This window comes from Streptomyces sp. NPDC048142 (assembly GCF_043202835.1).
Lineage (GTDB): Bacteria > Actinomycetota > Actinomycetes > Streptomycetales > Streptomycetaceae > Streptomyces.
This window is the reverse complement of sequence record NZ_JBIDBC010000017.1, coordinates 54,250-110,447: the sequence shown is the minus strand read 5'-3', so window position 1 is coordinate 110,447 and position 56,198 is coordinate 54,250. Positions and strand designations below refer to the sequence as shown.

The window sequence follows — 56,198 nt, the reverse complement described above, 5'->3', positions numbered from 1 at the left end:
GGGTGAGCCAGTGCCGGTACAGGTCGCGCAGGACGGAGCGGTCGTGCCGGCCCGGCGGCGGGGGCGCGGGCTCCGACAGCCGGGCCGCGCGGTAGGTGTCGAGCATGTGCTGCTGAATGGCGTCCATAAGAACAGCCTGCGCAGGTCACGGCCGTGCCGCGCGCTGATTGACAGCCCCCGTCAAATGGCACGACGGCCCGTGCGCGCACCCCCCACTATGGAGGGGTGAGCGTGCATATAAACATCGCGGGACTGCCCGCCGACCGCGTCGTTTTCGCGACTTCCCCCCCTGGCCGAACTGGGCCTCGCCCTGCACGCGCTCTCCGAGCCCGGCCACCACCCGGGGCTGCACGGCTGGGCCACCGCGACCTCGACGGCGATGGACCCCGACCTCGCGGACCGGATGCTGGAGGCGGAGTTCCTCTGGCGGAACACCTTCTCCGACGTGTTCCTGCCGTTCTCCGGGATCCGGGGCGGCGACGGCAGGACCGGGGCGACGCTCGCCGAGGACCTGGACCTGCTGGACCAGCTGGACGACGAACGGTTCGTCGCCGCGGCCCTGGAATTCACCTGCGCCAGCCACTACGGGGCCGGGGCGCCGTCACCGATGAACGACGCGGGGATGCGGAGCCGGGCCCTGGACCTGGCGGCGGCGCGCGGCCCGCAGCAGCTGGAGTTCACCCAGCGGCTGCTGGCCGACCCCACCTCCGTACGCGGCTGGATCCGGCGGCTGTTCGAGGACTGCGACAAGGCGTTCTTCGCCGACACCTGGCGCCGGGTCTCCGTCCAGCTGGTGGCGGACGCCCGGCACAAGACGGAGCTGCTGCGGCGCAAGGGACTGGCCGACGCCGTCGGGGCGGTGTCCTCCGCCGTCACGCTGGACGAGAGCGCGGGCCGGATCAACGTCGACAAGCTGTCCGAGGGCCGGACCACCGCCGTCGACCCGGGCGTCGGCCGGGGCCTGACGCTCATCCCGACCAGCTTCGGCTGGCCGCATCTGATGGTGCTGCACGCCCCGGGCTGGCGACCGGTGATCCACTACCCGGTCCATCTGCCCGACCTGCCGGCGCCCGCCTCCGTGGAACTGCTCCGGCTGCGCCTGGAGGCGCTGGCCCACCCGATGCGGATGCGGCTCTGCCGCAACCTGGCCCGCTCCCCGTACACCACCGGCGAGCTGGCCGAATCCAACGGCATCACCTCCCCCGAGGTCTCCCGCCACCTCTCCGTGCTCAAGAAGGCGGGCCTGGTCACGACGCGCCGCCGCGGCCGCTATGTCCTGCACCAGCTGGACCTGACGGTCGTCGCCCGGCTCGGCAGCGACTTCCTGGAGGGCGTCCTGCGCTGAGCGGCTGCCCGGTGGCCTTCGGCCGAAGGCCACCCGACAGGCTCCGGGCCGGACCTCCTCAGCCCGCGCCGCCGCCGGCCCGGACCAGGCCGGTCTCGTAGGCGAGGACGACGACCTGGACCCGGTCGCGGAGGTTCAGCTTGGTGAGGATGCGGCCGACGTGCGTCTTGACCGTGGCCTCGGAGAGCACCAGGCGGGCCGCGATCTCCCCGTTCGACAGGCCCTGGGCGACCAGGAGCATGACTTCCCGTTCGCGTTCGGTGAGCTTGCCGATGTGCTTGTTCTTCGGTTCCTTGTCGCCGCTGGGCAGCATCGGTGAGAAGCGGTCGAGCAGCCTGCGGGTGGTGGACGGGGCGACGACCGCGTCACCGCTGTGCACGGAACGGATCGCGGCGAGCAGCTCGGCGGGCGGCACATCCTTGAGCATGAAACCGCTGGCCCCCGCCTTCAGCCCGGAGAAGGCGTACTCGTCGAGGTCGAAGGTGGTCAGGATGAGCACCTTCGGCGGGTCCTGCTGCGCGCAGATACGGCGGGTCGCCTCGACGCCGTCCAGCCGGGGCATACGGACGTCCATCAGGACCACGTCGACGGCGGTGGACCGCAGGATCTCGATCGCCTCCGCCCCGTCCCCGGCCTCGGCCACGACCTCCATGTCGGGCTGGGCGGCGAGCACCATCCGGAAGCCGGTCCGCAGCAGCACCTGGTCGTCGACGAGCATCACGCGGATGGCCATGGTCATGGGGATCGTGTCCTGTCCTGGGTCGGTCGTGGTGGTCGTGGAAGCCGGCAGGGATCTCGTGAAGCCGGCAGGAGTCCCGTAAGCCGGCAGCGGGTCTCGTGAAAGCCGGCCGGGACAGCCGAGCGGACCGGGTCAGTCCGGGGACTTGAGCGGCAGCAGGGCGCTGATCCGGAAGCCGCCGCCGGGCCGGGGCCCCGCGTCCAAGGTGCCTCCGACCATGCCGACCCGCTCCCGCATCCCGATCATCCCGTGCCCGGCGCCGTCCGCGCCGCCGTCCTCGTACAGCTCGTGCGCCGCGCCCCGGCCGTCGTCCTCGATCAGCAGCCCGAGGCCGTCGTCGAAGTAGACCAGCCGGACGCTGGCCCCGGCGTCGGGTCCGCCGTGCTTGCGGGTGTTCGTCAGGGCTTCCTGCACGACGCGGTACGCTGTCAGCTCCACGCCGCTGGGCAGCGGGCGGGGGGTGCCCTCGACCTTGAAGTCGACCTCCAGGCCGGTCTGCCGCACCTGCGCGACCAGGTCCTCGATCTGTTCCACATCGGGCTGGGGGACGTACTCGCCGCTCTCCGGGGCGTCACCGGTCCGCAGCACACCGAGCAGCCTGCGCATCTCGGCGAGTGCCTGGCGGCCGGTGCTGGAGATGGTCTCCAGCGCCTGGCGGGCCTGGTCGGGGGCGGCGTCCATGACATAGGCGGCGCCGTCGGCCTGGACGACCATCACGGACACGTTGTGCGCGACGACGTCGTGCAGCTCGCGGGCGATCCGGGCCCGCTCGGCGGCGACCGCGACCTTGGACTGCGCCTCGCGTTCCCGCTCCAGGCGGGCGGCACGCTCCTCCAGCTGGTCGAAATAGGCGCGCCGGGTCCGCAGCGAGTCCCCGAGCACCCAGGCCAGCACGAACGGCACGGTCATGATGACCGTCACGAAGATCGCCTGGGGCCAGGAGCCCCCGGGCTCGGTCTGCCACCGCAGCTGCGACAGGGCGGCCGCGCCCAGGCTGCAGACCAGGGCGAGCCGGGACGCCCAGCGCTCCCCGACCGTGGCCACGGTGTACGTGATCACCAGCATCGCGAAGTTCCCGATGCCCGGCCGGACGTCGAGCACCAGCTGCACGACGCCCACCAGGATGGCGAGCAGCAGCATCTTCTCCGGGGCCCTGCGGCGCAGCGCCACCACCGTGGAGAGCCCCAGCACCACCGGAACGGCGACGAGCTCCTCGCGCCCCGCGTCGTACATGCCCGACGCCATCGACACGCCGGAGAGCCCGAGGAGGAAGACGGCCCAGAAGACGTCGACGCCCGTCGGGTGTCTGCGGATGAAATCGTAGAGGCGCTGCACGTAACCCAGCGTAGGGACAGCGGATCGGTGCCCGGGTCAACCGGAGGGTCGATCCAGGTCCTGGGACCGTACTCCCCAAGGTGGAGAATTGCCTATGTGACGGGCGAGTGGCGTGGGTGGCGGGAGGCGGCTCAGGCCGCTCTGTACGGATATGAGGGGTTTTATCGCAGCTCGCTGCGGAGCCCGGAGGGACCGGCGGGCCACTTCCGTACGTCGGTCCACGCCTCGCCCCTCTTCGCGGCGGCGGTGGCCCGGCTGCTGACCGGAGTCGCCCGGGAGCTGGACACCCGCACGGTCGCGCTGGTCGATGTCGGGGCGGGGCGGGGCGAGCTGTTGACCGGAGTGCTGGCCGCGCTGCCGGAGGGGCTGGAGGTGGCCCCGTACGCCGTCGAGGTCGCCGCCCGGCCCCCGGGCCTGGATCCCCGGATCGAGTGGTGCGCGGAGCCGCCCGCGGGGGTCACCGGGCTGCTGTTCGCGAACGAGTGGCTGGACAACGTTCCGGCCGAGGTGGCGCAGGCGGGCGCGGACGGCGTCCCCCGGTACGTCCAGGTGCGGACCTCCGACGGCGCGGAGCGGCTCGGCGACGCGGTGACCGGGGCGGACGCGGCGTGGCTGGAGCGCTGGTGGCCGCTGTCCGCGCCGGGCGGGCGGGCGGAGATCGGCCGCCCCCGGGACGCGGCCTGGGCGCGGGCGGTGGGCTCGCTGACCGCCGGTCTCGCGGTGGCGGTGGACTACGCGCACGTACGGGGCGCCCGGCCGCCCTTCGGGACGCTGACCGGCTTCCGGGGCGGGCGCGAGGTGCGTCCGGTGCCGGACGGCTCCTGCGACCTGACCGCCCATGTGGCGCTGGACGCCTGTGCGGCGGCGGTGCGGCACGCAAGCGCCGAGCTCACCGGGCAGCGGGCGGCGCTGCACCGGCTGGGGGTCAGCGGTGACCGGCCGCCGCTGAGCCTGGCCGCCACCGATCCGGCGGGCTACGTACGGGCGCTGGCGGCGGCGGGCGAGGCGGCGGAGCTCACCGCCCGCGGCGGCCTCGGCGACTTCGGCTGGCTGCTGCACCGGGTGGGGCCGGAGCGCGGGTGACCGCCCCGGCGCCCGGGGACAGCGTTCCCTGACCCCGGGGCGCCGGGGGCAGGGAATACTGTCCCGCATGACGGAGACGACGATCGGCATCGGCGGAGCGGCGGAGAGCACCGACATGGTGCTGAACATCGGTCCCCAGCACCCCTCGACGCACGGGGTCCTCCGGCTGCGGATCGTGCTGGACGGCGAGCGCGTCCAGCACGCGGAGCCGGTCATCGGCTATATGCACCGGGGCGCGGAGAAGCTCTTCGAGGCGCGCGACTACCGGCAGATCGTCATGCTCGCCAACCGCCACGACTGGCTCTCCGCGTTCTCCAACGAGCTGGGCGTCGTGATGGCCGTCGAGCGGATGCTCGGCATGGAGGTCCCCGAGCGCGCCGTGTGGACGCGGACGCTGCTCGCCGAGCTGAACCGGGTCCTCAACCACCTGATGTTCCTCGGCTCCTACCCCCTCGAACTCGGCGGCATCACCCCGGTGTTCCATGCCTTCCGGGAGCGTGAGGAGCTCCAGGCGGTGATGGAGGAGGTCTCCGGCGGGCGGATGCACTACATGTTCAACCGGGTCGGGGGGCTCAAGGAGGACGTCCCGGCGGGCTGGGCCGGCCGGGTCCGCGACGCCGTCGCCTCCGTCCGTTCCCGCATGGACGTGTACGAGAACCTCGTCCTCGGCAACGAGATCTTCCGGGGCCGTACGCGCGACGTGGGCGTGCTGTCCGCCGCGGCGGTGCACGCGTACGGGGTGTCGGGCCCGATCGCCCGCGCCTCGGGCGTCGACTTCGACCTGCGGCGCGACGAGCCGTATCTCGCGTACGGGGAACTCCAGGGCACCCTGAAGGTCGTCACCCGGACCGAGGGCGACTGCCTGGCCCGCTTCGAGTGCCTGCTGGAGCAGACCCTCAACGCCCTGGACCTGGCCGACGCCTGCCTGGACCGGATGGCCCACCTGGCGCCGGGGCCGGTCAACCAGCGGCTGCCCAAGGTGCTCAAGGCGCCGGAGGGCCACACCTACGCCTGGACGGAGAACCCGCTCGGCGTCAACGGCTACTACCTGGTGTCCAAGGGCGAGAAGACGCCCTACCGGCTGAAGCTGCGCTCCGCCTCGTTCAACAACATCCAGGCGCTCACCGAGCTGCTGCCGGGCACCCTGGTCGCCGACATGGTGGCGATCCTGGGCTCGCTGTTCTTCGTCGTCGGCGACATCGACAAGTAGCGGGCATCAACACACGGCAGGCACGGCCACGTACAGGCACGGCCATGGAGCGGGCGGGGCCACCTGGTTACGGGGCGGCTCGGTCGGGGGCCTTCGTCAGGAGACCGCGCCGCGCAGCCGGGCGACGTCGATCTGCTCGGTCTCGTCGTGCGCGGTGAGGTCGATGACCTTGCCGACGGCCTGGTTCCGTACCGCTCCCGTGCGGTGGGCGGCGAGCGCCTCCTCGCCGACGACGTCCGCGAGGTCCTCGTTCTGGACGGCCTCGATCGCGGCGCTCACCTGCTGGGCGTTCTGTGTGTTCTGGCCGCTCTGGGTGCCGAAGAAGTCGAAGTTGCCCTGGGGGACCAGGTGGCGGCGCGTGGCGTACGGGACGACGGCCGAGGCGGCCGGGATCGCGCGCGGCACATGCGCCGGCGCGATGGAAGACGGGGTCTTCGCACTCGGGAGCGCCGGGGCGTCCGGGGCGTCTGGGGTGTTCGGGGCGTCCGGGGCCTGTTGGGTCCCCTGGGCCTGCTGGGCCTGCTGGGCCTGCTGGGTGCCCTGAGTCCCCTGGGCCTGCTGGGTCTTGGCGAGGGCCGGGGCGTTCGGGTTCCGCGGGGCCGGGGCGGGCGGGTTGGTCGGGTCCTGCGGGGCCGGGCCCGGGGCGGGCGGGTTGGTCGAGGGGCGGCGGTGCTGGTGGTCCAGGTGCTCGCCCGCCCCGGTGGCCGCCGCGTCCTTCCCCTTCGGGCTCTGCGCCTCCGCATCCCGGTGCCGGTCGTCGACGGCCGACTGACGCCGCCGGACCGCCTCCACCGTCCGGCGGGTCTCCTGGAGCGCCGCGTTGCGCGTGAGGTTCATCAGGGCCTCGTCCGCGCGGCGGTACGACTCCGGCGTCGGCGCCGACCTCGCCGGCAGCGCCTTCGGGGCCGCGGCCTCGATGGCGAGCTGCCTGCGGCCCTCCAGCGCGCCGGCCCGCTCGGTCTCGGCGTTGGCGTAGCGGCGCAGCAGTCCGGCGTGCTCCCCGCGGAGCCCCGCGAGCTCGACGCGCTTACGGCGGAGCTTGGTCTCCAGACGGGTGCGCAGCTCGCGCGACTCCTCCAGATCCTGCTCCAGCTCGGCTATCCGCTCCTCGGCCCGCCACTCGTCACCGGCGCGGGCCCGCGTCAGCTCGGCGACCCGCAGCCCCGCCGCCCGGTCCCAGCTGCGCATCAGATACGCGCCGGTCACAGCGGCGGCCGCCACGGCGGCCACCAGGCCGCGCAGGACCAGGGGTTCGGCCAGCAGCCAGGCGCCGGAGGCACCGACGACCGACACTCCCGCCACCACGGAAGGCGGCAGGATTTTGTGGAGGGGCGGCGAATGACGGTGGCGTCCACGTGACATGGCCTGAAATTTACCGTGTGTACGCGCCACTTGGGGGGCCGCCCGGCAATCTGTTCCCCGCCGGTTACCTCGCGGCCCCCCCAAAAGACCTTCATGCGCCCGCCACCCGCCCCTTTACCTCGTGACTTCGCGACCTCGTGACTTCGCGACCTCGTGACTTCGCGACCTCGTGATCAGGATCTACTTCTTGATCAGGCCGTTCGACTCCAGATACTCCTTCGCCACGTCGGCCGGCTTGGCGCGCTCGGCGTCGACCTTCCGGTTCAGCTCGGCGAGATCTTCCGTGGTGAGCGCGGCCGTGATCCTGCCCAGGGCGTCGGCGATCTCCGGCGCACCCGCGTCCTTGGCATTCAGAACGGGAAGGACGTTGTCCGCGTTCTGGAGGTTCTTGTCGTCCTCCAGGAACACCAGCCCGTCCAGCACCGCGTCCGTGGTGGTCGTCAGGACCAGCTGGACCTTGCCGTCGCGGACGGCCTGCTTGGACTGCGGGGTGCCGACGCCCTTGGGGTCGATACCCGTGACGTCGATGCCGTACGTCTCCTTCAGGCCGGGTGCGCAGAACGGCCGCACCTCGCACTCGTCGCCCGCCGCGATCTTGACCTTCAGCTTCGACTTCCCGAGATCGGAAAGCGTCTTCAGGTTGTTCTTCTCGGCGAATTCCTTGGACACCGCGAAGGCGTTCTGGTCGACGGCCTTCCCCGCCGGGAGGACCGTGAGACCCAGCGGGGTGGCGAGCCCTCTCAGGGCGGTGACCGTGGCTTCGACGTCCCCGGAGGCCACGGGCTCGGCCTGTGCCTTGCCGGCCCCGTTGACCTTGGCGTTGAGGAATTCGGCGAGGGTGGCGGCGTACTCCGGTACGACGTCGATCTCGCCCTTCTCCAGCGACGGCTCGTACAGCTCACGGTTCTTCACCGTGGTGATCGAGGTGCTGTATCCGGCGTCGCCCAGGATCTGCGCGTACAGCTCGGCGAGCACCTTGGACTCGGTGAACGAGGCCGAGCCGACGACCAGGGAGCCCTTCTTGCCGTCGCCCGCCGAGGAGCCGGAACCGTCCTTCTCCTTCTCCAGGCTGTCGCCGCCGCAGGCCGCCAGCGACCCGGCCAGGGCCACCATGCCGATGACCGCTCCGGCTATCCGCGAGGTCCTGCTCATGTGTTGTTCTCCGTCCGAACAGAAGAAAAGTAACCAGAAGGAAAGTGACCAGCAGAAAGATGTGCGCTCACGCGGTCCGCCGGCGGCGCAGCGGTGACAGCAGCCGGTCCAGGCCCACCAGCACCCCTTCCACCAGCAGGGCGAGACCGGCGACCAGCACCGCGCCCGCGAAGACCTGGGCGGTGTCGTAGGTGTTGAACCCGGCGGTGATGATCCGGCCGAGCCCGCCGAGGCCGACCATCGCGGCGATCGACGCGGTGGCCACGACCTGGACGGCGGCGGACCGCAGCCCGGTCATGATCATCGGGTAGGCGAGCGGCAGCTCGACCCGCACGAAGAGCTGCCCGCCCGACATCCCCATGCCACGCGCGGCCTGCACCACGGCCCGGTCCACCTCCCGCATCCCGACGTAGGCGTTGGTCAGCAGGGGCGGCACCGAGAACAGCACCAGCGCGATGATCGTGGGCCAGTACCCCGAGTTGCGCAGGGGCGTGACCATGAACAGGGCCAGCACCGCGAAGACCGGGACGGCACGTCCCACGTTGGAGATGTTGACCGCGAGCGCACCCCCCTTGCCGATGTGCCCCAGATACAGGGCGAGCGGCAGGGCTATCGCGCAGGCCACCGCGAGGGCGGCCCCGCTCACGTACAGATGCTCGCCGAGCCGGTTCGCGGCCCCGCCGTCCCCCGACCAGTTGGCCCCGGTGGTCAGCCAGGTCCAGGCGTCGCCGATGACTCCCACGGGTCAGCCCGCCTCCACCTTCGCCGCGGCGGGCCGGCCCGCCGCGGATATCCGGGTCCAGGGCGTCAGCAGCCGCTGGCAGCCGAGCAGCAGCAGGTCCGCGGTCACCGCGAGCAGCACGCACAGTACCGAGGCGGTGAGCACCTGGGCCTTGAAGAAGCTGGGCAGCGCGTCCTCGATGAGATTGCCGAGGCCCCCCTTGCCGACGAGCGAGCCGACCGTGGTCAGCGCGACCGTCGACACGGTGGTTATCCGCAGCCCTGCCATCACCGCGGGCAGTGCCAGCGGGAGCTCCACCTCCCACAGCAGCCGCGCCGGTCCGTACCCCATGCCGCGGGCGGCTTCCTTGGCCTCCTGCGGCACCGCTGCGAGCCCGGCCAGGATGTTGCGTACGAGGATGGTCAGGGAATAGAGCACCAGGCCCGTGACGACGAGCGCGGCCGACAGCCCGAACAGGGGCAGCAGCAGCGAGAACATCGCCAGCGAGGGCACGGTGTAGAGCACGGTCGTCAGCCCGAGCACCGGTCCGGCGAACCGCCGGCCCCGGCGGGCGAGCAGCGCCAGCGGAAAGGCGACCGCGAGCCCGATCAGCACCGAGACCACCGTGATCCCGATGTGCTGCACGGTCGCGTCGGTCAACTCCTGGCTGCGGGAGCGCAGATACTCCCCGCAGATCCAGTCGTTCGTCACCAGGCAGCTCTGCTCGGCCATCCGCCCCCCCACCTCCCGCATTCCCTCGTCCCCCGGAGTGCCCCGGACCCCCGGATCGCCCCGGATCTCCCCGGATCGAACTGATGACTGGCAAGCCTATCCTCGACCACTGACAATCGCGGAGGCTGTCGCATTCCGGCGACCTGCCCTTCACGGAACGCCCTCCACAATGGGGAACCATGATCCGTTTCGAGCACGTGACCAAGCGGTACGCCGACGGCACCACCGCCGTCGACGACCTTTCCTTCGAGGTCGCCGAGGGTGAACTGGTCACGCTCGTCGGGCCTTCCGGTTGCGGCAAGACGACCACCATGAAGATGGTGAACCGGCTGATCGAACCGACCGAGGGCGGGATATTCCTCGACGGGGACGACATATCCACCATCGATCCCGTCCAACTGCGCCGCCGAATCGGCTATGTGATCCAGCAGGTGGGGCTCTTCCCGCACAGGACGGTGCTGGAGAACACCGCGACCGTTCCCCATCTGCTGGGCTGGAAGCGCGGAAAGGGACGCGAACGCGCCGCCGAACTCCTCGACCTCGTCGGACTCGACCCCTCCGTCTATGGTGACCGCTATCCGGAGCAGCTTTCCGGCGGTCAGCGCCAACGCGTCGGCGTGGCCCGTGCATTGGCCGCCGATCCGCCCGTTCTCCTGATGGACGAGCCTTTCGGGGCAGTCGATCCGGTCGTCCGCGAGCGTCTCCAGAACGAATTCCTGAAACTCCAGGCCCAGGTCCGCAAGACCGTGCTGTTCGTCACGCACGACATCGAGGAGGCCGTCCGCCTCGGCGACCGGATCGCCGTCTACGGGCAGGGCCGCATCGAGCAGTTCGACTCCCCCGCCACCGTGCTCGGAGCCCCCGCGACCCCGTACGTGGCCGACTTCGTCGGCGCGGACCGCGGGCTCAAGCGGCTCTCGGTGACGCCCATCGAGGAGAGCGACCTCGACCAGCCGCCGGTCGTCCACCTCGACGACCCGCTGGCCACGGCCACCGAACGGCTCAGGTCCGAGGGCGCACGCTGGGCGGTCGTCCTGGACGGCCGGGACAACCTCCACGGCTGGATCCCCGCCGACGCGACCACCGACGCGACCACCGATAGGACCACCGGCGCGACCGCCGACACCAGGGGCGTCACCAAGGCCACCGTCCGCGAACACGCCCGCCGGATGGAGGCCTGGCTCCCGCTCGGCGCACCCCTCAAGCAGGCCTTCGCCACCATGCTCCAGCACGACGCGGGCTGGATCGCGGTCATCGACAAGGAGAGCGAGGGCCGCTTCCTCGGCGTCCTGACCCCCGCCCGGCTGCACGAGGCCCTGCGCCGTTCGATCGACGCGGACGCCCAGGACGTACCGCGCGCCGAGGTCGCCGTGGAGACGGTGGCGACGATCGCCACCACCGCTTAGACAGCTGGGGCTCAGTTCTCGCTGAGGCGGGCGCTCAGCCACTCCAGAGCCGGCGGGATCTCCCGCCGCCAGGTGGTGAAGTTGTGCCCGCCGCTGTCGAGCACGATGGACGACACCCGCGCGGGCGCCTTCACCTTCCCGATGAACTTCACCGTGCTCCCGAGGTTGCCCTCGCCCTCCCGGGACGTCGTCACCAGGAACGAGCCGCCGGACGGCGGCTCGTTCTCCAGGGTCCACATCAGGTCGGCGCGGTTGCGCAGTTCCTCGCTCCCGTGGAACAGGTCGCCCGTCGTCGGGTCCTCGGCGGCCTTGTAGTACGCGGAGAGCCCGGCGCTCGCCGCGTACCGGTCCGGGTGGCGCATCCCGATCTTCAGCGCGCAGTAGCCGCCGGTCGAATTGCCGATGATGCCCCAGTTGCGGGCCTTCTCGCCGACCCGGTAGGATCCCGCGATCGCCTCCGGCAGGTCCTTCGCGAAGAACGTCTCGGTCTGCGGGCCCTTCGGGATGTCCACGCACTCCGTGTCCCGGGGCGGCGCGACCGTCGGCCGCAGCATCACCAGGATCATCGGCTGCGCCTTGCCCGCCTTCACGCGCTCGTGCGCGGTCTGCGGGTAGCGCAGCCCCTTCAGCAGGTTCTCCGCCGTGCCCGGGTAGCCGGTGAGGACCACGGCCGCCGGGAACCTCCGCCCGGCGTACGCCGCCCGGAAGTACTCCGGCGGCAGATAGACGTACGCCGGTGCCTCGATGCCCGAGGTCCGCCCCAGGACGACCACCTTGTCGATCCGCCCGCCGACCGACGGCACCCGGCCGCCCGGCACGTCCGGGTGCTGGGTGCCGATCCGCGCCATGTGCCGCGAGCCGGACCCGCTCCGCGCATGGTCGGTGACCACACCGAGTTCCTGCTGCCGGCCGAAGAGGTCGGCCCAGGAACCGTAGAAGAGGAAGGCGTTGTTGGCCGCCAGGCCCACCGCGGCGAACAGCGTCAGCTGGGTGGCCAGCAGGAGCCCGATCCGGCCCGACACGGCGGCGGCGCCGGGCCGGGCCAGGTGCGGCCAGAACCGGACCGTGGCGGCGAACAGCGCGACGGCCAGCACCGCCACGACGACGAGAACTGGTGTGCTGGTGAGACCCATGAGTGAGCTTTCTCTGCGATTCCGTTACGAGGTCCGGTTGCGGGAAATTTCCGGAATGCGGGTGAACCTGCGCTCCACAACCCACGTCCTAGAGAGCGCACATCGTCCGTGGGGCTCCGGCCGGCGGACTCAACGAATCTCTCGCGAAGCCACGGGAAGCAATGTCTGTCACGCTAGATGGGGATAAGTCGGCGTCGGTTGCGCGGCGCGTCCGCCGGTTGTTCCACGGGCCGCGCCCCGAATCCGTACCGGCGCTCGTCGGCAGCGCCTGCACCGTCGTCGGGCTGATCGACATCGCCGCCGGGGTCTTCCCCCGCTTCCGGCACAGCCGGATGCACACCGTCGCCGAGGTGCTCCCCGGGGCGCTCGGCCCGTTCGCCGCCGCGCTCTCCCTGAGCGCGGGCATGCTCCTGCTGCTGCTCGCGCACGGGCTGAAGCGGCGCAAGCGGCGGGCCTGGCGGGCGGCGGTGGCCCTGCTGCCCGCGGGGGCCGTGGCGCAGTTCGCGTACCGCCACTCGATCGTCGGGGTGCTCGTCTCGCTGACGCTCTGCTGGCTGCTGCTGCGCCACCGGGACCAGTTCCGGGCGCTCCCCGACCCGCGCAGCCGCTGGCGCGCGCTCGCCAATTTCGTGCTGCTCGGAGCCGGTTCGCTGGGGCTCGGGCTGATCATCGTCAGCGTCCACCCCGGCCGGGTCGTCGGCACCCCGTCCATCGCCGACCGCCTCCAGCACGTGCTGTACGGCCTGTTCGGCGTCGAGGGGCCCGTCGACTACGCCGGGCGGACCAGCTGGACCGTGGCCTACTCGCTGGGCGCGCTCGGTCTGCTGACCGCCGTCACCACCATCTATCTCGCCTTCCGCCCCGAGCACCCGGCCGCCCGCCTCACCGAGGACGACGAGAGCCGGCTGCGGACCCTGCTGGAGCGGCACGGCGGCCGGGACTCGCTCGGCCACTTCGCGCTCCGCCGCGACAAGGGCGTCGTCTTCTCCCCCAGCGGCAAGGCCGCCGTCTGCTACCGGGTCGTCTCCGGGGTGATGCTGGCGGGCGGGGACCCGATCGGGGACGTGGAGGCCTGGCCGGGCGCGATCGAGCGCTTCATGGACGAGGCGCAGGCGCACTCCTGGACCCCCGCCGTGATGGGGTGCAGCGAGACCGGCGGCCAGGTCTGGACCCGCGAGACCGGCCTCACCGCCCTGGAACTGGGCGACGAGGCGGTGGTGGACGTAGCGGATTTCTCCCTTGCCGGACGGGCCATGCGGAACGTGCGCCAGATGGTCAAGCGCATCGAACGGGGCGGCTACGAGACCCGGGTCCGGCGGGCACGTGACATCGGCGACACCGAGCTGGACCGGATCCGCCGGGCCGCCGCCGACTGGCGCGGCACCGACACCGAACGCGGCTTCTCCATGGCGCTGGGCCGGATCGGCGACCCGGCCGACGGCGACTGCGTGATCGCCACCGCCCACCTGCCCGGCTCCGGTGCGCAGGACTCCCCGCACGGCGACCTGAAGGCGGTCCTCCACTTCGTCCCCTGGGGGCGTGACGGAATGTCCCTGGAGCTGATGCGGCGCGACCGCTCGGCCGACCCCGGCATGAACGAGCTGCTGATCGTCGCCGCCCTCCAGGCCGCCGGGAAGCTCGGCGTCGCCCGGGTCTCGCTGAACTTCGCGATGTTCCGCTCCGCGCTGGCCCGCGGCGAGCGGCTCGGCGCGGGGCCGGTGCTGCGTTGCTGGCGGGGTCTGCTGATCTTCCTCTCGCGCTGGTTCCAGATCGAGTCGCTGTACAAGTTCAACGCCAAGTTCAAGCCCCGCTGGGAGCCCCGCTTCGTGGTCTTCCGCACCAGCCGCGACCTGCCCCGCATCGGGATCGCGGCGATGCGGGCGGAGGGCTTCGTGAATCTCTCGCTGCCCCGCCCGTTCCGCTCGCGGGGCCCGCGCCCGTGCGGCCACCCGCCGCGTACGCCGCGTACGCCTCCGGAGCACAAGGTGAGCGCGGCGTGAGCGCGGCGCCCCGGGCCCACGGCAGGTCCTAGTCTGGTCGTATGAGTACGTCACGCACGCGGGGCACGGTCCGAGGGCTGCCGGAGTGGGACCGCTGCGCGGTCATGGGCGTCGTCAACGTGACGCCCGACTCCTTCTCCGACGGCGGCCGCTGGTTCGACACCACCGCCGCGGTCAAGCACGGTCTGCACCTGGTGGCCGAGGGCGCGGACCTGGTGGACGTGGGCGGTGAGTCGACCCGTCCGGGCGCCAGCCGGGTGGACGAGGCCGAGGAGCTGCGCCGGGTCGTCCCGGTCGTGCGGGGGCTGGCCGCCGAGGGCGTCACCGTCTCCGTGGACACCATGCGCGCCCGCGTCGCCGAGCAGGCCGTCGCCGCCGGGGCCGTCCTGGTCAACGACGTCAGCGGCGGACTCGCGGATCCGGACATGATCCCGGCCGTCGCCGCCGCGGAGGTCCCGTTCGTCGTGATGCACTGGCGCGGCTTCAGCGAGTCGATGAACAGCCGCGCGGTGTACGGAGACGTGGTCGCCGAGGTCCTCGGCGAGCTGCGGCAGCGGATGGACGCGGTGATCGCGGGCGGGGTCGCCCCGGAGCGGATCGTGATCGACCCGGGCCTCGGCTTCGCGAAGGACGCCGCCCACGACCTGTCGCTCGTCGCGCACCTGGCCGAGCTGCACACGCTGGGCCGCCCGCTGCTGGTGGCCGCCTCCCGCAAGCGTTTCCTCGGGCACGTCCTGGCCGGTCCGGGCTCGGCCCCGCCGCCCGCCCGCGAACGCGACGCGGCGACCGCGGCCGTCTCCGCGCTGTCCTCGGCGGCCGGCGCCTGGGCGGTCAGGGTCCACGAGGTACGGGCCACCGCCGACGCGGTCCGCGTCGCCCGCGCGGTCGAGGGAGCCGCGTGAACGAGGAACACGCACAGGCAGCCGCCGACATCGCGGAGGTCGAAGCGGCCAACACCGCCTTCTACGAGGCGCTGGAGCGCGGCGACTACCAGGAGCTCTCCGACTGCTGGCTGCCGGGCGAGGACCTCACCGTCTCCTGCGTCCACCCCGGCTGGCCGGTGCTCACGGGCCGGGGCGAGGTGCTGCGCAGTTTCGCCCTGATCATGGCGAACACCGAGTACATCCAGTTCTTCCTGACCGACGTCAACGTCTCGATGACCGGCGACACCGCCCTGGTCACCTGCACCGAGAACATCCTCAGCGGCGGCCCCGCCGAGGACGGGAACGCGCTGGGCCCGCTCGTGGGCCAGCTGGTCGTCGCCACGAACGTGTTCCGGCGCACCGCCGACGGCTGGAAGCTCTGGTCCCACCACGGGTCACCCGTCCTGACGGAATCCGACGAGGACGACGACGGGGAAACACCCTCCTGAGTGGGTAGGGGACCGGTAGGGATACGAACACCGATGACCACCGGCAGGGGCGGTAACCAGCCCGGTGAGACGCGGTCCGGGGCCCCACGGGCGGGCGCTGTCGGTGCCCGCAGGTAGATTCGGAAAAGGCACCGCGCCGCCCGCACGCGGCCGGGCGCCTCTCGACCAAACGACAGCAGGAGTGATTCGCGTGGATCGTGTCGCGCTGCGCGGCCTCAAGGCCCGCGGGCACCACGGTGTCTTCCCCCGGGAGCGGGAAGAGGGCCAGACCTTCATCGTCGATCTGGTGCTCGGCCTCGACACCCGCCCCGCGGCGGCCACCGACGACCTGGCCCGCACCGTGCACTACGGCGTGGTGGCCGAGGAGGTCGTCGAGGTGGTGACCGGCGAGCCGGTCGATCTGATCGAGACGCTCGCCGAGCGCATCGCCCAGCAGTGCCTGAAGCACGAAGGCGTCCAGGAGGTCGAGGTGGTGGTGCACAAGCCGGAAGCGCCGATCACCGTCCCCTTCGACGACGTGACCATCACCATCACCCGGAGCCGAGCATGACTGCATTTTCCACCGAAGGGCAGAGCGACCCGACCGTACAGCCGGTCCCGACCGCCGTCGTCCAGCAGGTGGACGCCGCGGACGTCACGCTCTCCAACCCCAAGATGGCCGTGATCTCCCTCGGCTCCAACCTGGGCAACCGGCTGGAGACCCTCCAGGGGGCCGTCGACGCCCTGGAGGACACCCCAGGCCTGCGGGTCAAGGCCGTCTCCCCGGTGTACGAGACGGAGCCCTGGGGCGTCGAGGCGAACTCCCAGCCCTCGTACTTCAACGCCGTCATCCTCGTGAAGACGACGCTGCCCCCCGCCTCCCTGCTGGAGCGCGGCCAGGCCGTCGAGGAGGCCTTCGACCGGGTCCGCGAGGAGCGCTGGGGCCCGCGCACCATCGACGTCGACATCGTGGCGTACGCCGACGTCGTCTCCGACGACCCGGTGCTCACGCTCCCGCACCCGCGCGCCCACGAGCGGGCCTTCGTCCTCGCCCCCTGGCACGACGTGGACCCCGAGGCCCAGCTTCCCGGCGCCGGGCCGGTGGCCCAGCTGCTCGCCGAGGTCGGCCGCGACAGCGTCCTGCCCCGCGCCGACCTGGAACTGCGCCTGCCGGAGTAACGACCTCACCCGCCATAGAGAGTGGATCAGCGAGCGGCGTCATGCGGCTTCGAATCCAAGGCGGAGGAGGGAAGCGACGCGGAGCGTCGTTGACTGACGACAACGCCGGAGGCGGAGTCGCAGGGCGCCGGGAGCCCGCTCGCTATCGCGGGTGAGGTCGTAATCGTTAGGCTCGACGGACGGTGGTCCGGCACACGGCCGGACCGGGCACAGGCGGCGCGAAGGGCGGCTCACTCGGTGAAGCAACTACGGCTCGGGGTACTGGCGGGCCTCTTCGCCGCCGCCGGTGTCCTCTCCTGGGGCGGCGCCCGCCTCTGGGACGCCCTCGGCACCCTGCCGAGCGTCCCGCTGGCCGCGTCGATCGTGCTCGCCGCGATCGCGGCGATCGTCCTCGCGACCGCCCTCACCACCCGCGCCCGCCTCCAGGCCCAGCGCGAGCGCCGCCCCGGCGCCAAGGGCGTGGAGCCCCTGTTCGCGGCCCGCGCGGTCGTCTTCGGCCAGGCGAGCGCCCTGGTCGCCGCCCTGGTCGCCGGAATGTACGGCGGCACCGGCGTCTTCCTCCTCGGCTACCTCGACATCCCGCCCCGCCGCGACCAGGCCATCTACGCGGGCGCGGCGGTGGTGGCCGGCATCGCGGTCATCGCGGCCGCCCTCTTCCTGGAGCGCGTCTGCCGCCTCCCTGAGGACGGAAACGACCACGACGGCACGGGCGCGGCAGCCGCTTAGGGCGGTCGCCGCACCCGTGTCACGCGTCTCGGGGGCGTCAGCGCGCCATGATGAGGCTCATCGCCTCGGCGCGGGTCGCGGGGTCGCGGAGCTGGCCGCGCACCGCGGAGGTCAGGGTCTTCGCCCCCGGCTTGCGGATCCCGCGCATCGACATGCACATGTGCTCGCACTCGACGACGACGACGACTCCCCGCGGCTCCAGGATCGACATGAGGGACTCGGCGATCTGGGTCGTCAGCCGCTCCTGGACCTGCGGCCTGCGGGCGAAGACGTCGACCAGCCGGGCCAGCTTGGACAGGCCCGTGATCTTGCCGGTGGCGGCCGGGATGTAGCCGACGTGCGCGACGCCCCTGAACGGCACCAGATGATGCTCACATGTACTGAACACCTCAATGTCCTTGACCAGCACCATCTCGTCGTGACCCAGATCGAACGTGGTCGTCAGGACGTCCTCGGGCTCCTGGTACAGGCCCGCGAATATCTCCTTGTACGCCCGTGCCACCCGCCCCGGCGTCTCCCGCAGGCCCTCGCGGTCCGGGTCCTCCCCGACGGCGATCAGCAGTTCGCGTACAGCCGCCTCGGCCCGCTTCTCGTCGAATTCGCCGATCGAACCCTGGCCGTCCAGCGTCACCGGGTCGGTCATCTGTGCCTCGTTCCTCTGTGCTGTCCCGTGCGCGGGTTCGCGCTCAGACATCGCAGGCATACCGAAAAGCCGCGCCCCCACAGGCTAAAACCTGGGGGGCGCGGCTTCCATTCCGGGACCGGGTCGGCCCCCGTGACGGGGGTCTCACCGGATTCGGTCCGCCACTAGCTCTCGGGACGCTCCTCGGGGATCGCCTCGGTGGACGGGGCGATGTCCTTCGTCAGGTCCGTCGGGGCGATCTCCGGCGGGGTGGCCGAACCATTGGCGATCGAGGCGCCGTTGGTGAGGGCCAGCTCCTTCGGAGAGAGCACCGGGGGCCGCGTCGACGGGGTGCGCCGGGCGGATCCGGTCCATGCCGGGCGGGCGGGACGCCGGACGAGCGGGGCGAAGATCTCCGCGATCTCGTCCTTGCCCAGCGTCTCCTTCTCCAGGAGTTCGAGCACCAGGGCGTCGAGGATGTCGCGGTTCTCGACGAGGATCTCCCACGCGTCGTTGTGGGCGGTCTCGATGAGCTTCTTGACCTCCTCGTCGACCAGTGCCGCGACCTCTTCCGAGTAGTCGCGCTGGTGGCCCATCTCGCGGCCCAGGAAGGGCTCCGAGTTGTCGCCGCCGAACTTGATCGCGCCGAGCCGCTCCGTCATGCCGTACTGCGTGACCATCGCGCGGGCCGTTGCCGTGGCCTTCTCGATGTCGTTCGCCGCGCCGGTGGTCGGGTCGTGGAAGACCAGCTCCTCGGCCGCACGCCCGCCCAGCATGTACGCCAGCTGGTCGAGCATCTCGTTGCGGGTCGTGGAGTACTTGTCCTCCTCCGGGAGCACCATCGTGTAACCGAGGGCGCGGCCGCGGGAGAGGATCGTGATCTTGTGGACCGGGTCCGACTGGGGGGAGGCCGCCGCGACCAGGGCGTGTCCGCCCTCGTGGTACGCGGTGATCTTCTTTTCCTTCTCGGACATGATCCGGGTCCGCTTCTGCGGGCCCGCCACGACACGGTCGATGGCCTCGTCGAGGCTCTCGTTGTCGATGAGCTTCTTGTTGCTGCGCGCCGTCAGGAGCGCTGCCTCATTGAGCACGTTCGACAGGTCGGCGCCGGTGAAGCCGGGCGTGCGCCGGGCGACGGCGCCGAGGTCGACGCCCTCCGCCACGGGCTTGCCCTTCTGGTGCACCTTGAGGATCTCCAGGCGGCCCTGCATGTCCGGGCGGTCGACCGCGATCTGCCGGTCGAAGCGTCCCGGGCGCAGCAGCGCCGGGTCGAGGATGTCCGGGCGGTTCGTGGCGGCGATCAGGATGACGCCGCCCTTCACGTCGAACCCGTCCATCTCGACGAGCAGCTGGTTGAGCGTCTGCTCGCGCTCGTCGTGACCGCCGCCCATACCGGCGCCGCGGTGGCGGCCGACGGCGTCGATCTCGTCGACGAAGACGATCGCCGGGGCGTTCGCCTTGGCCTGCTCGAAGAGGTCGCGCACCCGGGAGGCGCCGACGCCGACGAACATCTCGACGAAGTCGGAACCGGAGATCGAGTAGAACGGCACGCCCGCTTCGCCGGCGACGGCGCGTGCGAGCAGCGTCTTGCCCGTACCGGGCGGCCCGTAGAGCAGTACGCCCTTGGGGATCTTGGCGCCGACGGCCTGGAACTTCGCCGGCTCCTGGAGGAACTCCTTGATCTCGTGGAGCTCCTCGACCGCCTCGTCGGACCCCGCCACATCGGCGAAGGTCGTCTTGGGGGTGTCCTTGGTGATCAGCTTGGCCTTGGACTTGCCGAACTGCATGACCTTGGAGCCGCCGCCCTGCATCTGGTTCATCAGAAACAGGAAGACGACCACGATGAGGACGAAGGGCAGCAGCGAGAGGAGGATCGAGATGAACGGGGACTGCTTCGACGGCGAGACGGTGTAACCCTTGTCGATTTCACCCGCCTCGAACTTCTGCTGCAGCGTGTTGGCGAGCTCGACACCCTGGTTGCCGATGTAGCTCGCCTGGAACTTGCTGCCGGACTCGCCTTCGAGCTTCTGGCCGTCCTTCAGTTGGATCTTGAGGATTTGTTCGTCACCGGTGGTGAGCTTGGCCTCGTCCACCTGGTTCTTGCTGATCGCCTGGATCACCTTGCTGGTGTCCACCGTCTTGTGGCCGCCCGACGAGCCGACGACCTGCATCAACACGACCACGGCGAGGACGGCCAGCACGATCCACATGACCGGCCCACGGAAGTATCGCTTCACGTCCATCCATACGGAGCGAAGACGCCCCGTCCCTCCTGCCCGTAGGTAAATGCTGCTGTTTGAAAAGACTGTTCTTCGGACGGTACCCCAGCATCGTCACCCGCGACTGCGGGGTACGGCGGGGAAACCTGCTTTCGAAGCTCCAACGGCCCGCGGGCGGTGAGGGTTCCCCAGCAGGTCGGCCGGGGTCAGCCGCCGTAGACGTGCGGGGCGAGCGTGCCGACGAAGGGCAGGTTGCGGTACTTCTCCGCGTAGTCCAGCCCGTAGCCGACGACGAACTCGTTGGGGATGTCGAAACCGATCCACTTCACATCGATCGCGACCTTTGCGGCATCCGGCTTGCGCAGCAGGGTGCAGACCTCCAGCGAGGCCGGCTCCCGGGAGCCCAGGTTGGACAGCAGCCAGGACAGCGTCAGCCCGGAGTCGATGATGTCCTCGACGATCAGGACGTGCTTGCCCTTGATGTCGGTGTCGAGGTCCTTGAGGATCCGGACGACGCCGGAGGACTGCGTGCCCGCCCCGTACGAGGAGACGGCCATCCAGTCCATCGTGACGGGGGTGGACAGCGCGCGTGCCAGGTCCGCCATGACCATCACCGCGCCCTTGAGAACGCCGACGAGGAGCAGATCCTTGCCCGCGTACTCCGCGTCGATCTTCGCGGCCAGCTCCACGAGCTTCGCGTCGATCTCTTCCTTGGTGAGGAGCACCGACTGAAGGTCGGTACCCATGTCCTTCTCGTTCACCCACGTCTCTTTCTCTGCCTGCCGGCCCGGGGCGCGCCCCGGGCCGGGCCGGCTGTTCGCCTGCACTTCAGCCGCTTGCGCGTCAGCTCTGCCGAATGACCAGTCTGCCACCCTGCCGCATCGCCTCGACGCGGCCGGGCAGGTTGATGGCCCGCTGGCCGCGCCAGCCGGTGATCAGGCGGTCGACTTCTTCGAGGTGCCGGGCGAAGAGGGAGCCGGCGGGTGCCCCGGCGTCGATCAGTGCGCGGCGCAGCACCCGGCGGCGTACCGCGGGCGGCAGGACGTAGAGCTTGGCGCACTCCAGACGGCCGGTGTCGTCGCGTACGGACAGCTCGGCCTCGGCGGCCCAGGTGTCCAGGGCGTCGGCGTCGTCGCGGGAGAGCTGAGCGGTCCGGGCCAGGGCTTCGACGACGCCTTTGCCGAGCGCCTTCTCCAGGGCGGGCAGGCCTTCGTGGCGGAGCCGGGAGCGGGTGTAGGCGGGGTCGATGTTGTGCGGGTCGTCCCAGACGGGCAGGGACTGGACCAGGCAGGCCTTGCGGGCGGTCTGCCGGTCGAGCTGGAGGAAGGGGCGGCGGTAGCGGCCGGCCGGCCCGGAGGCGGCGGCCATGCCGGAGAGCGAGCGGATGCCGGAGCCGCGGGCGAGGCCGAGGAGGACGGTCTCGGCCTGGTCGTCGCGGGTGTGGCCGAGCAGGACGGCGGCGGCGCCGTGGCGTTCGGCGGCGGCGTCCAGCGCGGCGTAGCGGGCGTCGCGGGCGGCGGCTTCGGGGCCGCCCTCGCGTCCGACGTGCACGGCGACGGCCTCGACGGGGTCGAGGTCCATGGCGGTGAGCCGGGTGACGACCTCGGCGGCGCGGAGACCGGATCCCGCCTGGAGGTTGTGGTCGACGGTGATGCCGCCGGCCCGGACGGCGAGCTTGCGGGCCTCGAACGCGAGCGCGGAGGCGAGCGCCATGGAGTCGGCGCCGCCGGAACAGGCGACGAGCACGAGCGGGGTGTCGGGCTGTTCGGGGAGTGCGGGTCGTTCGGGGAGAGCCTGCCTGCCCGCGGCGCCGGCCTCGGCGTAACGGGAGCGGGCGGCGTGCGCGGGGCGCCTCGCCGCTTCGGCGGGCCGGTCGTGGTCGGCGTAACGGTGGAATTCGGTGAGTACGTCGTGGAGTACGCGGCGGACCGCCAGGCGTATCGCCGCGACCGCAGGATGGGGACCCATGTCCGGTGCCCTTCGTGGAGTTCGGGAGGAGCGTCGAGCGCCGGAACGCGTGAGTCCCGTCACTCAGAGTGCGTCGATGGTGACAGAGGCAAGCTGTTCATCGAGCATTGCACGCCTTCCCATGCCCCTATGGTCCCTCGGATGGGTGATTGGAGGGCCAATATCGGCCAGGGCTGCTCGCTTGGATCAGGCCGGATCAGGGAGCGGGTTCCGGTGCGTGCAGCTGCAAGGCGGAGGATTGAGGCAACGCGGATGGGGCCTCCCCTGCTCGAGCGAAGCCGAGAGCTTGGGGAAGTTGGTGATTGACGACAACGCCGGAGGGGGCCCCTCCCTGCTCGAGCGAAGCCGAGAGCTTGGGGGAGCGCGCACCGGGGCCGGCGAGCCCGGCATGATCCAAGCGAGCAGCCCCGGGCGGCCTGATGGTCAGGATTCGGCCTTACGGTGCACCCGCGCGATCCAGTCGGCGGGCTTGGCGATCTCTGCCTTGGTCGGGAGGGTGTTCGGTGAGGTCCAGACGCGGTTGAAGCCGTCCATGCCGACCTCTTCGACGACCGATCGTACGAACTTCTCGCCGTCCTTGTACTGCCGGAGCTTGGCGTCCAGGCCGAGGAGCTTGCGCAGGGCCTGGTCGAGGCGGCCGGCGCCCTGGGCGCGGCGCCGCTGGAACTTCTCCCGGATCTCGGCGACGGAGCCGACGACCTCGGGGCCCACGCCGTCCATCACGAAGTCCGCGTGTCCCTCCAGGAGGGACATGACGGCGGTGAGGCGGCCGAGCACCTCGCGCTGGGCGGGGGTCTGGACGATGTCGACGAGGCTGCGGCCGCCGTCCTCGCCCTGTTCGCCCTCGGGGCGTCCGGCGCCGGAGAGGGACTGGGCGGCCTCACGGAGCCGCTCCAGGAAGGTCATCGGGTCGACGTCGGTCTCGTCGAGGAACGTCTGGATCTCACCCTGGAGGTGGTCACGGAGCCAGGGCACACCGGTGAACTGGGTGCGGTGGGTCTCCTCGTGGAGGGCGACCCAGAGCCGGAAGTCGTGCGGGTCGACGTCCAGCTCACGTTCGACGTGGACGATGTTGGGGGCGACGAGGAGGAGCCGTCCGCCGCCGTTCGCGGAGGCGGGCAGGTCCCTGGTGGCCGGGGCGAACGTCTCGTACTGGCCGAGCACCCGGGAGGCGAGGAACGAGAGCAGCATGCCCAGCTCGACGCCGGTGACCTTGCCGCCGACCGCTCCGAGGACGGCGCCGCCGGGTCCGCCGGAGCGGCGGCTCTCCATCTTGGCGAGCAGCGGGCGCAGCAGTTCGCGGAAGCCGGCGACGTTGGCCTTGATCCAGCCGGCCCGGTCGACGACGAGGACGGGGGTGTCCTCGGGTTCGGTCCCCTCGGGGATCATCCGGGTGAAGAGCCGGACGTGTTCCTCCGAGGCCTTGGCGTGCCGCCGGAGCTCCGCGACGACGGCGCGGGCCTCCTCGCGGCTGATCTCGGGCCCTGGCCGCACGAGCCGGGTCGCGGTCGCCACCGCGAGATTCCAGTCGACCATCTCGGCACCACCGATGCTCGTCATGCGTCAACCGTACGTGAGCCCGTCGTCCGGTGGTGGGGTCTTGGGAGCCCCGTACGACCGGCAGGACACCCCCTCGCGCCGCTCTTCGGGGCGCCGGGGGCCGCTCAGTCCGCCGGGCGGGCGAGTGCGGTGGCCAGGTCATCGAGGGCGGCTTCGGCGTCGGATGCGGAGACGGTGCCGGAGGCGAGGAAGGCGAAGGCGAGCAGCCGGCCCCGCGGGTCGACGACGGTCCCGGCGAGGGAGTTGACGCCGCTGAGGGTGCCGGTCTTGCCGCGGATCAGTCCGGTGCCTTCGGAGTCCTGCCCGTAGCGGCTGCCGAGGGTGCCGCTGAAGCCGGCGACCGGGAGGCCGGTGAGGACCGGGCGCAGTCCGGGGCGGCCGGGGTCGGCGGCGCGGGCGAGCAGAGCGGTGAGGAGGGCGGGGGTGACCCGGTCCCGGCGGTCCAGGCCGCTGCCGTCGGCGAGGCGGGCGCCGGCCACCGGGACCCCCAGCTTCTTCAGTTCGTTGGTGACGGCGCGGCGGGCTCCGGCGAAGTCGGCGCTCTCGCCCTTGGCGATGGCGGTCTGCCGGGCGAGGGCCTCGGCGAGGTCGTTGTCGCTGTTGGTGAGGGTGCGCTCGACGAGGGCGGAGAGCGGGGCGGAGCGGTGGGTGGCGACGGTACGGGCGTCGTCGGCCGGGCGGGCCTCGCGGGGCTCGCCGGTGACCTTGACGCCGGCCTTCGTCAGCTGTGCGGCGAAGGCGCGGGCGGCGTCGCCCGCGGGGTCCTCGGTCCGCTCGGCGGGGCCGCGGTCCGTGTCGTCGAGGCGGCCCTCGTCGACCATCAGGGCGGTGACGGGGGCGATGTTCACGTTGGGGCTGATCGGGTGGAGCACGGGGCCGGTGTAGCGGGAGGTGTCGTAGGCCAGCCGTACGGAGTCCTCGCCGTCCTCGCGCAGGGCCTCGGCGGCGTCGGCGGCCATCGAGCGCAGGGCCGCCTCGCTGAGCGTGGGGTCGCCGCCGCCGACGAGGGTGAGGGTGCGGGAGTCGGGGGACAGCGCGGCGGTGGTGGCGATGCGGTGGCCGGGGCCCAGCACGGAGAGCGCGGCGGTGGTCGTGGCGATCTTGATGGTGGAGGCCGGGGTGAGGGGGGTGCCGGCGCCGTGACCGTACAGCTGCTCGCCGGTGGCGGTGTCGATGACGGACGCGGCGACCTCGGTGCCCAGTGCGGGCACGCCGATGAGCGGGGCGAGCGTGTCGCGGAGTGCGGCGGGGCCCTGGGGGGAGTCGTGGGTGGTGGTGCCGAGGGCGGGCAGGACGGGCGGGGCGCTGGGGGCCGGGCGGGGGCCGTCGGGCGTCGGGCGGCCGTGATGTGCGCCACCTGTACGGTCCGCGGTGACTGCCAGTGCCCGCTCGGCCTTACGCTGACCGTTGTCCCAGGGGCCGGCGGCGAGGACGGCGCCGGCGGCGACGACCAGGCCGAGCGTGGCGGAGCCTGCGATGACCTGCCAGGCGTACGACCCGTTGTGTCTTTTCTTCAGGACCTTCAGCCTGCCCCACGGGTCCGACGGGCGCATCGACGGTCTTTCCACCGGCTCGGCCACCGTTGACCAGCCCCTTTCGCGAGCACTCTTCTGCGTGGGGGACACTTAATCACCAGTCGTATGTGTTGATCATGGAGGAGCCACCCGTGGAGTTCGACGTCACCATCGAGATCCCGAAGGGTTCGCGGAACAAGTACGAGGTGGACCACGAGACCGGTCGGATCCGCCTGGACCGTCGACTCTTCACCTCGACCAGCTACCCGGCCGACTACGGCTTCGTCGAGAACACCCTCGGCGAGGACGGCGACCCGCTGGACGCGCTGGTCATTCTGGACGAGCCGACCTTCCCCGGTTGCCTGATCAAGTGCCGTGCCATCGGCATGTTCCGGATGACCGACGAGGCGGGCGGCGACGACAAGCTGCTCTGCGTCCCGGCGTCGGACCCGCGGGTGGAGCACCTGCGCGACATCCACCACGTGTCGGAGTTCGACCGCCTGGAGATCCAGCACTTCTTCGAGGTCTACAAGGACCTGGAGCCGGGCAAGTCCGTCGAGGGCGCCGACTGGGTCGGCCGTACCGAGGCGGAGGCCGAGATCGAGGCCTCGTACAAGCGTCTTGAGGCGCAGGGCGGCGCCCACTGACGTCCAGCTTCCGGTTCCGTTTGTGAGCCGGACGGCCGTCCCCGAACGGGCGGCACACCTTCGCGGGTGTGCCGCCCGTTTCGCTGTCCGCACTTCTGCGCGTACGGGGCCATGCCGGTGGCCATACTGGGCAGGCGTGCGGCGGGACACCTGCCCAGGAACGTGTGGTCGAGGAGGAACGAGGTCGAGTTGTGGCGGAATCGGGCGGTCCCGAGGACCAGAAGCCCCAGTCCGACGAGGCGCGGAGCGCTTTCGCCCCGCCCCCGGGGACGAGTCATCCGGCGTCGCCGCCCGAGGAGGACCATCCGACGTCGGAGTTCGCGCTGCCGACCGGTGTGCACCAGGAACCGAGCGGTCCGGCCCCGTCGGGCGGCGGCTCGGGGGGCGGTACGGGCTCCGACACGCTGAGTTCCGCTTTCACCCCGCCGAGCACGTACAAGGCCCAGCAGGCGCCGCCCGCGTTCACCCCGGCGCAGGGCATCCCGATGATCAGGCTGACCAAGGAGGCGCCCTGGCAGGACCGGATGCGCACGATGCTGCGGATGCCGGTGACCGAGCGACCCGCCCCGGAGACGATCCAGCGCACCGATGACGAGACGGGTCCCGCCGTGCCGCGCGTGCTCGACCTGACGCTGCGTATCGGGGAGCTGCTGCTGGCGGGCGGTGAGGGCGCCGAGGACGTCGAGGCGGCGATGTTCGCGGTGACCCGGTCCTACGGTCTCGACCGCAGTGAGCCGACGGTCACGTTCACGCTGCTGTCCATCTCGCACCAGCCGTCGCTGGTCGACGACCCGGTGACGGCGAGCCGTACGGTACGCCGCCGGGGCACCGACTACACCCGTCTGGCGGCCGTGTTCCGGCTGGTCGACGACATCACGAGCACGGACACCGAGGTCTCGCTGGAGGAGGCCTACCGGCGGCTCGCGGAGATCCGCCGTAACCGCCACCCGTACCCGGGCTGGGTGCTGACGGCGGCCGCCGGGCTGCTGGCCGGTTCGGCTTCCGTGCTGGTCGGCGGCGGGATGCTGGTGTTCGTCGTGGCGGCGGCGGGCGCGATGCTCGGCGACCGTCTGGCGTGGCTGTGCGCCGGGCGGGGGCTGCCGGAGTTCTACCAGTTCACGGTGGCCGCGATGCCGCCCGCCGCGATGGGGGTGGCGCTGACGCTGACCCATTCGACGGACATCCGCCCGTCCGCGGTGATCACCGGTGGACTGTTCGCGCTGCTGCCGGGGCGGGCGCTGGTGGCGGGGGTACAGGACGGGCTGACCGGTTACTACATCACCGCCTCGGCCCGGCTCCTGGAGGTCATGTACTTCTTCATCGGGATCGTCGCGGGCGTGCTGATCATCCTGTACCTGGGGCTGCAGCTGGGGGCCCAGCTCAACCCCGAGGCCCAGTTCATCGCCAACGACCGGCCGGTGCTGCAGATCCTGGTGTCGATGACGCTGAGCCTGGCCTTCGCGGTGCTGCTCCAGCAGGAGCGGTCGACGGTACTGGCGGTCACCCTCAACGGCGGCGTGGCCTGGATCGTCTTCGGGGCGATGGCCCGGACCGGGGGCCTCTCGCCGGTCGCGGCGACGGCGGTGGCGGCCGGGCTGGTGGGGCTGTTCGGCCAGCTGTTCTCGCGCTACCGGTTCACTTCCTCGCTGCCGTACATCACGGCGGCGATCGGGCCGCTGCTGCCCGGCTCGGCGACGTACTTCGGTCTGCTGGGCGTGGCCCAGAACGAGGTGAACCGGGGCCTGACCTCGCTGTCGACGGCTGTCGCGACGGCGCTGGCCATCGCGATCGGGGTGAACCTGGGGAGCGAGATCTCCCGGCTGTTCATGGGGGTGCCGGGCGCGGTCGGCGGGGCGAGCCGCCGGGCGGCGAAGCGGACCCGGGGGTTCTGAGGAAGCGGCGGTCTCGTCCGTTCCGCCTGCCGACCCCTCCTCGTACGGCCACCGCGGCGAGGTGCCGTAGCTGTCGTCGTGCGCCCGCCAGGGATGACGGGACAGCCCTTAGGATGGTCGCCTGCTCCCCTCAAGGCCGAGGGCCGAACCATGGCCGAGAGCCCACAGTCGAAACAGGAGATCATGGCGAAGCCATCCGGCCACCACGTCTTCAACGCCTTCCGTGGCGCTCTCATCGGCACCGCGGAGGCCGTCCCCGGCGTCAGCGGCGGCACCGTCGCGCTGATCACCGGCGTGTACGAGAAGCTGATCGACGGTGCCGGTCACATCACCAGCGCGCTGCGCATGGGCGCGTCCGACCTGCCCCGCGGCCGCGGGGCCGCGCGCGCCAGGGCCGAGCTGAGGAACGTCGACTGGACGGTCCTGCTTCCGCTCCTGGCGGGCATGGCGGTGGCCCTGGTGCTCGCGGCCAAGCTGATCGCGCCCCTGGTCGAGGAGCACCCCCAGTCCGCCTACGCCCTGTTCTTCGGTCTGGTGCTGGCCTCCCTGTGGGTGCCGTACTCGGGCTCGGGAAGGCGCTGGACCGTCGGGAACTACGCGCTCTGCGTGGTCGTCGCGCTGGGCGCCTTCACCCTGACGGGGCTGCCGCCCGGCGAGATGCCGACCCACCCCGTGGTGGTCGCGCTGGCCGGCTCGATCGCGATCTGCGCGCTGGTCCTTCCCGGTATCTCCGGCTCGTTCCTGCTGCTGACCATGGGCCTGTACGAGCCGACGATCGAAGCCGTCAACGAGCGTGACTTCGGCTATCTCGCAGCCTTCGCGCTGGGCTGTGCTGTGGGGCTCGCGCTCTTCGTCAAGCTGCTGAAGTGGCTGCTGGCGAACTACCACCACATGACGCTGGTCGTGATGACCGGTCTGATGGCTGGTTCACTGCGCGCGCTGTGGCCCTGGCAGGACGATGACCGCGGGCTGCTCGCCCCCAGCGGCTCGGTCGGCCTGACCTGCGCTCTGTTCGCGCTCGGCGCCGCCGTGGTGATCGCTGTTCTGGTGGTGGAGCACCGGGCTCAGGGCAAGAAGGCGGAGCCGTCGGCCGCCGCACCGAAGCGCGGTCGGCACGCGCGCGTCAGCTCGGGCTCCGGGCGGGACTGAGCCCGGTCACCTCAGGCTCCGGGCGGGGCTGAGCCCGGCCCGACGAGCCCCTGGGGCAGGGCATCCGCCGGCGGACCGTCGCCGCCCGCCGCCTCGGCGGCAGCGGCCTTCTTGCCCTGGCTGCGGGCCCTGAGGACCTCGATCACGATCGGCACCACGGAGATGAGCACGATCAGGACGAGGATCTTCTCGATGTGCTCGTGCACGAAGTCGATCTTGCCGAGCATGGCGCCGAGCGCGGTGACGCCGACGCCCCACAGGAGCGCGCCGACGACGTTGTAGATGACGAACAGGCGGTAGTTCATCCGGCTGACGCCCGCGATGATCGGTGTGAACGTGCGGACGATGGGCACGAAGCGCGCCAGGACCAGGGACTTCGGGCCGTGCTTCTCGAAGAACTCGTGGGCCTTTTCCACGTTCTCCTGCTTGAAGAGACGGGAGTCCGGGCGCTTGAAGAGGGCCGGGCCGACCTTGCGGCCGAAGAGATAGCCCACCTGGTCGCCGAGGATCGCGGCGATGGCGATCAGGGTGCAGACGAGCCACAGCGGATACTTCAGCTGCCCCGTGGTCACCAGCAGCCCCGTGGTGAACAGCAGGGAGTCGCCGGGCAGGAAGAAGCCGATCAGGAGTCCGGACTCGGCGAACACGATGAGGAGGAGGCCGGGGAGGCCGAACGTGTTGAGCAGATAGTCCGGGTCCAGCCAGCTCGGGCCGAGGGCAAGCGTATTCAAGGGTCCAGACTCCAGGGTGACGTGGGTGATGGAGGCCGCGCGGCAACCGAAGCTACCGACGCCCGGTGAACACCCTTGGTTCCGGTGGCGCACAGCGGGAATGCGCATCCTGCGGAGTAAGCCGAAGCTGATCGCAGGAGGTGCCACGAACATGGGCATTGAGGAATTCGGCGGCGGGCAGACCGCCCAGGCGGACGTGCTGGTCGTCACCACAAACGACGTACCGGGGTATCAGGTGACGCAGGTCATCGGTGAGGTCTTCGGGCTGACCGTGCGGTCGCGCCACCTCGGCAGCCAGATCGGCGCCGGGCTGAAGTCGATGATCGGCGGCGAGCTGAAGGGACTGACCAAGACGCTGGTCGAGACCCGCAACCAGGCGATGGAGCGGCTCGTGGAGCAGGCGCGGGCCCGGGGCGCCAACGCGGTCCTGATGATGCGCTTCGACGTCACCGAGGCGGCGGACGTCGGCACGGAGGTCTGCGCGTACGGGACGGCGGCGGTGATCAGCAAGGTGTGACGCCGCCCTCCTGGTGACCAGGACGGCCCTGGCGGGCGGGAGGGGACACGGCTCCCCCGAGGCCGCCGGGACCACCAGGACCGCCATTGAGGCGGTCTCTTCGTTTCGTCGCCCCAGGGTGAGCCGGTGGCCCCACTTCCCCCGCCCCCCCCACACACACGCCCTCACCCCCGCCGTCACGGAGAAGGCCCCGTCCGGCGCGCCGGACGCACCCGATCTCCGTATCGTTCTATTCGTGCGCTTTAGAACCGTTCCGCACGAATAGAACACTTCTGTATCGATACTGCTTCGACGGAGGCCCTCCGCATGCCCACACCCGTCAACGTCGCCGTCATCTACTACTCCTCCACCGGCACCGTCGCCACGATCGCGAAGGCCATCGCCGGGGACGCGGAGCGGGCCGGGGCGCAGGTGCGGCTGCGCCGGGCGGCGGAGCTCGCCCCGCAGGCGGCCATCGACTCCAACCCGGCGTGGGCCGAGAACGTGGCGAGGACCGCGGACATCCCCGAGGTCTCGCAGGACGACATGGCGTGGGCGGACGCGGTGATCTTCGGTTCGCCGACCCGGTACGGGAACGTCACCGCCCAGCTGAAGCAGTTCATCGACACGCTCGGCGGTATGTGGCAGGCGGGGCAGCTCGCCGACAAGGTCTACAGCGGCTTCACCTCCAGCTCCACCGCCCACGGCGGCCAGGAGTCCACGCTGCTCGCGCTCTACAACACGATCCATCACTTCGGCGGGATCCTCGTCGCGCCCGGGTACACCGACCCCACGAAGTTCGTCGACGGCAACCCGTACGGCACCTCCCACGTCGCCGGGCAGGGCGACATCCCGGTCGGCGAGCAGACGCTGACCGCCGCACGGGTGCAGGCCGAGCGGGTCGTGAAGTTCACCCGGGCGATCAAAGCGGGCCTGGCAGCCTAGGGGGTGTCCGACGGATCAGGGCCGGGCAGGGCGCGGCGTCCGGTGCGGTGCATCGCAAGGCGTCGGAGCGTCCTCATCGCGGAGCGATTCGGGCGTTTCGGCAACGCGGCGAGGTGCCGCACCAGGCGTCGTGACCCCGGTCATGATCCGCCGGACACCCCCGAGAACTGACCCCCGCCCACCGCACCGGCCAAGCGAAGGACTTCCCCCATGCCGCTCCACCGAGGCGCTCACCCGGAGCAGGACGAACCCTCCGAGGAGCGGCGCAGGCTCGCCCTGAACCCGTTCTTCGGCGAGGCGGACCCGACGGCCGCGATGAACACCGCGCCGCCCCGGCACCGGCTGCCCGACAAGCCACTGCCGCCGATGACGGCGTACCGGCTCGTCCACGACGAGCTGATGCTCGACGGCAACTCCCGGCTCAACCTGGCCACGTTCGTCACCACCTGGATGGAGCCGCAGGCCGGCGTCCTGATGGGCGAGTGCCGGGACAAGAACATGATCGACAAGGACGAGTACCCGCGCACCGCCGAGCTGGAGCGGCGCTGTGTCGCGATGCTCGCCGGCCTGTGGAACGCGCCCGATCCGCGGGCGGCCGTGGGGTGTTCGACCACCGGGTCGAGCGAGGCGTGCATGCTCGCGGGGCTCGCCCTGAAGCGGCGCTGGGCGAAGCGGAACGCGGACCGCTATCCGGCGACGGCGCGGCCCAATCTGGTGATGGGCGTCAATGTGCAGGTCTGCTGGGAGAAGTTCTGCACCTTCTGGGAGGTGGAGGCCCGGCTCGTACCCATGGAGGGCGAACGGTTCCACCTCGACCCGGAGGCCGCCGCCGAGCTCTGCGACGAGAACACCATCGGGGTCGTCGGGGTTCTCGGCTCCACCTTTGACGGGTCCTACGAGCCGATCGCGGAGCTGTGCGCGGCCCTGGACGCCCTCCAGGAGCGCACCGGCCTCGACATCCCCGTCCATGTGGACGGGGCGTCCGGCGCGATGGTGGCGCCCTTCCTCGACCCGGACCTGGTATGGGACTTCCGGCTGCCGAGGGTGGCGTCGATCAACACCTCGGGCCACAAGTACGGCCTCGTCTACCCGGGGGTCGGCTGGGCGCTGTGGCGTACGGCGGACGCGCTGCCGGAGGAGCTGGTCTTCCGGGTCAACTACCTGGGCGGCGACATGCCGACGTTCGCGCTGAACTTCTCCCGGCCCGGGGCGCAGGTGGTCGCGCAGTACTACACGTTCCTGCGCCTCGGGCACGACGGCTACCGGGCGGTCCAGCGGGCCTCCCGGGACGTGGCCTGCTCCCTGGCCCGCGCGGTGGAGGCGCTGGGCGACTTCCGGCTGCTCACCCGGGGCGACGAGCTGCCGGTGTTCGCCTTCACGACGAACAGCGACGTCCACGCGTACGACGTGTTCGACGTCTCACGCCGGCTGCGGGAGCACGGCTGGCTGGTGCCCGCGTACACCTTCCCCGCCAACCGGCAGGACCTGTCGGTGCTGCGGGTGGTGTGCCGCAACGGCTTCTCCTCCGACCTGGCCGAGCTGCTGGTCGAGGACCTGAAGCTGCTGCTGCCCGAACTGCGGGCCCAGAAGCACCCGCTGAGTCACGACCGGTCGACCCCGACGGCCTTCCACCACTGAGCCCGCCTACCGGCCGACGCACGCGAACCTGCCGACCGGCAGCGGGAGCAACAACGCGAACAGCGGCTTCCCCCGGGTCTCAGGAGGGGGGCCGTCCCGTCTTCGGGTCCGTCCCGTCTTCGGGTCCGGGTCCGGCGGAGGCCCGTCGGTCCGTGATTGATCTCGCTCGCGCGAAGGGCTGTTCGCGCGAGTCAACGCGGTGTGGGGCCGTGACCATGGGGCTCGCATCCGGCTCATATATCGTCTGCCGATATCGGAGTCCGTAGAGCGTGCGGCCTCATGTCGCCGAGGAGTATGCCCATGAGCAAGCCATCGACCTCCGGCAGCGCCCCGGAGGAGTTGCGGCGGACGCTCGGCGTGCCCGACGCCGTCATGATCGGTCTGGGGTCGATGATCGGCGCCGGGATCTTCGCCGCGCTCGCCCCGGCGGCGCGCGCGGCCGGCTCCGGGCTGCTGATCGGTCTGGCCCTGGCCGCCGTGGTCGCCTACTGCAACGCCACCTCCTCCGCCCGGCTGGCCGCCCGGTATCCGGCTTCGGGCGGCACGTACGTGTACGGCAGGGAGCGCCTCGGTGAGTTCTGGGGCTACCTGGCGGGCTGGAGCTTCGTCGTCGGCAAGACGGCCTCCTGCGCGGCGATGGCGCTCACCGTCGGCTCGTACGTGTGGCCGGGGCAGGCGCACGCCGTCGCGGTCGCCGCCGTGGTGGCGCTCACCGCGGTGAACTACGCCGGGGTCCAGAAGTCCGCGTGGCTGACCCGGGTCATCGTGGCCGTGGTCCTGGCGGTCCTCGCCGCCGTCGTGGTCGCCGCCCTCACCTCCGGCACGGCGGACGCGGCCCGGCTGGACGTCGGCTCCGACGCCACCGTCAGCGGGGTGCTCCAGGCGGCGGGGCTGCTGTTCTTCGCCTTCGCCGGGTACGCGCGCATCGCCACCCTGGGCGAGGAGGTCCGCGACCCGGCCCGCACCATCCCGCGGGCCATCCCGATCGCGCTGGGCATCACCCTCGTCGTCTACGCCGTGGTCGCCGTCTCCGTCCTGACGGTGCTGGGACCGGACGGCCTGGCCGACGCGGCGGCGCCGCTGTCGGAGGCCGCGCGGGCCGCGGGCGCCGACTGGCTCGTTCCCGTCGTCCGCGTCGGTGCGGCCGTCGCCGCACTGGGCTCCCTGCTCGCCCTGATCCTCGGCGTCTCCCGCACCACCCTGGCGATGGCCCGCGACCGGCATCTGCCCCACGCCCTGGCCGCCGTCCACCCGCGGTTCAAGGTGCCGCACCGTGCCGAGCTCCTCGTCGGCGCCGTCGTGGCCGTGGCCGCCGCGACCGGTGACCTGCGCGGCGCGATCGGCTTCTCCTCCTTCGGGGTCCTCGTCTACTACGCCGTCGCCAACGCCTCCGCCTGGACCCTCACCCCCGACGAAGGCCGCCCGAACCGCCTGATCCCCGCCGTCGGACTGGCCGGCTGCCTCGTCCTGGCCTTCGCCCTGCCCGTCTCCTCGGTCGTCTCCGGGGCCGCGGTGGTCGCGCTGGGCGCCGCCGTCCACGCCGTACGCCGAGCCCTCACCGCGCGGGGCTGACCCGCTGCCCCGGCCGTCCCCCCCACCCGGGTGAACGGCCGGGCCGCCTGGTGTCCCCGCCCCGGGAACCACCGGACAATGTCCGCACCCGACCGAGGCGAGGTACGAGTGCCGTGACCCAGTTCCAGCAGCGTCCGATGGGCACGAGCGCACCGGGCGCCGTCGTCCTCATCCGCCTCTACGTCGGCGCGGTCTTCCTGTCCGAGGGCGTCCTGAAGTTCCTGCGCCCCGACGCGCAGGGCACCGGCCGCTTCGACCGGGCCGGCATCCCCGCCCCCGGCTTCCTCGCACCGCTCGACGGCATCTTCGAGATCGTGTGCGGCGTGCTGATCCTCGCCGGTCTCCTGACCCGGCTCGCCGTCGTACCGATGATTGTGAACATGCTCGGCGCGCTGCTGATCACGAAGCTGCCGATCCTGTGGGGGAACGCTCCGCTGTTCGCCGGGAAGTCCGGCTGGTGGGACCTGGCCCACGAATCGCGCACCGACCTCGCACAGCTGTGCGGGAGCCTGTTCCTGCTCCTCGTCGGCGCCGGTGTCCACTCCCTCGACGCCCGCCTTGCCCGCGCCGACTCCGCCGTCCCGTCCGGGACGGCAGTGCCACAGGGCTGATCAGGGCGCGTCGTCGCCCAGGACCTCGCGGGCCAGCTCCACCAGGGCCCTGCGGTCCTCCGCCAGGGCCTGCTTCCCGGCCTCGGTCGCCCGGTAGACGCGGCGGGTGCGGCCGTCGACCACTCGCTGCTCCGAGGTCAGCAGGCCGTCGGACTCCAGCCGGTGCAGCGTCGGATACAGCGTGCCGGGGCTGATCCTGTAGCCGTGGGAGGCCAGCTCCTCGGTCATCCACGCGCCGTGGATCTCCTCCTCGGCCGCGTGATGCAGGATGTGCAGCCGCACCGCGCCCCGCTGGAACTCCCGCACCCTGGCCCACCTCCGGCAGTGACGAAACCGATGTCGGCTCCCGATCCTAGCGGTCCGGGCTGACCGGAGCTGTCCGAGCTGACCCGGCTGTCCGAGCTGACCGAGTCGACCCGGTGGTCCGGCGTGGGCCGGTGAAGGGGAAAGCCTTCGTCGAGCTTGGTCAGTCGCGGTCCCCGGGATCGGGGACACCGGTGGCGAACGGGTTCTCCTCGCCCTCGGCGAGCACCCCGACGAACGGGTCCCCCTCGCCCGCGAAGGTGTACGCCCCGCCCTCGATACGGGCGATCAGTCCCCGGGTCCACTCCGCGCCGCTGTCGGCCGAATGCACCCACAGGTTCATGATCTCGCCGATGTGGCCGAGGGATTCGGGCCCGCCCTCGGGCGTGTAGTACCCGGTGACCGAGTCCCGCCACTCCCTGATGCCCTCGATCCGCTCCTTGAGCAGCGCGACCGCCTCCTCACGGGGCAGGTCGACGATGAACCCGATCGCCGCCGAGAGGACGTCCATGTTCCGGTCGTAGGAGCGGATGGCGTCACGCAGCAGGGTGCGGTACTCCGCCAGCCCCTCGTCCGTGACCTCGTACTCCGTACGCGGCGGGCCGCCGGCCGTGGAGGGGGCCGTCTCGTGCGCGAGGAGCAGTCCCTGCTTCGTCATCTGCTTCAGGGCGTGGTAGATCGACCCGGGCTTGGCGTTGGACCACTCGTGCGCGCCCCAGTACTCCAGGTCGTTGCGGACCTGGTAGCCGTGCGCGCGGCCGTGCATACGCACGGCGCCGAGGACCAGCAGCCGGATCGCGGACATGGCACCCCTCTCCCTATTCAACTTTGACTAGGGTAGCCCGCCCGTCTGCGGATGCCTTCGCGCCGGCCTGCCCGGTGTCCGGGAGAGCAGCGGGAGCAACCGGAGCAGCGGGAGGGCAGCGGGAGCGGGAGAGCCCTCGTCGGGAAGCTCAGAACGGGAAGACCGAGCGGCCGTGCTGGATCGACATCCACTTCTGTGTGGTGAACGCCTCCACCACGGCCTCACCGTTCAGCCGTCCCACCCCGGACATCTTCTCGCCGCCGAACGCGACCAGCGGATCGTCCTGCACGGTGGAGTCGTTGACGTGGAACATCCCGCTGACGATGCGCTGGGCGAACCTCACCCCGCGCTCCGCGTCCCGGGTGTGCACCGCGCCGCTGAGTCCGTACGGGCTCTCGTTGACGATCCGCGCGGCCTCCTCCTCGCCGTCGAACGTCATCAGCAGGGCCACCGGGCCGAGGATCTCCTGCGTCAGCAGCGGGGAGTCCTCCGCGAGGCCGGTGAGGACGGTCGGCCCGACGACGTTGCCGACGGTCCGGCCCCGTACGAGCGCCGTCGCGCCGTCCGCGACGGCCCGTTCGACGAGGGCGTCCAGGGCGTCCGCCTGGAAGGCGTTGATGACCGGCCCGATCCGGGTCTCCGGGTCCCTCGGGTCCCCGGTCGCGAGCGCGGCCACCTCGGCGGTGAACCGCTCCGTGAACTCCGCCGCCACCGACCGGTCCACCAGGATCCGGTTGGCCGCCATGCTGACCTGCCCCTGGTGCAGGAAGCGGCTGAAGACCGCCGCCCGGACCGCGTAGTCGACGTCGGCGTCCTCCAGCACCACCAGGGCGCTGTTGCCGCTCAGTTCGAGGACGGTCCGCTTGAAGGCGCCCGCCGCGGTGGCGGCGATGTGCCGGCCGACCCGGTCGGAGCCGGTGAACGAGATCACCTTGGGCACGGGGTGCTCGATGAACGCGTCGCCGATCTCGGCGCTGTCGGTGATGACGACGTTGAGCAGCCCGGCGGGCAGCCCGGCGTCCTCGAATATCTTCGCTATCAGTCCGCCGCCGACGACGGGCGCGTTCTGATGGGGCTTCACGACGACCGCGTTGCCGAGCGCCAGGGCGGGTGCGACGGACTTCATCGTCACCAGGAAAGGGAAGTTGAAGGCACTGATGACACCCACGACGCCGACGGGCAGCCGGTAGAGCCGGTTCTCCCGGCCGTCCCCCACGGCGGGCAGCAGCCGCCCGGTGGGCCGCAGCGCCTGGCGGATCGCCTCGCGCAGGAACTCCGTCGCGCTGCGGACCTCGTACCGCGCCCGCGGCCGGGTGCCGCCCAGTTCGTCGATGATCGCCTCGGCGATCTCCTCGGCGCGCTCGCCGGTGATGCGGAGCGCGCGTTCGAGGACGGCACGCCGCTCGTACGGGTTGACGGCCGCCCACTCCCGCTGCGCCCGCTCGGCGGCCCGGTAGGCCCGGTCGACCTCCAGCGCGGTGGCCACGGTGACGGCGGCGAGTTTCTCACCGTTGTAGGGATTGAAATCGATGATGTCCCACGAGCCGCTGCCGGTCAGCCACTCGCCGTCGATGTACTGGTGGGCCAGTTCATGGAAGAAGGACATGCAATCCCTTACTGCAGGCGTTCGCACACTCCTGATGCGATGTCATCGTACTGAGAATTTACGTCAGTTGGAGTAGACCGCGCAGAAGATCGCGGCTCTCTTCCGGCGCGGGACTGTCCCGGGCGAGGCCCGCCATGGCCTTTTCGTACTGCGCGACTTCCTCGGGCTTGTCCAGATAGAGCGCACTCGTGAGCTGCTCCAAATAGACAATGTCCGACAGATCGGATTCCGGGAAACGCAGCATCGTGAAAGAGCCGCTCTCGCCGGCATGACCACCATGACTGAAGGGCATGACCTGAAGCGTGACGTTCGGCTGCTCCGACATATCGATCAGATGCCGCAATTGGGCGCGCATGACGTCGCGTTCGCCGTACGGGCGGCGCAGCGCCGCCTCGTCGAGAACGGCGTGGAACATCGGGGCGCGCTCCGAGACGAGTGCCTTCTGACGCTCCAGGCGCAGGGCCACCCGGCGGTCGATCTCGGCGGGCGAGGCGCCGCGCATTCCGCGCGAGACGACGGCGTGGGCATACGCCTCGGTCTGCAACAGACCGTGCACGAACTGGACTTCATAAATCCGAATGAGGGAGGCCGCACCCTCCAGACCGATGTACGTCTGGAACCAGCCGGGCAGCACGTCTCCGTAACTGTGCCACCAGCCCGCCACGTTGGCCTCGCGGGCGAGGCCGAGGAGGGAGTCCCGCTCCGCCTCGTCCGTGACTCCGTAGAGCGTGAGCAGGTCCTCGACGTCCCTGGCCTTGAAGCTCACCCGTCCCAACTCCATGCGGCTGATCTTCGATTCGGAGGCCCGGATCGAGTAGCCGGCCGCCTCACGGGTGATACCGCGCGACTCCCGCAGTCTCCTGAGCTGAGAGCCCAGGAGGATGCGTCGCACCACCGATCCACTCGACTCGCCTGCCGACACTGGTCCGACCCTCCCCATCGTCTACCTGGCACCCGGAGCCCCCCGGAACCCCGAGTGCCGGATTCTGCCACCAAAACGCTTCAGCCCGTACTCATTCGATTACGGAAATGGGAAGACGTCCGGAAAGCTCCGAAACTGACCTCGGGAAGAAATGCCCCAGAACCACCACGGTATCGGGCAGGTCCGGCGCGTGCACGTGCATCTGCCCTTGCATCTGCCCTGCGCATTCGGAACCATGGCCCTCGCGCACCTGCGTGCTCGTGTTGTGCCGCTGTACCCCCCGCAGTACCGCTACAGGCAGTGCCGCTACAGCCGCGAATCCCGGGAGTGCCTCGTATGGGGACGAATGGATCGACGATGCTCGAGCCGTTACGGCAGGGGCTTCCCCCCACCGACCCCTCAGGGGTTGCCGGATCGGCGTCCTGCGCTCTGCCCGCACACTACGAAGCGGTCGGCGGGGCACGGAAGTTCACCCGGACCACGCTGGAGCGGTGGGAGCTGGGCGACCGTTTCGACGATGTCGCCCTGGTGGTGTCCGAGCTCGTCACCAACGCCCTGCGCCACGCGCTGCCCGGTGATCCGCCCCGGGAGTTCCAGGACCCTCCGGTGCGACTGCATCTGATGCGCTGGACCTCGCGGCTGGTGTGCGCGGTACGCGATCCCAGCCGGGAGAGCCCGGTGGCGGGCGAGGCGGCGGATTCGGCCGAATCCGGCCGTGGCCTGTTCCTGGTGGAATGCGTCAGCGACAGCTGGGGCTGGCACCCCTCCCCCGTACCGCTCGGGGAACTGCCTTCGGGGCCGCTGTACGGCAAGGTGGTCTGGGCCCTCTTCCGGCTGCCGGAAAACGCGAAGCCGGGTTCGTAGGCGCCCCGGTACGGAGTACCCCGGGTCCGGCCCACCGCGGGCCGGACCCGGCGTCGGCCGCCGGTGGCCGGGCGGTCGGAATCGGCCGCCTGTGGCCGGCGGCCGGATCAGCCGCCGCCGGCCAGGTGGTCGAACTCGCCGTCCTTGACGCCGAGCAGCAGCGCCTCGATCTCCGCGGGCGTATAGACGAGAGCGGGCCCGTCGGGGTGCCGGGAGTTCCGCATCGCCACATTCCCTCCGGGCAGCCGGGCGAACTCCACACAGGATCCCTGGGAGTTGCTGTGCCTGCTCTTCTGCCAGACGACTCCGCGAAGCTCTGTGGCCGCCATGCCGTTGTACACGTGGTGCACAGGACGCTCCCCGAGTTACAAAGTGCAAGTGTCAACTAGCTCGGATCATAGCTCTGTTCATATGCCAATGCATGAGCAGATGCACGTGCACGCGCGGTGTTCCTTTGATTACAGCCTTATCCGCTCCGGCCCCACCCCCTGGGAGAGAGACGAACGGCACGCCTATTTCGCTCCCGATCACCGGAGTTGATCCGTACGGACCTTGGTAACGTGACGCGGTCTTTCGACCGGAAAACCGCAAGGGGGAACTCCACGTGACCAGCTCTCTACGCACGGGCGCCGTCATGGTCGCCGGCCTGGCCGTCTCACTGACGCTGACCGCGTGCGGCAGCGACGAGGCGGGCAAGGACTCCGGCGCGGACGCCACGGCGAGCGCCACGTCCGGGGGCGGCGGCGACAACGGCTCGGGGGAGTCCGGCGGCGGCACGGACGCGGCGGCACTGGAGGGCACCTGGGTGGGACTGACGGACGGCAAGAACGTCACGGTGTCCATCACCGCCCGCAAGGTCGCTCTCGTCGCCGACCAGGCCGTCTGCCAGGGCGATGTGCGGGACATGGGCGGCGAGCCGATGCTGGCGCTGAAGTGCACCGGCGGCTCCACCGGCCGCACGATGGGCGCGGTCGACTCCGTCGACGGCGCGAAGCTGGTCGTCGCGTGGGACGGCGGCATCAAGGACACCCTCGCCAAGGCCGACCCGGGCAAGCTGCCGGGCGACCTGCCCTCGCTCCCCGACTTCTCGGACCTGCCCGAGGTCCCCGCACCCTGACGCCGGACGCCGGGGAGCCGCTCAGCTCTCGGCGAGCGTACTGCTGACGCGGGTGGAGCCGCCGCGCTCGTCCAGGGCGCGGGTGAACTCCTCCAGCGCGTCCAGCAGCAGCGCCGCACCCCGGCGCACGACCGGGTCGCCGACCGGTGCCGTGCCGTCCTGTGCCGGTGTGGGCAGGTCCCAGTGGGCCACCGCGTCCACCACCGGCTGCCAGTCGGGGAGCCGCCGCTCCCGTACGGCCCTGGCGCCCTTCTCGGTGGCCCGGCGCAACGCCTCGGCCAGCTGGGCGGCGCCGGGCACCGGGTCGGCCGACCGGGCCGGGAGGTGGGCCTCCAGGACCATCGCGGACCTGCCCAGCTGCGCCAGCGCGTGCTGGGCGTCGGTGGCGGCGGCCCGGGAGATGCCCCGGTGGCGTACGGGTTCGTGCTGGGCGGTCGCCAGCGCCTCCTGCCACGCCACCCGGGCCTCCCGGGTGGCGATCAGGGCGTCCCGGACGTCCTCGGCGCCCTGGGAGGCGGGGTCCGCGTACCGGTCGACGACCGTGGCCGCGTACCGCCCGTCCGCCACCAGCCACTCGGCCAGCCGGTTGCGCAGCCGCGGGGTCTCCCAGGCCGGGTAGAGGGCGTACGAGATCATCGCGAGGAGTCCGCCGACGAGAGTCAGCACGACGCGTTCCGTGACGGTCTGGGACCAGTCGTCGCCGGCCATGCCGAGCAGGAAGACGACGTACGCGGCGACGCAGACCTGGCCGACCGCGTAACCGGTGCGCATCAGCAGATACATCAGCCCGGCGCAGACCACCGCGAGCAGGGCGGAGAGCCGGGCGTCCGGGTGGGCGGTCTGCACGACGGCGGTGGCGAGCCCGACGCCGACCAGGGTGCCGCCGAAGCGGCCCGCGGAACGGGCGTACGTCTGCGAGAACTCGGGCCGCATCACCATGACGGCGGTCATCGGCGCCCAGTAGCCGTGGCCGAGCGGCACGGCCTCGCCCACGAAGTACCCGCAGACGGCGACCACCGCGACCCGGATGGCGTGGCGCATGATCGGCGAGCCGTGGTGCAGCTCGCGGCGCATCGAGGCCAGCACCACCGGGATCAGCTTCAGCAGGGTGGGCCGGTGCCGGGTGTCCGGGGCGAGGCCGGAGGGCACCCCGCCGTCGGTCCCGGTGCCCCGAGCGATCTCCAGGACGTCGTCGAGCAGGGCCGCGAGCCGGTCGGCGGCGCGGCGGGCGGGGCCGACGAGGATCACGTCGTTGTCGGGGGTCTTCAGGACGCCCAGGTCGGTGGCGGAGAGATGGACGGGCTCGCCGTGCCGGACGGCCCGCGCGGCGGCGTCCAGGACCGAGCCGGCCGCGCCCAGCAGCTCGTTCACCCAGAGCCGCTCCAGACCATCGCCCGGCACCCCCATCGCCGGGTCCGCGAGCGAGGCGAGCACCGGGCGCAGCCGCTCGGCGACGCCCCGGGCCCCGTGGAGTTCGGCGGGGCGGCGACGGGCCTCGCGCGGGGTGACGGCGGCGGCGCTGCGAGCGGTCATCAGGGGCAGCGGGTCGAAGGCGGCCACCGGGTCGTGCCGCAGCCGCCGGGCGTAGTCGGCCTCGGCGGCCAGCGCGTCGGCGAGCGCGTCGCGCTGCGCGCCCCATCTGCGGACCGGGAAGAGGACGATGAGCGCCGCCTGCACGAAGCCGCCGGCGGCGATCATCCCCGCATGGGCGGCGGCGTCCCCGACCGAGGTGGGCAGGGTGATCGTCACCAGCATGATCGCGACGTTGGACGAGGCGATGATGCCGCCCGTGGGGCCTGCGGCCCAGGCGAGACCGGAGAGGAACGTCCAGGCGCCGAGCAGGCACAGGAAGAGCACGACGTGCGCGCCGCTGACATAGCCGACGAACGTCGAGACGGCGAGGCTGACGCCGGAGACCAGGGCGAGGACCGGGCGCGGCCGCCAGCTCCGCTGGAAGGTGGCGATGGCCGCCTGGAACGCGCCGAACGCGGAACTCGCCGCGATCTCCGGCCCGAACAGCACGAGGCCGGCGCCGACGACGAGGGCGAGACCGGCCGCACCGCGCATGGCGACGAGGGGTTCCAGCCTCTGCCGCTCGATCTCCAGCCCCGAGCGGGCGGTCTCCTTCAGCGCCCGGAGCCAGCTCATGGGCCGAGCCTAGCCGCAATACCGGACAAGCCCGACTTAGGCCATGATTTCGCCATCGGGCCCGTGGGGCGAGCCGCTCCCGGGCGCGCCGCCCATGCGGGCCCGGTCGGCGGCCTCGGTGCCGTGCGTCCAGCCGTCCAGGTCACTGACACCGCGGACCCGGGTGGTCGTGGTCCGGGGGAACATCCGCCCGGTGGTGTCGGTGACCGCGACGTCCCGGGCGGCCAGCACCGGCAGCAGTTCACCGCTCAGGCCCGCGTCGGTGCCGTCCGCAGCCGCCGTGACCCGCTCGGCGCCGTCGGCGAGCCGGCGGCCGAGCCGCTGGGCGTACCCCATCAGGAACGCCTGCCGGAAGGTCTTGGTCCGCCTGCGTCCCCCGGCGCGCTGCCCGGCCTCCGCCCGGGTCATCGCGGCCGTGCCCTGGACGAGCAGGGAGGTGAAGAGCAGCTCGACGGCCTCCAGGTCCGGCTCGAAGCCGACGACCGTGGTGAAACCGAGGTCGTCGTTCCACACGGCCCGGCACCGGTTCGCGGAGGCGACGGCGTCGAGCAGGATCGCCTTGGCGCTCCCGTACGGGGGCTCCACCCCGATCCGGCAGGCGCCCGGCGTCTCACGGCTCCGCGTCCGGGCGGCGAGGAGGGCCTCGTCGATGCTGTGCCGGGCCATCAGCTCCTGCGCCTTGGTGGTCAGCGCCTCGGCCTCCTCCGGGAAGCCGGTCGCCTCGGCCTTCGCCAGCAGCGCCCGGATCCGGGTGAGCATGCGGGGCTCGTCGGCGGCGGCCGGCCGGTGCAGGTGTTCGGCGGCGGTGCCGGGCGGCGGTCCTACGGGCTCGATGGCGGGCAGCCGCAGCAGCAGCCGGTACAGCTCCAGCAGGTCACCGGCGTAACCGAACCGGTCGGGGCGGTTACGGGGCACGGGCGGCGGAAGCTCGGCGAGCTGCTGCCGCCAGCGGGGCGGGAGCTGTGCGTACCGGGCGGTCTCGGCGGCGATCAGGGTCGCGGCCAGCGCCGCCCGCCGCTCGTCCAGCTCCCGGCGGACGAACCGGACCAGGTCGGCGGGGTGCCAGCCCCGGTCCCACGCCCGGCGGACGAACTCCTCGCCGCGCCGGTGCGCCTCCGCGTCGGCGTCCGGGGCGGCGGCGAGCAGGGACGCGCCGGTGTCCAGGGCGGCGTCGCCCTCCGCGTAGAGGGCCGCCGCACAGGCCCGATCGATCACCGATTCCATCCGGCCAAGGGTAGGCGGCCGCACCGACAGACCGGTCCCCGCCGCCGGACCGGTCCCCGCCGCCTCCCTACGGCAGCAGCACCAGCTTGCCCCGGACGTGGCCGCCCTCGCTCAGGGAGTGGGCGCTCGCGGCGTCGGCGAGCGGGAAGACCTGGGCGATCTCCACCCGCAGCTCACCGGCCTCCGCCAGCCGGGCGTTCTCCGCGAGGCGTTCGGCCGAGGGACTGCCGCCGGAGGAGAAGGCGACGCCCAGTTCCGCGGCGTCCCCGTCGGCGATGGTGACGATCCGGTCGGTCGTGCCGCCGCGCAGCTCGACGGAGGCGGGCAGCGCGCCGCGCCCCGAGGCGTCGAACACCGCGTCCACACCCTCCGGGGCCAGCTCCCGCACCCGTTCGACCAGCCCGTCCCCGTACGCCACCGGGACCGCGCCCAGGACCCGCAGATAGTCGTGGTTGGCCGGGGACGCGGTGCCGAGGACGGTCGCGCCGCGGGCCACCGCGAGCTGTACGGCGACGGAGCCGACGCCGCCGGACGCCCCGTGCAGGAGCAGCGTCTCGCCCTCGGCCACCGCGAGTTCGTCCAGGACCCGGGAGGCGGTGTCGGTCGCGACGGGCAGCGCCGCGGCCTCCTCCCAGGACAGCCCCTCCGGCTTACGGGCGAGGGAGGCGGCCTCGGCCAGCGCCTCGGTCGCGTAGGAGCCGGTGGCGCTCCAGCCGAGGACCTCGTCACCGGGGGCGAACGCGGTGACGCCCTCCCCCGTCTCCTGGACCACCCCGGCGAACTCGGCGCCGGGCGTGGCGGGCAGCGACGTGGGGAAGGCGCCCTCCATCCAGCCGTTCCGGATCTTGTGGTCGAGCGGGTTCACCCCGGCCGCCCGCACCGCGACCCGGACCTGGCCGGGGCCGGGGCGCGGCGGGTCGAGACGCTCCAGGTGCAGGACGCCGGGGCCGCCGAACTCCTCGTACACGATCGCTTCCATGAGGCGATCCTCATGGCTGCGGGGGCGGGCGGCCATTCGGCGCCCCCGCTTCGGAAGCGGTCCCGGGCGGTTCCGGGGCGGTCCCTGCTTCCAAAGCGGTCCCGGTGCGGGTCCCGGGGTGGTTCGGGCCCCGCCTCCGGAGCGGTTCCGGGGCGGTCCGGTGTGGGTCGGGCCGCGCTTCCGGGGCGCTGTCAGTGGCGGGTGCCAGACTCGTACCCATGACCGAACGGTGGGCGGTGGCTGCTGCGGACGGGGGCGGGGCGCTGCTCGCGCCGCTGGCCGGGGACGGCACGCCCGCCGGTCCCGTCGTGGCCGAGCCCGACCTCGTCGAGGCGGTCCGCTCCCGCCCCGGTGTGGCGCGCTGGGTGTGGCGGTCGACCGCCGAGATCTACCCCCGGCTGCTGGCCGCCGGGGTCCGGGTCGAGCGGTGTTACGACATCGAGTGCGCCGAGCTGCTGCTGCTCGGGCACGCCGGGCGGCTCGGCGAGCCCCGGTCGGCGGCCGCCGCGCTGGCCCGGCTGGACAACGCGCCGGTGCCGCCGGACCCGCCCGCCCGGTCCGCCGAACCGGGCGCGCAGTCCTCCCTCTTCGAGCCGTCGTCGGGCCCCGGAGTGCCGTTCGAGGGGCTGCTGCGGGTCTACGCGGACCAGGTGCGCCGCCACGGCACGGCGGAGCACCCGGACCGGATGCGGCTGCTGACCGCGTCGGAGTCGGCGGGGATGCTCGTGGCCGCCGAGATGCACCGGGCCGGGCTGCCCTGGCGCGCCGACGTCCACCGGGAGGTGCTGAACGGACTGCTGGGCGAGCGGTACGCGGGCGGCGGCGAGCCCCGCAGGCTCGCCGAGCTGGCTGACGAGGTGTCGGCGGCGTTCGGCAGAAGGGTCCGCCCCGATCTGCCCGCCGATGTGGTGAAGGCGTTCGCCCAGGCGGGGATCCCGCTGAAGTCGACCCGGCGGTGGGAGCTGGAGGAGCTGGACCATCCGGCGGTCGAGCCGCTGATCGCGTACAAGAAGCTGTACCGGATCTGGACGGCGCACGGCTGGTCCTGGCTCCAGGACTGGGTGCGCGAGGGCCGTTTCCGCCCGGAGTACCAGCCGGGCGGCACGGTCAGCGGCCGCTGGACGACCAACGGCGGCGGGGCCCTCCAGATCCCCAAGGTGATACGGCAGGCCGTCGTCGCCGACGAGGGGTGGCGCCTCGTCGTCGCGGACGCCGACCAGATGGAGCCCAGGGTGCTGGCGGCGATCTCCCGCGACCGGGGCCTGATGGAGGTGGCCGGTCACGACGGCGACCTCTACAAGGCCCTGTCCGACCGGGCGTTCAGGGGTGACCGCGAGCACGCCAAGCTGGCGCTGCTCGGTGCGATCTACGGCCAGACGTCCGGCGACGGGCTGAAGAACCTGGCCGCCCTGCGCCGCCGCTTCCCGCTCGCCGTCGCCTATGTCGACGACGCGGCGCGGGCGGGCGAGGAGGGGCGTGTGGTGCGGACCTGGCTGGGCCGGACCAGCCCGCCGGTCGCGCTGGCGGGCCAGGACGAGGAGGCGGGCATCCCGCAGGAGGGCCCCGAGGGCCCCGGGGCCGGGTCCGACGGCGGACCGGCGCGGGCCCGGGGGCGTTTCACCCGTAACTTCGTGGTGCAGGGCAGTGCGGCCGACTGGGCGCTGCTGCTGCTGGCCGCGCTGCGCCGGACGCTCTTCGAGCAGGGGCTGCGGGCGAGGCTGGTGTTCTTCCAGCACGACGAGGTGATCGTGCACTGCCCGGCCGGGGAGAGTGCCGCCGTGGCCGAGGCGATCCGCGCGGCGGGCGAGCTGGCCGGGCGGACCGCCTTCGGGGAGACGCCGGTGCGCTTCCCTTTCACGACGGCGGTGGTGGAACGGTACGCGGACGCCAAGTGACCGGGGCCCGCGGGAGGTCTGCCGCTGGAGCTTCAGCCACTGCGGGCCGGTGGCGAGGGCGACGGACCGGTCCATGGTGAGCGCCGGCTCCGGGGAGAGCGCAAGAGCGCCCCGTTCACGCGCCGGACGGCGTGAACGGGGCGCGGGCGGTGGTGCGCGCTCGCTGTCCTCGCGTCTACCCGCGTTCCCACAACGCGGGGACCCGCGGCGGCTCCCAGCCCGGCATGGCCAGGTGCGCCTGTAGGCAGCGGTAGGCGACCCCGCCGTACGTCACGCGGTCGCCCGCGCGGTAGGAGGTGCCGGACGACCAGGTGGTCCCCGGCTCGGTGGGCGGGTCGGTGGGCGGGTCGGTCGGGCCGGGCGTCTGGGCGACGTCCAGGACGAAGTCGAAGCTGCCCTGGCGCCCGTTCCCGGCGCTGCGGACGTTCATCAGCAGCTCCGGGTCGAACAGGGCGTCGGTGTTGTTGCGCGGCTCGTTCGGGAAGTACAGCTGGGTGGTGAGGACACGGCCGCCCGGCGCCTGCGCCTTCACGTGGAGGTGCCGCGTACGGCCCGGATAGAGGCCCGGCACGACGGTGGTGAGGCTGAACGACCCGTCCGCCCCGGTGAACTGGTGCCCCCGGAAGGCGAACCGGGCCATGTCGTACGCCCCGTTGGTGTCGGCCTGCCAGAAGTCGAGCAGGGCTCCGGAGACGGGCCGGCAGGCCCGGCCGAAGACGTAGCCGCTCACGGTGAGCGGTACCCCGGGGGTGCCCGGGGTCACCAGGCTGGTGCGGCGCGGCGAATCGGGTTTGAAGTACGGCCCCTCCATCTGCGGTGGGGTCGTGTCGTCGCCGTCGTCGCACTCCGGGGTGGGGGCCAGGGGCCCGTTCCCGGTGGAGGCGGCGTCCCGGGCGAGTGCGACGCCCCCTCCGGCGAGCAGGGGTGCCGCACTCGCGACGAACGCGGCCTTCAGGAGACCTTTGCGGCTGATGCGCCGCCGGTCCCCCGACGCCTCGTCGGACGCGCTCGGGTCATGGGGAGTCGCGTTGCCCATGGGTGGGGTCATGACGGTTTCCTCGGAGTCCTCGGTGCGGGGAGGCGGAGAGGTTCAGGAGGTTCGGTGACGCCGGACGGTCAGTTACATGCGCACGAGCCGGGGCCCGGTGACAGGCGTACGGGCCGGGGCCCGGTCAGATCCGCTGCCAGAGCGCCGGGACGGCCGCGGGGGTCCAGTTGGCCTGGGCCGTGTGTCCCTGGAGGCAGCGGTAGGTCGCTCCGCCGTACGTCACCGTGGCCCCGGTGGCGTACGTGGTGCCGGCCGCCCAGGTGCCGCCCGGCGGGTCGGTGGGCGGGTCGGTCGGCGGGTCGGTGGGCGGATCCGTCGGCCCACCGCTGGTGACCAGGGTCAGCCCGTACGCCTGGAGCAGCGGGTTGAGCGGCTGGAAGTACGTCGTACCGCCGGAGGAGCAGTTGCCCGAGCCGCCGGAGGTGACGCCCTGCGCCTGGTTGCCGGAGATGTACGAGCCGCCGGAGTCGCCCGGTTCGGCGCAGACGCTGGTGCGGGTCACACCGGAGATGGTGCCCTCCGGGTAGGTGACGCTGGTGTTCAGCTGCTGGATGGTGCCGCAGTGCCAGCCCGTGGTGGAGCCGGAGCGGCAGACCGAGGCGCCGACGACGGAGGAGGTGGAGCCGGCGACGGTGACGTCGCCCCGCCCGTAGCCGTTCACCAGCGGACGCGGCGTCCAGTTGGCGTTCGTGGCGACCCAGGCGTAGTCGCGGCCCGGGAAGGTCGAGCCCTGGAAGGTGCCCTGGGCCTGCCGGTTGAAGCCGGTGGTGGTCGTTCCGGCCCGTCCGCAGTGGCCTGCCGTGGCGAAGCCGTTCTGGGTGCCGCGCTTCACCGAGAAGCCGATGGAGCAGCGGCCGGAGCCGTTCATGTAGTACGCGTCGCCGCCCCGCAGGTCGGCGAGGGCGCGGGGCTGCTCGGCGGACCGGGCGACGGTGACGAGGCCGCTGTCGACCCCGGCCGACTTCAGGAACGCCGCTCCGGCCGCGGTGCTCGCGGCGTTCACGACGACCCGGTTGGCCTCGACGTCGACGTACCAGACGGGCACGTCCTTCGGCGCCTTGCGCAGCGCGGCCTTGTCGAGGGCCTCCTTGACCCCTTCGAGCCGGTCCAGGCTGTGGCCGACGACCTCGGCCCTCGCCCCGGCCTCGGTGATCCGGGCAGTCTGGGAGGCGTCGGTGGTGGCGACGGTCAGGGCGGCCTTCGCACCGCTGACCCGGGCTCCGGCGAAGCTGACGCCGAGGGACTTCTCCAGCCCGGCGGCGACGGCGGCGGCGCGGTACTCGTTGGCTATCCGGCTCCGGGCGTCGTCCGCGTCCAGGCCGAGGTCGCGCTCCATGGCGGCCAGCAGTCCGGGCGACAGGCTGTCGGCGGAGACCGGCGGGGCGGTGGTGCCCGCGGGGCCGGCGGACGCCACTCCGGTGAGCCCGGCGAGGGCGAGCGCACCCACGGCCACCGTGGCGGTGCCGGCGACGAGGGCGCGTCTGCGGAGCGTGGTTCTCTCCACGTAACTCTCCTTGGTTCAGGGGGGTGTCCTGATCCGGCGGGGGTTGGTCCGGACCAGGAATTGCCGAAACCGTAGCGGCGGTGACACCCGGCGCAGGAGATCCCGTTCACCCCCCTCCCTCCGCGTTATGGGGCTGCGCGGCGCGTGGTTCGGCCCCCGCCGCGACGGGCGGGCGGCCGATGTCGCGGGCCGGCCGGGCGAAGAGCGACGGCGTCTCCCTTTCGGCGGGGCGCCCGGGTAGGTTCGCCCTCATGCACACAGGGCAACTTCTGGGCTCGGGACGCACCGCCGACGTGTACGCACTCGACGGCTCCTGGGTCCTTCGCCGTTACCGGGACCGCACCGACACCACTCGGGAGCTGGCCGTGATGTCGTACGTCGGCGCCTTCGGGTTCCCGGTGCCGCGCATCGGTCCGCCCGCCGAGGGGGCCCGCCCCACCGACCTGGTGCTCCAGCGGCTGACCGGCCCGACCCTGGCCGAGGCCCTGCTGGCGGGGCGGCTGGGGGCGGCCGAGGCGGGCGCGCTGCTCGCCCGTCTGCTGCGCGAACTCCACGCCATACCGCCCCGGGTCTCGGCGGACCCGGAGGACCGCGTGCTCCACCTGGACCTGCATCCGGAGAACGTGATGCTGACGGAGAGGGGCGCGGTGGTGATCGACTGGTCCACCGCGACGGAGGGCCCGTCCGGCCTCGACCGGGCGATGTCGGCGCTGACCCTGGCCCGGCTCGCGCTCGACCCGGCGTTCCCGGCCGGGGCGAAGGTCCGAACGCTCCTGACGGCGCTCCTGGCGGAACTCTCCGACGACGGCGGCGCGTCGGCCGCCGATCTGGCCCTGGCCCGCACCCGCCAGCGGGCGAACCCGTACCTGAGCGACCGTGAACGGGGCTGCCTGGACCGGGCGGTGGACCTGGTGATCGGCTGCGCCCCGTAGTCCGTAAAAGCCCCGTGGCCCGTAGGAACCCGTGGTCCGTAGGAACCCGTAGCCCGTCCGTAGGAGCCGTAGTCCGTAGGAGGCGTCCTGGAGCGGCGCGTCGAGCCCCTCCGGCGGAACCGAACCCTCCGGCGGTCGAGGAGCGGGAGGCCGGGGCGGCACCCCGGCCGGATGAGCTCAGCGCCGGCCGGATGAGCTCAGCGCCGGCCGCGCTTCGCGTCCCGCAGGCGCCGCAGCCGGTTCACCGTGACCGGGTCCTCGCGCAGCGCCCGCTCGTCCTCGATCAGCGCGTTCAGCAGCTGGTAGTAGCGGACCGGCGAGATCCCGAGCTCCTCGCGGATCGCCCGCTCCTTCGCCCCGGGCCCCGCCCAGGGCCGCCGCTCCAGGGCCAGCAGCGCCCGGTCCCGGGCCGACAGCTCGTCGGCAGCGGGCGGCGCGGGCGCGGCCTCGGGATCGTGGTGTCCGTGGTCGGGGGCGGTCATATCAACCAACCTAACGCCCACCCCCGACACCGCGTCCGCGGCCTGCGGCAGCTACTCGGCGGCCTCCGCCTGCGCCGCCTCGGTGGCTATCTCCCCGAGGACGCTCTCGGGGTTGCTGCCCGGTGCGACCGCGCTGCCGATGTTCTTCTTGATCGCGTCGCTGACCGTGGCCCAGGACGTCTTGCCGAACGGGGGCAGGGTCGAGTTGGGGAGCGCGGCCAGGAACTCGTGCAGCTTCTTGTGCTTCTTGTCGGCCTCCATCGCGGCGGAGGCGCTGCCGGTCACCGGGAGCAGGTCGTACTCCTCGGCGAACTCCAGCACGTTCGCGTCGGAGTAGGCGTAGTCGAGGAACTCGCCGATCTCCTTGCGGTGGCCGTTCTCCTTGAAGCCCATCATCCAGTCGGCGACGCCCATGGAGCCCGTGGTCGGGCCGTCGAAGCCGGGCAGCGGCACCATGCCGACCTCGACGCCCTTGGCCTCGGCCTCGTTCATCAGGGTGGGGTGACCGTTGAGCATGCCGACGTTGCCCGCGGCGAACTCCTCGAACGCCTTCGCCCGGTCCAGCTTGCCCGGCTCGACCGGGCCGGTGAGGCCCTTGCCGACCAGGTCGTTCCGCAGCCAGCGGAACGTGGCGATGTTCTCGGCCGAGTCGATGTCGTACGCGCCGACGTCGTCCGTGTAGCCGCCGCCACCGCTGAGCAGCCACATCAGGGTCTCGGCCTGGGCCTCCTCCTGGCCGAGCGGCAGGGCGAAGGGGAACTCGACGCCCTTCGCCTTGAGCGCGGTGGCGTCGTCGCGGATGTCGTCCCAGGTCCTGGGGGCGTCCAGGCCCGCCTGGTCGAAGAGCTTCTGGTTGTAGAAGAGCAGCCGGGTGCTGGCGACGAAGGGCATCCCGTACAGCGTGCCGTTGATCTTGCCCGCGTCGGTGAGCGAGGGGAGGAAGTTCGCCGCGGTGCGGATCGCGAGCGTCTCGTCGGCGGTGTAGAGCTTGCCCGCCTTGGCGTAGTCCGCGTACGCGCCGATCTGGGCGATGTCCGGGGCGTTGCCGGCCTTGACCATCTCGGCGACCTCGCGGTCGACGTCCTTCCAGTGGAGGACGGTGACGTCGACCCTGATGCCGGGGTGCTCCTTCTCGAAGCCCGACGCGACCCCGCTCCAGTACTTCTCGGAGCTGTTCTCCGGCCCGGTGCCGTAGTCGGCGGCCACCAGCTTGAGCGTGACGTCGCCCGAGTCGGTGTCACCGCCGCAGCCCGACAACGTTGCCGTCATTCCCAGCGCGGCCACCACCGCGGTCAGACCCAAAAAGCGCCGCTGCACAGCCTCGCCCATCCTCATTGATCGCCTGCTCACGGACGGTGCGCACGGCGTCGGCCGACGGCCTCTGCTCGGCCGCGGCAGTGCCGCCCTGTCCTGGACACCGTCCGGATGAACTGCGATTTTCCCCCATGGCCGACGCGGAGGTCTACTCCACCGGCGTATCGCTTCGGCAACGTATACGGGCCCGGGAGGCCACAACTGGCTTACGGGTACTGGCAGTCGGGGCCCCCGAGCCGTATCTTGGTCCAGACCTTTGGTCGGGGTTCCTTCGATCCGGACTCCCCATGGGCGACTTTCCGGCCGAAAAGCCCTCACCTTCGCCTGTTCATCATTTTGTATGGGTGCGCAACAAACTGCGCTAGTGGACTAGACCTATTGGGGGTCGGGGGGCGAAACTGTCTCCCGTGAGACATGTCATCGCCCTCGATGTGGGCGGCACCGGAATGAAGGCCGCGCTGGTCGGGACCGACGGCACCCTCCTCCACGAGGCGCGGCGGGCCACCGGCCGGGAGCGCGGCGCCGACGCGGTCGTCGAGTCGATCCTCGCGTTCGCGGCGGATCTGCGCGCCCACGGCGAGGAGCACCTCGGCGAGAGCGCCGTCGCCGCCGGGGTCGCCGTGCCCGGCATCGTCGACGCCGAGAAGGGAATCGCGGTGTACGCCGCGAACCTGGGCTGGCGCGACGTACCGCTGCGTGCCCTGCTGCGCGAACGGCTCGGCGTCCCGGTCGCCCTCGGCCACGACGTACGCACCGGCGGGCTCGCCGAGGGGCGGATCGGGGCCGGGCGGGACTCGGACCGCTTCCTGTTCGTCCCGCTGGGCACCGGGATCGCCGGGGCCATCGGCATCGCGGGCGCCATCGAGTCGGGCGCGCACGGGAACGCCGGCGAGATCGGCCACATCGTGGTCCGCCCGGACGGCCCCGACTGCGGCTGCGGCCAGCGCGGCTGCCTGGAGACGCTGGCCTCCGCCGCCGCGGTGACCCGGGCCTGGGCCGCCGCGTCCGGGGACCCCGGGGCGGACGCCGCTGACTGCGCGAAGGCCGTCGAGTCGGGCGACCCGGCGGCGGTCCGGGTCTGGCAGGACGCGATCGACGCGCTCGCCGCCGGACTCGTCACCGCGCTCACCCTCCTCGACCCCGGCACGCTCATCATCGGTGGCGGTCTCGCCGAAGCCGGGGAAACCTTGTTCACACCACTGCGTGCGGCCGTCGAGGAACGCGTCACGTTCCAGAAGCTGCCCCACATCGTCCCGGCGGCCCTCGGGGACACCGCCGGATGCCTGGGCGCGGGGCTGCTCGCCTGGGATCTACTCTCCACGGAGGTTTCCGCCTGATGGCCGGACGCGCAGCAGACAGCACCGTTCTCGCCGGCGCCCGGGTGGTGCTCCCCACCGGCACCGTCGAGGACGGCCGGGTGACCGTCGAGGGCTCCCGGATCTCCGGTACCGCACCGGAGGGCGCCCGGACCATCGACCTCACGGGCCACTGGGTGGTCCCCGGTTTCGTGGACATGCACAACCACGGCGGCGGCGGGGCCTCCTTCACCTCCGGCACCGTGGACGAGGTCCTCACCGGCATCCGTACGCACCGCGAGCACGGCACCACCACGATGGTCGCCTCCACGGTCACCGGTGAGATGGACTTCCTCGCCCGGCGCGCGGGCGTCCTGTCCGAGCTGGTCGAGCAGGGCGACCTGGCCGGGATCCACTTCGAGGGCCCCTTCATCTCACCGTGCCGCAAGGGCGCCCACAGCGAGGAGCTGCTGCGCGCCCCGGACCCGGCCGAGGTCCGCAAGCTGCTGGACGCGGCGCGCGGCACCGCCCGGATGGTCACCCTCGCCACCGAGCTGCCCGGCGGCATCGACTCCGTACGGCTGCTCGCCGAGCACGGGGTCATCGCCGCGATCGGCCACACGGACGCGACGTACGGGCAGACCGTGGAGGCCATCGGCGCGGGCGCGACCGTCGCCACGCATCTGTTCAACGCGATGCCGCCGCTCGCCCACCGCGAGCCCGGCCCGATCGCCGCTCTGCTGGAGGACGACCGGATCACCGTCGAGCTGATCAACGACGGCACGCATCTGCACCCGGCCGTCCTGGAGCTGGCCTACCGCCACAAGGGCGCGGGCCGCGTCGCGCTGATCACCGACGCGATGGACGCCGCCGGCTTCGGCGACGGGGAGTACCAGCTCGGCCCGCTCGCGGTCGAGGTCACCGACGGGGTGGCCCGGCTGGTGGAGGGCGGCTCGATCGCCGGTTCCACGCTCACCCTGGACACCGCGTTCCGCCGGGCCGTCACGCTCGACAGGATCCCGGTCGAGGACGTCGTCCGGTCCATCTCCGCCAACCCCGCGCGGCTGCTCGGCGTCGACGACCGGGTCGGCTCGCTGGAGCCGGGCAAGGACGCCGACCTGGTGGTCCTCGACGAGGACTTCGTCCTCAAGGGCGTCATGCGCCGGGGCGAGTGGATCATCGAGCCGAAGACGGTCTGAGGCCGGACGCCCGAAGACGGTCCGAGGCCGGCCGCCGGGCCGCGCGGCAGCACGTAACGAAGCGATGGCGGTCGGCCCGCGGGACTGGGCCGACCGCCACCCCTTTGACATGATCATCAGAGTCGTGTGCCGGAAGCGGGCACGCGCCGCCGGGTCATGGACCGAGGGAAGGACCGGCAGGTGATCCTGACCGTCACTCTGAACACCGCGCTCGACGTGACGTACACCGTCGACGCACTCGTCCCGCACGGCAGCCACCGGGTCGGCGAGGTCACCGAACGCCCCGGCGGCAAGGGCCTCAACGTCGCCCGGGTGCTCGGCGCGCTCGGCCACGAAAGCGTGGTCACCGGCTTCGCCGGCGGGGCCACCGGAGGCGTCCTGCGCGATCTCCTCGCCCCGCTCCCGCCGCGCGACGCGCTCGTGCCGGTGGCCGGGAACACCCGCCGCACCCTGGCGATCACCGACCGCTCCACCGGCGACACCACCCAGCTCAACGAGCCCGGACCGCAGGTGAGCCCCGCCGAGTGGGCCGCCTTCCTGCGGACGTACGAGGAGCTGGTCGCCGGGGCCGAGGCGGTCGCGCTCTGCGGCAGCCTGCCGCCCGGCATCCATGTCGGGGCGTACGCGGAACTGGTCCGGATCGCCCGCGCCGCCGCCGTGCCCGTGCTCCTGGACACCAGCGGCGAACCGCTGCGCCGGGGCATCGCCGCCCGCCCCGACCTGGTCAAGCCGAACGCCGAGGAGCTGGCCCAGCTGACCGGCTCCCGCGAACCGCTGCGCGCGGCGGGCGACACCCGCCGGCGCGGGGCCCACGCCGTGATCGCGTCGCTCGGCCCGAAGGGCGTGCTCGCGCTCACCCCGGACGGCGTCTGGCGGGCCGCCCCGCCCGCGCCCGTGCGCGGCAACCCGACCGGCGCGGGCGACTCGGCGGTGGCCGGACTGCTGTCCGCCCTGGCCGAGGGCCTGCCCTGGCCGGAGCGCCTGGCCCGTGCGGTGGCCCTGTCGACGGCGACCGTGCTGGCCCCGGCGGCCGGCGAGTTCGACGCGGCGGCCTACGCGGAGCTGCTGCCGCGCGTCACGGTGGAGCCGCACACGCCGACGCCCTGACCACCACGGGGGCGGTCAGGGCGTCGGGGGTCCGGGGCCAGGGATTGCGGGGCAGCCCTAGCTCTTGATGTGACCGGACTTCAGCTCCAGCTGGTCGAGATTGGCGTCGCACGCGTCGCCCGTCTCGCACGACAGCTTGAGGGTGTTGGAGCCCTTGTCGAGCTGGACGTACGCGTACGTGTTCGTCCAGCCCTTCTCCAGATCGCCCTCGGCTGCGTTCGCGAAGTTCTTCATGTTGATGGAGCGGGGATCCTGCGCGTTGACCGTCAGGGTCGTCTTCGCGTCCTTGCCGGGCACGCCGTACGTCACGTACAGGGTGTACGCGCCGGCCTCGGGAACCTCGACCGTCCAGGTGGCCGAGCGGCCGACCTCGTTCAGGTTGATGTAGTTGCCGTTGGCGCCCTTGGCGCCCTCGA

The 56,198-nt window shown here is 72.1% G+C and carries 52 protein-coding genes and 1 pseudogene (2 of these 53 only partly in view); 25 read left to right on the top strand and 28 right to left on the bottom strand.

The window, feature by feature from the left end; all coding sequences use genetic code 11:
- On the bottom strand, positions 1-127 hold the 5' portion of the coding sequence (locus tag ACGF2Y_RS21920; protein ID WP_392949955.1) for a hypothetical protein. It extends 59 nt beyond the left edge of the window; only the first 127 of its 186 coding nucleotides appear in the window; it begins with the start codon at positions 125-127; its stop codon lies off the left edge, out of view.
- Between the two features lie 104 nt (positions 128-231).
- Between ACGF2Y_RS21920 and ACGF2Y_RS21915 the strand changes: the two are divergent.
- Positions 232-1,345: pseudogene (locus ACGF2Y_RS21915) on the top strand (DUF5937 family protein).
- 58 nt (positions 1,346-1,403) lie between these two features.
- On the opposite strand, the gene ACGF2Y_RS21910 reads toward ACGF2Y_RS21915, so the two are convergent.
- Together ACGF2Y_RS21910 and ACGF2Y_RS21905 are read right to left on the bottom strand one after the other, a co-directional pair.
- Complete coding sequence (locus tag ACGF2Y_RS21910; RefSeq protein WP_392950042.1) at positions 1,404-2,078, bottom strand: response regulator; 675 nt, start codon at positions 2,076-2,078, stop codon at positions 1,404-1,406.
- 138 nt (positions 2,079-2,216) lie between these two features.
- Complete coding sequence (locus ACGF2Y_RS21905; RefSeq protein WP_392949952.1) at positions 2,217-3,419, bottom strand: sensor histidine kinase; 1,203 nt, start codon at positions 3,417-3,419, stop codon at positions 2,217-2,219.
- A 96-nt stretch (positions 3,420-3,515) separates the two neighbouring features.
- Between ACGF2Y_RS21905 and ACGF2Y_RS21900 the strand changes: the two genes are divergently transcribed.
- Positions 3,516-4,502, top strand: a complete 987-nt coding sequence (locus ACGF2Y_RS21900; RefSeq protein ID WP_392949949.1) for an SAM-dependent methyltransferase — start codon at positions 3,516-3,518, stop codon at positions 4,500-4,502.
- Positions 4,503-4,569: 67 nt separating this feature from the next.
- Entirely contained in the window at positions 4,570-5,712 is a 1,143-nt protein-coding gene (locus ACGF2Y_RS21895; protein WP_392949946.1) for an NADH-quinone oxidoreductase subunit D, read from the top strand.
- Positions 5,713-5,808: 96 nt separating this feature from the next.
- Here ACGF2Y_RS21895 and ACGF2Y_RS21890 read toward each other — a convergent pair whose 3' ends face one another.
- The 4 genes from ACGF2Y_RS21890 to ACGF2Y_RS21875 all read right to left on the bottom strand — a co-directional run bounded on the left by ACGF2Y_RS21890 (position 5,809) and on the right by ACGF2Y_RS21875 (position 9,679).
- A complete protein-coding gene (locus ACGF2Y_RS21890) occupies positions 5,809-7,005 on the bottom strand; it encodes a hypothetical protein (RefSeq protein ID WP_392950039.1) in 1,197 nt (398 codons plus the stop codon).
- A 249-nt stretch (positions 7,006-7,254) separates the two neighbouring features.
- A complete protein-coding gene (locus ACGF2Y_RS21885; protein ID WP_392949944.1) occupies positions 7,255-8,226 on the bottom strand; it encodes a glycine betaine ABC transporter substrate-binding protein in 972 nt (323 codons plus the stop codon).
- 67 nt (positions 8,227-8,293) lie between these two features.
- Positions 8,294-8,968: an ABC transporter permease gene (locus ACGF2Y_RS21880; protein ID WP_392949941.1), complete on the bottom strand. Its 675-nt coding sequence runs from the start codon at positions 8,966-8,968 to the stop codon at positions 8,294-8,296.
- A gap of 3 nt (positions 8,969-8,971) precedes the next feature.
- Positions 8,972-9,679 carry an ABC transporter permease gene (locus tag ACGF2Y_RS21875; protein ID WP_392949938.1) on the bottom strand — a complete coding sequence of 236 codons (708 nt, stop codon included), beginning with the start codon at positions 9,677-9,679 and terminating at the stop codon, positions 8,972-8,974.
- Between the two features lie 179 nt (positions 9,680-9,858).
- Between ACGF2Y_RS21875 and ACGF2Y_RS21870 the strand changes: the two genes are divergently transcribed.
- A complete protein-coding gene (locus ACGF2Y_RS21870; RefSeq protein ID WP_392949935.1) occupies positions 9,859-11,085 on the top strand; it encodes an ABC transporter ATP-binding protein in 1,227 nt (408 codons plus the stop codon).
- A gap of 11 nt (positions 11,086-11,096) precedes the next feature.
- On the opposite strand, the gene ACGF2Y_RS21865 is transcribed toward ACGF2Y_RS21870, so the two are convergent.
- Positions 11,097-12,218 (bottom strand): alpha/beta hydrolase, encoded by a 1,122-nt coding sequence (locus ACGF2Y_RS21865; protein WP_392949933.1) that lies wholly within the window; start codon positions 12,216-12,218, stop codon positions 11,097-11,099.
- Positions 12,219-12,379: 161 nt separating this feature from the next.
- Between ACGF2Y_RS21865 and ACGF2Y_RS21860 the strand changes: the two genes are divergently transcribed.
- The 6 genes from ACGF2Y_RS21860 to ACGF2Y_RS21835 all read left to right on the top strand — a co-directional run bounded on the left by ACGF2Y_RS21860 (position 12,380) and on the right by ACGF2Y_RS21835 (position 17,474).
- Complete coding sequence (locus ACGF2Y_RS21860) at positions 12,380-14,218, top strand: phosphatidylglycerol lysyltransferase domain-containing protein (protein ID WP_392949931.1); 1,839 nt, start codon at positions 12,380-12,382, stop codon at positions 14,216-14,218.
- A 104-nt stretch (positions 14,219-14,322) separates the two neighbouring features.
- Positions 14,323-15,120, top strand: a complete 798-nt coding sequence (folP, locus tag ACGF2Y_RS21855; protein ID WP_392950037.1) for a dihydropteroate synthase — start codon at positions 14,323-14,325, stop codon at positions 15,118-15,120.
- Entirely contained in the window at positions 15,117-15,590 is a 474-nt protein-coding gene (locus ACGF2Y_RS21850; protein ID WP_392949928.1) for a nuclear transport factor 2 family protein, read from the top strand. The genes folP and ACGF2Y_RS21850 overlap by 4 nt, the downstream gene beginning before the upstream one ends.
- A 190-nt stretch (positions 15,591-15,780) precedes the next feature.
- Positions 15,781-16,140 (top strand): dihydroneopterin aldolase, encoded by a 360-nt coding sequence (gene folB, locus ACGF2Y_RS21845; protein WP_392949926.1) that lies wholly within the window; start codon positions 15,781-15,783, stop codon positions 16,138-16,140.
- Positions 16,137-16,748 (top strand): 2-amino-4-hydroxy-6-hydroxymethyldihydropteridine diphosphokinase, encoded by a 612-nt coding sequence (gene folK, locus ACGF2Y_RS21840; protein ID WP_392949923.1) that lies wholly within the window; start codon positions 16,137-16,139, stop codon positions 16,746-16,748. The genes folB and folK overlap by 4 nt, the downstream gene beginning before the upstream one ends.
- A 237-nt stretch (positions 16,749-16,985) precedes the next feature.
- Positions 16,986-17,474, top strand: a complete 489-nt coding sequence (locus ACGF2Y_RS21835; RefSeq protein ID WP_392949920.1) for a DUF3180 domain-containing protein — start codon at positions 16,986-16,988, stop codon at positions 17,472-17,474.
- A 37-nt stretch (positions 17,475-17,511) separates the two neighbouring features.
- On the opposite strand, the gene folE is transcribed toward ACGF2Y_RS21835, so the two are convergent.
- From folE to dacB, 6 genes are all read right to left on the bottom strand, one after another.
- Positions 17,512-18,117: a GTP cyclohydrolase I FolE gene (gene folE, locus ACGF2Y_RS21830; protein WP_392949918.1), complete on the bottom strand. Its 606-nt coding sequence runs from the start codon at positions 18,115-18,117 to the stop codon at positions 17,512-17,514.
- Positions 18,118-18,281: 164 nt separating this feature from the next.
- A complete protein-coding gene (gene ftsH, locus ACGF2Y_RS21825; protein WP_392949915.1) occupies positions 18,282-20,339 on the bottom strand; it encodes an ATP-dependent zinc metalloprotease FtsH in 2,058 nt (685 codons plus the stop codon).
- Between the two features lie 182 nt (positions 20,340-20,521).
- On the bottom strand, positions 20,522-21,061 hold the full coding sequence (gene hpt, locus ACGF2Y_RS21820; RefSeq protein WP_030593143.1) for a hypoxanthine phosphoribosyltransferase: 540 nt from the start codon (positions 21,059-21,061) through the stop codon (positions 20,522-20,524).
- Positions 21,062-21,158: 97 nt separating this feature from the next.
- Positions 21,159-22,283, bottom strand: coding sequence for a tRNA lysidine(34) synthetase TilS (gene tilS, locus ACGF2Y_RS21815; RefSeq protein WP_392949913.1), 1,125 nt, complete (start codon positions 22,281-22,283; stop codon positions 21,159-21,161).
- Positions 22,284-22,706: 423 nt separating this feature from the next.
- Entirely contained in the window at positions 22,707-23,843 is a 1,137-nt protein-coding gene (locus tag ACGF2Y_RS21810) for a zinc-dependent metalloprotease (RefSeq protein WP_392949910.1), read from the bottom strand.
- Positions 23,844-23,947: 104 nt separating this feature from the next.
- Positions 23,948-25,396, bottom strand: a complete 1,449-nt coding sequence (gene dacB, locus ACGF2Y_RS21805; protein ID WP_392949907.1) for a D-alanyl-D-alanine carboxypeptidase/D-alanyl-D-alanine-endopeptidase — start codon at positions 25,394-25,396, stop codon at positions 23,948-23,950.
- Positions 25,397-25,509: 113 nt separating this feature from the next.
- Here dacB and ACGF2Y_RS21800 point away from each other — a divergent pair, with 113 nt between their 5' ends.
- From ACGF2Y_RS21800 to ACGF2Y_RS21790, 3 genes are all read left to right on the top strand, one after another.
- Complete coding sequence (locus ACGF2Y_RS21800) at positions 25,510-26,004, top strand: inorganic diphosphatase (protein WP_018959738.1); 495 nt, start codon at positions 25,510-25,512, stop codon at positions 26,002-26,004.
- A gap of 191 nt (positions 26,005-26,195) precedes the next feature.
- Entirely contained in the window at positions 26,196-27,896 is a 1,701-nt protein-coding gene (locus tag ACGF2Y_RS21795) for a threonine/serine exporter ThrE family protein (protein WP_392949904.1), read from the top strand.
- A 183-nt stretch (positions 27,897-28,079) separates the two neighbouring features.
- On the top strand, positions 28,080-29,045 hold the full coding sequence (locus tag ACGF2Y_RS21790) for a DUF368 domain-containing protein (RefSeq protein WP_392949901.1): 966 nt from the start codon (positions 28,080-28,082) through the stop codon (positions 29,043-29,045).
- Between the two features lie 11 nt (positions 29,046-29,056).
- Here the strand turns inward: ACGF2Y_RS21790 and ACGF2Y_RS21785 are convergent, their stop codons facing one another.
- A complete protein-coding gene (locus ACGF2Y_RS21785) occupies positions 29,057-29,776 on the bottom strand; it encodes a DedA family protein (RefSeq protein WP_392949898.1) in 720 nt (239 codons plus the stop codon).
- Between the two features lie 151 nt (positions 29,777-29,927).
- Here ACGF2Y_RS21785 and ACGF2Y_RS21780 point away from each other — a divergent pair, with 151 nt between their 5' ends.
- The 5 genes from ACGF2Y_RS21780 to ACGF2Y_RS21760 all read left to right on the top strand — a co-directional run bounded on the left by ACGF2Y_RS21780 (position 29,928) and on the right by ACGF2Y_RS21760 (position 35,038).
- Positions 29,928-30,293 (top strand): YbjQ family protein, encoded by a 366-nt coding sequence (locus ACGF2Y_RS21780; protein ID WP_019762066.1) that lies wholly within the window; start codon positions 29,928-29,930, stop codon positions 30,291-30,293.
- A 306-nt stretch (positions 30,294-30,599) separates the two neighbouring features.
- Positions 30,600-31,217, top strand: a complete 618-nt coding sequence (gene wrbA, locus ACGF2Y_RS21775) for an NAD(P)H:quinone oxidoreductase (RefSeq protein ID WP_392949895.1) — start codon at positions 30,600-30,602, stop codon at positions 31,215-31,217.
- A 210-nt stretch (positions 31,218-31,427) separates the two neighbouring features.
- Positions 31,428-32,855 carry a glutamate decarboxylase gene (locus ACGF2Y_RS21770; RefSeq protein ID WP_392949893.1) on the top strand — a complete coding sequence of 476 codons (1,428 nt, stop codon included), beginning with the start codon at positions 31,428-31,430 and terminating at the stop codon, positions 32,853-32,855.
- Between the two features lie 300 nt (positions 32,856-33,155).
- Entirely contained in the window at positions 33,156-34,427 is a 1,272-nt protein-coding gene (locus ACGF2Y_RS21765) for an APC family permease (RefSeq protein WP_392949890.1), read from the top strand.
- A gap of 113 nt (positions 34,428-34,540) precedes the next feature.
- On the top strand, positions 34,541-35,038 hold the full coding sequence (locus ACGF2Y_RS21760; RefSeq protein ID WP_392949887.1) for a DoxX family protein: 498 nt from the start codon (positions 34,541-34,543) through the stop codon (positions 35,036-35,038).
- On the opposite strand, the gene ACGF2Y_RS21755 is transcribed toward ACGF2Y_RS21760, so the two are convergent.
- The 4 genes from ACGF2Y_RS21755 to ACGF2Y_RS21740 form a co-directional block, all read right to left on the bottom strand.
- The gene (locus tag ACGF2Y_RS21755) at positions 35,039-35,344 is read right to left on the bottom strand and encodes a PadR family transcriptional regulator (protein WP_392949884.1); all 306 of its coding nucleotides are present in this window, start codon (positions 35,342-35,344) and stop codon (positions 35,039-35,041) included.
- 160 nt (positions 35,345-35,504) lie between these two features.
- A complete protein-coding gene (locus ACGF2Y_RS21750) occupies positions 35,505-36,146 on the bottom strand; it encodes a PadR family transcriptional regulator (protein WP_392949882.1) in 642 nt (213 codons plus the stop codon).
- 148 nt (positions 36,147-36,294) lie between these two features.
- On the bottom strand, positions 36,295-37,752 hold the full coding sequence (locus ACGF2Y_RS21745; protein WP_392949880.1) for an aldehyde dehydrogenase family protein: 1,458 nt from the start codon (positions 37,750-37,752) through the stop codon (positions 36,295-36,297).
- Between the two features lie 58 nt (positions 37,753-37,810).
- On the bottom strand, positions 37,811-38,674 hold the full coding sequence (locus ACGF2Y_RS21740) for a helix-turn-helix domain-containing protein (protein WP_392949877.1): 864 nt from the start codon (positions 38,672-38,674) through the stop codon (positions 37,811-37,813).
- A 357-nt stretch (positions 38,675-39,031) separates the two neighbouring features.
- On the opposite strand from ACGF2Y_RS21740, the gene ACGF2Y_RS21735 reads away from it, so the two are divergent.
- The gene (locus tag ACGF2Y_RS21735; RefSeq protein WP_392949874.1) at positions 39,032-39,538 is read left to right on the top strand and encodes an ATP-binding protein; all 507 of its coding nucleotides are present in this window, start codon (positions 39,032-39,034) and stop codon (positions 39,536-39,538) included.
- 107 nt (positions 39,539-39,645) lie between these two features.
- On the opposite strand, the gene ACGF2Y_RS21730 is transcribed toward ACGF2Y_RS21735, so the two are convergent.
- The gene (locus tag ACGF2Y_RS21730) at positions 39,646-39,888 is read right to left on the bottom strand and encodes a DUF397 domain-containing protein (RefSeq protein WP_392949871.1); all 243 of its coding nucleotides are present in this window, start codon (positions 39,886-39,888) and stop codon (positions 39,646-39,648) included.
- 254 nt (positions 39,889-40,142) lie between these two features.
- Between ACGF2Y_RS21730 and ACGF2Y_RS21725 the strand changes: the two genes are divergently transcribed.
- Positions 40,143-40,655, top strand: a complete 513-nt coding sequence (locus tag ACGF2Y_RS21725; RefSeq protein ID WP_392949868.1) for a hypothetical protein — start codon at positions 40,143-40,145, stop codon at positions 40,653-40,655.
- A 21-nt stretch (positions 40,656-40,676) separates the two neighbouring features.
- Here ACGF2Y_RS21725 and ACGF2Y_RS21720 read toward each other — a convergent pair whose 3' ends face one another.
- From ACGF2Y_RS21720 to ACGF2Y_RS21710, 3 genes are all read right to left on the bottom strand, one after another.
- The gene (locus tag ACGF2Y_RS21720; RefSeq protein ID WP_392949866.1) at positions 40,677-42,803 is read right to left on the bottom strand and encodes an FUSC family protein; all 2,127 of its coding nucleotides are present in this window, start codon (positions 42,801-42,803) and stop codon (positions 40,677-40,679) included.
- Positions 42,804-42,839: 36 nt separating this feature from the next.
- Positions 42,840-44,027, bottom strand: coding sequence for a DUF2786 domain-containing protein (locus tag ACGF2Y_RS21715; protein WP_392949863.1), 1,188 nt, complete (start codon positions 44,025-44,027; stop codon positions 42,840-42,842).
- 67 nt (positions 44,028-44,094) lie between these two features.
- Entirely contained in the window at positions 44,095-45,006 is a 912-nt protein-coding gene (locus ACGF2Y_RS21710) for an NADP-dependent oxidoreductase (protein WP_392949861.1), read from the bottom strand.
- 218 nt (positions 45,007-45,224) lie between these two features.
- Here ACGF2Y_RS21710 and ACGF2Y_RS21705 point away from each other — a divergent pair, with 218 nt between their 5' ends.
- Positions 45,225-46,901, top strand: a complete 1,677-nt coding sequence (locus ACGF2Y_RS21705) for a bifunctional 3'-5' exonuclease/DNA polymerase (protein WP_392949858.1) — start codon at positions 45,225-45,227, stop codon at positions 46,899-46,901.
- A gap of 175 nt (positions 46,902-47,076) precedes the next feature.
- Here the strand turns inward: ACGF2Y_RS21705 and ACGF2Y_RS21700 are convergent, their stop codons facing one another.
- Complete coding sequence (locus tag ACGF2Y_RS21700; protein ID WP_392950033.1) at positions 47,077-47,937, bottom strand: carbohydrate-binding protein; 861 nt, start codon at positions 47,935-47,937, stop codon at positions 47,077-47,079.
- Between the two features lie 136 nt (positions 47,938-48,073).
- Entirely contained in the window at positions 48,074-49,453 is a 1,380-nt protein-coding gene (locus tag ACGF2Y_RS21695; RefSeq protein WP_392949855.1) for a trypsin-like serine protease, read from the bottom strand.
- Between the two features lie 251 nt (positions 49,454-49,704).
- Between ACGF2Y_RS21695 and ACGF2Y_RS21690 the strand changes: the two genes are divergently transcribed.
- On the top strand, positions 49,705-50,385 hold the full coding sequence (locus ACGF2Y_RS21690) for a phosphotransferase (RefSeq protein WP_392949853.1): 681 nt from the start codon (positions 49,705-49,707) through the stop codon (positions 50,383-50,385).
- Between the two features lie 197 nt (positions 50,386-50,582).
- Here ACGF2Y_RS21690 and ACGF2Y_RS21685 read toward each other — a convergent pair whose 3' ends face one another.
- Together ACGF2Y_RS21685 and ACGF2Y_RS21680 are read right to left on the bottom strand one after the other, a co-directional pair.
- A complete protein-coding gene (locus tag ACGF2Y_RS21685; RefSeq protein WP_392949851.1) occupies positions 50,583-50,867 on the bottom strand; it encodes a DUF3263 domain-containing protein in 285 nt (94 codons plus the stop codon).
- Between the two features lie 51 nt (positions 50,868-50,918).
- Positions 50,919-52,196, bottom strand: coding sequence for an ABC transporter substrate-binding protein (locus tag ACGF2Y_RS21680; RefSeq protein WP_392949848.1), 1,278 nt, complete (start codon positions 52,194-52,196; stop codon positions 50,919-50,921).
- A 431-nt stretch (positions 52,197-52,627) separates the two neighbouring features.
- Here ACGF2Y_RS21680 and ACGF2Y_RS21675 point away from each other — a divergent pair, with 431 nt between their 5' ends.
- The 3 genes from ACGF2Y_RS21675 (at position 52,628) to ACGF2Y_RS21665 (ending at position 55,782) form a co-directional block, all read left to right on the top strand.
- Positions 52,628-53,518 carry an ROK family protein gene (locus ACGF2Y_RS21675; protein ID WP_392950031.1) on the top strand — a complete coding sequence of 297 codons (891 nt, stop codon included), beginning with the start codon at positions 52,628-52,630 and terminating at the stop codon, positions 53,516-53,518.
- Positions 53,518-54,675 carry an N-acetylglucosamine-6-phosphate deacetylase gene (gene nagA / locus ACGF2Y_RS21670; protein ID WP_392949846.1) on the top strand — a complete coding sequence of 386 codons (1,158 nt, stop codon included), beginning with the start codon at positions 53,518-53,520 and terminating at the stop codon, positions 54,673-54,675. The genes ACGF2Y_RS21675 and nagA overlap by 1 nt, the downstream gene beginning before the upstream one ends.
- Before the next feature lie 180 nt (positions 54,676-54,855).
- Positions 54,856-55,782, top strand: coding sequence for a 1-phosphofructokinase family hexose kinase (locus tag ACGF2Y_RS21665; RefSeq protein ID WP_392949843.1), 927 nt, complete (start codon positions 54,856-54,858; stop codon positions 55,780-55,782).
- 57 nt (positions 55,783-55,839) lie between these two features.
- On the opposite strand, the gene ACGF2Y_RS21660 is transcribed toward ACGF2Y_RS21665, so the two are convergent.
- Positions 55,840-56,198 carry the final stretch of a carbohydrate-binding protein gene (locus ACGF2Y_RS21660; RefSeq protein WP_392949840.1) on the bottom strand. The gene runs 670 nt beyond the window's last position, so only the last 359 of its 1,029 coding nucleotides appear in the window; its start codon lies beyond the right edge, outside the window — the gene reads right to left on this strand; the stop codon is at positions 55,840-55,842.

Coding starts and splice junctions, on each gene's coding strand:
- ACGF2Y_RS21910 (WP_392950042.1), bottom strand. CDS start 2,078: ATGGCCATCCGCGTGATGCTCGTCGACGACCAGGTGCTGCTGCGGACC.
- ACGF2Y_RS21895 (WP_392949946.1), top strand. CDS start 4,570: ATGACGGAGACGACGATCGGCATCGGCGGAGCGGCGGAGAGCACCGAC.
- ACGF2Y_RS21885 (WP_392949944.1), bottom strand. CDS start 8,226: ATGAGCAGGACCTCGCGGATAGCCGGAGCGGTCATCGGCATGGTGGCC.
- ACGF2Y_RS21875 (WP_392949938.1), bottom strand. CDS start 9,679: ATGGCCGAGCAGAGCTGCCTGGTGACGAACGACTGGATCTGCGGGGAG.
- ACGF2Y_RS21870 (WP_392949935.1), top strand. CDS start 9,859: ATGATCCGTTTCGAGCACGTGACCAAGCGGTACGCCGACGGCACCACC.
- ACGF2Y_RS21865 (WP_392949933.1), bottom strand. CDS start 12,218: ATGGGTCTCACCAGCACACCAGTTCTCGTCGTCGTGGCGGTGCTGGCC.
- ACGF2Y_RS21860 (WP_392949931.1), top strand. CDS start 12,380: ATGTCTGTCACGCTAGATGGGGATAAGTCGGCGTCGGTTGCGCGGCGC.
- folP (WP_392950037.1), top strand. CDS start 14,323: ATGGGCGTCGTCAACGTGACGCCCGACTCCTTCTCCGACGGCGGCCGC.
- folK (WP_392949923.1), top strand. CDS start 16,137: ATGACTGCATTTTCCACCGAAGGGCAGAGCGACCCGACCGTACAGCCG.
- folE (WP_392949918.1), bottom strand. CDS start 18,117: ATGACCGACCCGGTGACGCTGGACGGCCAGGGTTCGATCGGCGAATTC.
- ftsH (WP_392949915.1), bottom strand. CDS start 20,339: ATGGACGTGAAGCGATACTTCCGTGGGCCGGTCATGTGGATCGTGCTG.
- hpt (WP_030593143.1), bottom strand. CDS start 21,061: ATGGGTACCGACCTTCAGTCGGTGCTCCTCACCAAGGAAGAGATCGAC.
- tilS (WP_392949913.1), bottom strand. CDS start 22,283: ATGGGTCCCCATCCTGCGGTCGCGGCGATACGCCTGGCGGTCCGCCGC.
- ACGF2Y_RS21810 (WP_392949910.1), bottom strand. CDS start 23,843: ATGACGAGCATCGGTGGTGCCGAGATGGTCGACTGGAATCTCGCGGTG.
- dacB (WP_392949907.1), bottom strand. CDS start 25,396: ATGCGCCCGTCGGACCCGTGGGGCAGGCTGAAGGTCCTGAAGAAAAGA.
- ACGF2Y_RS21790 (WP_392949901.1), top strand. CDS start 28,080: ATGGCGAAGCCATCCGGCCACCACGTCTTCAACGCCTTCCGTGGCGCT.
- ACGF2Y_RS21780 (WP_019762066.1), top strand. CDS start 29,928: ATGGGCATTGAGGAATTCGGCGGCGGGCAGACCGCCCAGGCGGACGTG.
- wrbA (WP_392949895.1), top strand. CDS start 30,600: ATGCCCACACCCGTCAACGTCGCCGTCATCTACTACTCCTCCACCGGC.
- ACGF2Y_RS21770 (WP_392949893.1), top strand. CDS start 31,428: ATGCCGCTCCACCGAGGCGCTCACCCGGAGCAGGACGAACCCTCCGAG.
- ACGF2Y_RS21765 (WP_392949890.1), top strand. CDS start 33,156: ATGAGCAAGCCATCGACCTCCGGCAGCGCCCCGGAGGAGTTGCGGCGG.
- ACGF2Y_RS21750 (WP_392949882.1), bottom strand. CDS start 36,146: ATGTCCGCGATCCGGCTGCTGGTCCTCGGCGCCGTGCGTATGCACGGC.
- ACGF2Y_RS21745 (WP_392949880.1), bottom strand. CDS start 37,752: ATGTCCTTCTTCCATGAACTGGCCCACCAGTACATCGACGGCGAGTGG.
- ACGF2Y_RS21735 (WP_392949874.1), top strand. CDS start 39,032: ATGCTCGAGCCGTTACGGCAGGGGCTTCCCCCCACCGACCCCTCAGGG.
- ACGF2Y_RS21720 (WP_392949866.1), bottom strand. CDS start 42,803: ATGAGCTGGCTCCGGGCGCTGAAGGAGACCGCCCGCTCGGGGCTGGAG.
- ACGF2Y_RS21715 (WP_392949863.1), bottom strand. CDS start 44,027: ATGGAATCGGTGATCGATCGGGCCTGTGCGGCGGCCCTCTACGCGGAG.
- ACGF2Y_RS21710 (WP_392949861.1), bottom strand. CDS start 45,006: ATGGAAGCGATCGTGTACGAGGAGTTCGGCGGCCCCGGCGTCCTGCAC.
- ACGF2Y_RS21705 (WP_392949858.1), top strand. CDS start 45,225: ATGACCGAACGGTGGGCGGTGGCTGCTGCGGACGGGGGCGGGGCGCTG.
- ACGF2Y_RS21700 (WP_392950033.1), bottom strand. CDS start 47,937: ATGGGCAACGCGACTCCCCATGACCCGAGCGCGTCCGACGAGGCGTCG.
- ACGF2Y_RS21690 (WP_392949853.1), top strand. CDS start 49,705: ATGCACACAGGGCAACTTCTGGGCTCGGGACGCACCGCCGACGTGTAC.
- ACGF2Y_RS21685 (WP_392949851.1), bottom strand. CDS start 50,867: ATGACCGCCCCCGACCACGGACACCACGATCCCGAGGCCGCGCCCGCG.
- ACGF2Y_RS21680 (WP_392949848.1), bottom strand. CDS start 52,196: ATGGGCGAGGCTGTGCAGCGGCGCTTTTTGGGTCTGACCGCGGTGGTG.
- ACGF2Y_RS21675 (WP_392950031.1), top strand. CDS start 52,628: ATGAAGGCCGCGCTGGTCGGGACCGACGGCACCCTCCTCCACGAGGCG.
- nagA (WP_392949846.1), top strand. CDS start 53,518: ATGGCCGGACGCGCAGCAGACAGCACCGTTCTCGCCGGCGCCCGGGTG.